The 56,871-nt window shown below is 72.6% G+C and carries 52 protein-coding genes and 6 pseudogenes (2 of these 58 cut by a window edge); 47 read left to right on the forward strand and 11 right to left on the reverse strand.

Going from position 1 to position 56,871, the window contains the following annotated elements:
- On the forward strand, positions 1 to 113 hold the 3' portion of the coding sequence (locus HDC93_RS20160; protein WP_031109636.1) for a hypothetical protein. It extends 181 nt beyond the left edge of the window; only the last 113 of its 294 coding nucleotides appear in the window; its start codon lies beyond the left edge, outside the window; its stop codon occupies positions 111 to 113.
- A 29-nt stretch (positions 114 to 142) separates the two neighbouring features.
- On the opposite strand, the gene HDC93_RS20165 is transcribed toward HDC93_RS20160, so the two are convergent.
- The 3 genes from HDC93_RS20165 to HDC93_RS20175 all read right to left on the reverse strand — a co-directional run bounded on the left by HDC93_RS20165 (position 143) and on the right by HDC93_RS20175 (position 3,094).
- A complete protein-coding gene (locus tag HDC93_RS20165; RefSeq protein WP_185012280.1) occupies positions 143 to 793 on the reverse strand; it encodes a hypothetical protein in 651 nt (216 codons plus the stop codon).
- Between the two features lie 121 nt (positions 794 to 914).
- Positions 915 to 1,616, reverse strand: a complete 702-nt coding sequence (locus tag HDC93_RS20170) for a GntR family transcriptional regulator (protein WP_185012281.1) — start codon at positions 1,614 to 1,616, stop codon at positions 915 to 917.
- 122 nt (positions 1,617 to 1,738) lie between these two features.
- On the reverse strand, positions 1,739 to 3,094 hold the full coding sequence (locus HDC93_RS20175) for an aspartate aminotransferase family protein (RefSeq protein ID WP_185012282.1): 1,356 nt from the start codon (positions 3,092 to 3,094) through the stop codon (positions 1,739 to 1,741).
- Between the two features lie 181 nt (positions 3,095 to 3,275).
- Here HDC93_RS20175 and HDC93_RS20180 point away from each other — a divergent pair, with 181 nt between their 5' ends.
- From HDC93_RS20180 to HDC93_RS20190, 3 genes are all read left to right on the forward strand, one after another.
- On the forward strand, positions 3,276 to 3,890 hold the full coding sequence (locus HDC93_RS20180; protein WP_185012283.1) for a DJ-1/PfpI family protein: 615 nt from the start codon (positions 3,276 to 3,278) through the stop codon (positions 3,888 to 3,890).
- Complete coding sequence (locus HDC93_RS20185) at positions 3,887 to 4,363, forward strand: MarR family transcriptional regulator (RefSeq protein WP_185012284.1); 477 nt, start codon at positions 3,887 to 3,889, stop codon at positions 4,361 to 4,363. Before HDC93_RS20180 ends, HDC93_RS20185 begins: the two co-directional genes overlap by 4 nt.
- Positions 4,364 to 4,442: 79 nt before the next feature.
- Complete coding sequence (locus tag HDC93_RS20190) at positions 4,443 to 6,473, forward strand: serine/threonine-protein kinase (protein ID WP_185012285.1); 2,031 nt, start codon at positions 4,443 to 4,445, stop codon at positions 6,471 to 6,473.
- A gap of 571 nt (positions 6,474 to 7,044) precedes the next feature.
- Here HDC93_RS20190 and HDC93_RS20195 read toward each other — a convergent pair.
- Positions 7,045 to 7,806, reverse strand: a complete 762-nt coding sequence (locus HDC93_RS20195; protein WP_185012286.1) for an SLATT domain-containing protein — start codon at positions 7,804 to 7,806, stop codon at positions 7,045 to 7,047.
- A 276-nt stretch (positions 7,807 to 8,082) separates the two neighbouring features.
- Between HDC93_RS20195 and HDC93_RS20200 the strand changes: the two genes are divergently transcribed.
- The 3 genes from HDC93_RS20200 to HDC93_RS20210 all read left to right on the forward strand — a co-directional run bounded on the left by HDC93_RS20200 (position 8,083) and on the right by HDC93_RS20210 (position 9,770).
- Complete coding sequence (locus tag HDC93_RS20200) at positions 8,083 to 8,424, forward strand: YbaB/EbfC family nucleoid-associated protein (protein ID WP_078885280.1); 342 nt, start codon at positions 8,083 to 8,085, stop codon at positions 8,422 to 8,424.
- A 94-nt stretch (positions 8,425 to 8,518) separates the two neighbouring features.
- Positions 8,519 to 9,118, forward strand: coding sequence for a recombination mediator RecR (gene recR / locus HDC93_RS20205; protein ID WP_003991835.1), 600 nt, complete (start codon positions 8,519 to 8,521; stop codon positions 9,116 to 9,118).
- Entirely contained in the window at positions 9,111 to 9,770 is a 660-nt protein-coding gene (locus tag HDC93_RS20210) for a DUF5063 domain-containing protein (protein WP_185012287.1), read from the forward strand. Before recR ends, HDC93_RS20210 begins: the two co-directional genes overlap by 8 nt.
- A gap of 4 nt (positions 9,771 to 9,774) precedes the next feature.
- Here HDC93_RS20210 and HDC93_RS38570 read toward each other — a convergent pair.
- Positions 9,775 to 9,921: pseudogene (locus HDC93_RS38570) on the reverse strand (phenazine biosynthesis protein PhzF); the annotation flags it as partial.
- Entirely contained in the window at positions 9,882 to 10,490 is a 609-nt protein-coding gene (locus tag HDC93_RS38575; protein ID WP_260419671.1) for a response regulator, read from the reverse strand. The pseudogene HDC93_RS38570 and the gene HDC93_RS38575, both read right to left, overlap by 40 nt.
- 234 nt (positions 10,491 to 10,724) lie before the next feature.
- Here HDC93_RS38575 and HDC93_RS20225 point away from each other — a divergent pair, with 234 nt between their 5' ends.
- The 4 genes from HDC93_RS20225 to HDC93_RS20240 all read left to right on the forward strand — a co-directional run bounded on the left by HDC93_RS20225 (position 10,725) and on the right by HDC93_RS20240 (position 15,458).
- Complete coding sequence (locus HDC93_RS20225; protein WP_185012288.1) at positions 10,725 to 12,014, forward strand: aspartate kinase; 1,290 nt, start codon at positions 10,725 to 10,727, stop codon at positions 12,012 to 12,014.
- Entirely contained in the window at positions 12,014 to 13,099 is a 1,086-nt protein-coding gene (locus HDC93_RS20230; RefSeq protein WP_185012289.1) for an aspartate-semialdehyde dehydrogenase, read from the forward strand. The genes HDC93_RS20225 and HDC93_RS20230 overlap by 1 nt, the downstream gene beginning before the upstream one ends.
- A gap of 617 nt (positions 13,100 to 13,716) precedes the next feature.
- Positions 13,717 to 14,292 carry a SigE family RNA polymerase sigma factor gene (locus HDC93_RS20235; protein ID WP_142161321.1) on the forward strand — a complete coding sequence of 192 codons (576 nt, stop codon included), beginning with the start codon at positions 13,717 to 13,719 and terminating at the stop codon, positions 14,290 to 14,292.
- 128 nt (positions 14,293 to 14,420) lie between these two features.
- Positions 14,421 to 15,458 (forward strand): hypothetical protein, encoded by a 1,038-nt coding sequence (locus HDC93_RS20240; RefSeq protein WP_185012453.1) that lies wholly within the window; start codon positions 14,421 to 14,423, stop codon positions 15,456 to 15,458.
- 266 nt (positions 15,459 to 15,724) lie between these two features.
- On the opposite strand, the gene HDC93_RS20245 is transcribed toward HDC93_RS20240, so the two are convergent.
- Together HDC93_RS20245 and HDC93_RS20250 are read right to left on the reverse strand one after the other, a co-directional pair.
- On the reverse strand, positions 15,725 to 16,519 hold the full coding sequence (locus tag HDC93_RS20245) for an SURF1 family protein (protein ID WP_185012290.1): 795 nt from the start codon (positions 16,517 to 16,519) through the stop codon (positions 15,725 to 15,727).
- 89 nt (positions 16,520 to 16,608) lie between these two features.
- A pseudogene (locus HDC93_RS20250) lies at positions 16,609 to 17,434 on the reverse strand (class I SAM-dependent methyltransferase).
- A 102-nt stretch (positions 17,435 to 17,536) separates the two neighbouring features.
- Here HDC93_RS20250 and HDC93_RS20255 point away from each other — a divergent pair.
- Positions 17,537 to 19,396 (forward strand): prolyl oligopeptidase family serine peptidase, encoded by a 1,860-nt coding sequence (locus HDC93_RS20255; protein WP_185012291.1) that lies wholly within the window; start codon positions 17,537 to 17,539, stop codon positions 19,394 to 19,396.
- Between the two features lie 273 nt (positions 19,397 to 19,669).
- Here HDC93_RS20255 and HDC93_RS20260 read toward each other — a convergent pair whose 3' ends face one another.
- A complete protein-coding gene (locus HDC93_RS20260) occupies positions 19,670 to 21,562 on the reverse strand; it encodes a TrkA family potassium uptake protein (protein ID WP_185012454.1) in 1,893 nt (630 codons plus the stop codon).
- 183 nt (positions 21,563 to 21,745) lie between these two features.
- On the opposite strand from HDC93_RS20260, the gene HDC93_RS20265 reads away from it, so the two are divergent.
- The 13 genes and pseudogenes from HDC93_RS20265 (at position 21,746) to HDC93_RS20315 (ending at position 32,632) form a co-directional block, all read left to right on the forward strand.
- Positions 21,746 to 22,789 carry a permease gene (locus tag HDC93_RS20265; protein ID WP_398985739.1) on the forward strand — a complete coding sequence of 348 codons (1,044 nt, stop codon included), beginning with the start codon at positions 21,746 to 21,748 and terminating at the stop codon, positions 22,787 to 22,789.
- Positions 22,786 to 23,682, forward strand: coding sequence for a TIGR03943 family putative permease subunit (locus tag HDC93_RS20270; RefSeq protein WP_185012293.1), 897 nt, complete (start codon positions 22,786 to 22,788; stop codon positions 23,680 to 23,682). The genes HDC93_RS20265 and HDC93_RS20270 overlap by 4 nt, the downstream gene beginning before the upstream one ends.
- 64 nt (positions 23,683 to 23,746) lie before the next feature.
- Positions 23,747 to 24,157 (forward strand): hypothetical protein, encoded by a 411-nt coding sequence (locus HDC93_RS20275; RefSeq protein ID WP_185012294.1) that lies wholly within the window; start codon positions 23,747 to 23,749, stop codon positions 24,155 to 24,157.
- Between the two features lie 131 nt (positions 24,158 to 24,288).
- Complete coding sequence (locus HDC93_RS20280; protein ID WP_185012295.1) at positions 24,289 to 24,840, forward strand: O-methyltransferase; 552 nt, start codon at positions 24,289 to 24,291, stop codon at positions 24,838 to 24,840.
- 811 nt (positions 24,841 to 25,651) lie between these two features.
- Positions 25,652 to 26,020, forward strand: coding sequence for a hypothetical protein (locus HDC93_RS20285; RefSeq protein ID WP_185012296.1), 369 nt, complete (start codon positions 25,652 to 25,654; stop codon positions 26,018 to 26,020).
- Positions 26,020 to 27,468 (forward strand): FAD-binding oxidoreductase, encoded by a 1,449-nt coding sequence (locus HDC93_RS20290; RefSeq protein WP_185012297.1) that lies wholly within the window; start codon positions 26,020 to 26,022, stop codon positions 27,466 to 27,468. Before HDC93_RS20285 ends, HDC93_RS20290 begins: the two co-directional genes overlap by 1 nt.
- Positions 27,465 to 28,238 (forward strand): SDR family NAD(P)-dependent oxidoreductase, encoded by a 774-nt coding sequence (locus HDC93_RS20295; RefSeq protein ID WP_185012298.1) that lies wholly within the window; start codon positions 27,465 to 27,467, stop codon positions 28,236 to 28,238. The genes HDC93_RS20290 and HDC93_RS20295 overlap by 4 nt, the downstream gene beginning before the upstream one ends.
- 115 nt (positions 28,239 to 28,353) lie before the next feature.
- Positions 28,354 to 28,584 carry a hypothetical protein gene (locus tag HDC93_RS20300; protein WP_185012299.1) on the forward strand — a complete coding sequence of 77 codons (231 nt, stop codon included), beginning with the start codon at positions 28,354 to 28,356 and terminating at the stop codon, positions 28,582 to 28,584.
- A pseudogene (locus tag HDC93_RS38580) lies at positions 28,548 to 28,709 on the forward strand (cytochrome P450); the annotation flags it as partial. The gene HDC93_RS20300 and the pseudogene HDC93_RS38580, both read left to right, overlap by 37 nt.
- A 96-nt stretch (positions 28,710 to 28,805) precedes the next feature.
- A pseudogene (locus HDC93_RS38585) lies at positions 28,806 to 29,008 on the forward strand (ferredoxin).
- Between the two features lie 95 nt (positions 29,009 to 29,103).
- Entirely contained in the window at positions 29,104 to 30,066 is a 963-nt protein-coding gene (locus tag HDC93_RS20305) for a GNAT family N-acetyltransferase (protein WP_185012300.1), read from the forward strand.
- 48 nt (positions 30,067 to 30,114) lie between these two features.
- Positions 30,115 to 30,954, forward strand: a complete 840-nt coding sequence (locus tag HDC93_RS20310) for an ester cyclase family protein (RefSeq protein WP_185012301.1) — start codon at positions 30,115 to 30,117, stop codon at positions 30,952 to 30,954.
- 40 nt (positions 30,955 to 30,994) lie between these two features.
- On the forward strand, positions 30,995 to 32,632 hold the full coding sequence (locus HDC93_RS20315) for an FAD-dependent oxidoreductase (protein WP_185012302.1): 1,638 nt from the start codon (positions 30,995 to 30,997) through the stop codon (positions 32,630 to 32,632).
- A gap of 107 nt (positions 32,633 to 32,739) precedes the next feature.
- Here HDC93_RS20315 and HDC93_RS20320 read toward each other — a convergent pair whose 3' ends face one another.
- Positions 32,740 to 33,225 (reverse strand): MarR family winged helix-turn-helix transcriptional regulator, encoded by a 486-nt coding sequence (locus HDC93_RS20320; protein WP_185012303.1) that lies wholly within the window; start codon positions 33,223 to 33,225, stop codon positions 32,740 to 32,742.
- A gap of 164 nt (positions 33,226 to 33,389) precedes the next feature.
- Between HDC93_RS20320 and HDC93_RS20325 the strand changes: the two genes are divergently transcribed.
- The 7 genes from HDC93_RS20325 (at position 33,390) to HDC93_RS20355 (ending at position 42,878) form a co-directional block, all read left to right on the forward strand.
- Positions 33,390 to 34,946: an FAD-dependent monooxygenase gene (locus tag HDC93_RS20325; protein ID WP_185012304.1), complete on the forward strand. Its 1,557-nt coding sequence runs from the start codon at positions 33,390 to 33,392 to the stop codon at positions 34,944 to 34,946.
- A gap of 88 nt (positions 34,947 to 35,034) precedes the next feature.
- Entirely contained in the window at positions 35,035 to 36,036 is a 1,002-nt protein-coding gene (locus HDC93_RS20330; RefSeq protein ID WP_185012305.1) for a methyltransferase, read from the forward strand.
- Between the two features lie 99 nt (positions 36,037 to 36,135).
- On the forward strand, positions 36,136 to 37,113 hold the full coding sequence (locus HDC93_RS20335) for a zinc-binding dehydrogenase (protein WP_185012306.1): 978 nt from the start codon (positions 36,136 to 36,138) through the stop codon (positions 37,111 to 37,113).
- 153 nt (positions 37,114 to 37,266) lie between these two features.
- On the forward strand, positions 37,267 to 38,244 hold the full coding sequence (locus HDC93_RS20340; protein WP_185012307.1) for a zinc-binding dehydrogenase: 978 nt from the start codon (positions 37,267 to 37,269) through the stop codon (positions 38,242 to 38,244).
- A gap of 220 nt (positions 38,245 to 38,464) precedes the next feature.
- On the forward strand, positions 38,465 to 40,030 hold the full coding sequence (locus tag HDC93_RS20345) for an MDR family MFS transporter (protein ID WP_185012308.1): 1,566 nt from the start codon (positions 38,465 to 38,467) through the stop codon (positions 40,028 to 40,030).
- A 203-nt stretch (positions 40,031 to 40,233) separates the two neighbouring features.
- On the forward strand, positions 40,234 to 41,274 hold the full coding sequence (locus HDC93_RS20350) for a methyltransferase (protein ID WP_185012309.1): 1,041 nt from the start codon (positions 40,234 to 40,236) through the stop codon (positions 41,272 to 41,274).
- On the forward strand, positions 41,271 to 42,878 hold the full coding sequence (locus HDC93_RS20355; RefSeq protein WP_185012310.1) for an FAD-dependent monooxygenase: 1,608 nt from the start codon (positions 41,271 to 41,273) through the stop codon (positions 42,876 to 42,878). The genes HDC93_RS20350 and HDC93_RS20355 overlap by 4 nt, the downstream gene beginning before the upstream one ends.
- Before the next feature lie 244 nt (positions 42,879 to 43,122).
- Here HDC93_RS20355 and HDC93_RS20360 read toward each other — a convergent pair whose 3' ends face one another.
- Positions 43,123 to 44,700, reverse strand: a complete 1,578-nt coding sequence (locus HDC93_RS20360; protein WP_185012311.1) for an FAD-dependent monooxygenase — start codon at positions 44,698 to 44,700, stop codon at positions 43,123 to 43,125.
- Between the two features lie 205 nt (positions 44,701 to 44,905).
- Here HDC93_RS20360 and HDC93_RS20365 point away from each other — a divergent pair, with 205 nt between their 5' ends.
- The 15 genes and pseudogenes from HDC93_RS20365 to HDC93_RS20430 all read left to right on the forward strand — a co-directional run.
- Positions 44,906 to 45,355, forward strand: coding sequence for a DUF1772 domain-containing protein (locus tag HDC93_RS20365; protein ID WP_185012312.1), 450 nt, complete (start codon positions 44,906 to 44,908; stop codon positions 45,353 to 45,355).
- Complete coding sequence (locus HDC93_RS20370; protein ID WP_185012313.1) at positions 45,352 to 45,885, forward strand: hypothetical protein; 534 nt, start codon at positions 45,352 to 45,354, stop codon at positions 45,883 to 45,885. Before HDC93_RS20365 ends, HDC93_RS20370 begins: the two co-directional genes overlap by 4 nt.
- A complete protein-coding gene (gene asnB / locus HDC93_RS20375; RefSeq protein WP_185012314.1) occupies positions 45,882 to 47,753 on the forward strand; it encodes an asparagine synthase (glutamine-hydrolyzing) in 1,872 nt (623 codons plus the stop codon). The genes HDC93_RS20370 and asnB overlap by 4 nt, the downstream gene beginning before the upstream one ends.
- Before the next feature lie 308 nt (positions 47,754 to 48,061).
- Positions 48,062 to 50,005 carry an AfsR/SARP family transcriptional regulator gene (locus HDC93_RS20380; protein ID WP_185012315.1) on the forward strand — a complete coding sequence of 648 codons (1,944 nt, stop codon included), beginning with the start codon at positions 48,062 to 48,064 and terminating at the stop codon, positions 50,003 to 50,005.
- A gap of 162 nt (positions 50,006 to 50,167) precedes the next feature.
- Complete coding sequence (locus HDC93_RS20385; protein WP_184848260.1) at positions 50,168 to 50,539, forward strand: TcmI family type II polyketide cyclase; 372 nt, start codon at positions 50,168 to 50,170, stop codon at positions 50,537 to 50,539.
- The gene (locus HDC93_RS20390; protein WP_185012316.1) at positions 50,536 to 50,967 is read left to right on the forward strand and encodes a cupin domain-containing protein; all 432 of its coding nucleotides are present in this window, start codon (positions 50,536 to 50,538) and stop codon (positions 50,965 to 50,967) included. The genes HDC93_RS20385 and HDC93_RS20390 overlap by 4 nt, the downstream gene beginning before the upstream one ends.
- Entirely contained in the window at positions 50,964 to 52,250 is a 1,287-nt protein-coding gene (locus tag HDC93_RS20395) for a beta-ketoacyl synthase (RefSeq protein WP_185012317.1), read from the forward strand. The genes HDC93_RS20390 and HDC93_RS20395 overlap by 4 nt, the downstream gene beginning before the upstream one ends.
- The gene (locus tag HDC93_RS20400) at positions 52,247 to 53,515 is read left to right on the forward strand and encodes a ketosynthase chain-length factor (protein ID WP_185012318.1); all 1,269 of its coding nucleotides are present in this window, start codon (positions 52,247 to 52,249) and stop codon (positions 53,513 to 53,515) included. Before HDC93_RS20395 ends, HDC93_RS20400 begins: the two co-directional genes overlap by 4 nt.
- 68 nt (positions 53,516 to 53,583) lie before the next feature.
- Complete coding sequence (locus HDC93_RS20405; RefSeq protein ID WP_184848264.1) at positions 53,584 to 53,847, forward strand: acyl carrier protein; 264 nt, start codon at positions 53,584 to 53,586, stop codon at positions 53,845 to 53,847.
- Positions 53,847 to 54,299: pseudogene (locus HDC93_RS38590) on the forward strand (SRPBCC family protein); the annotation flags it as partial. The gene HDC93_RS20405 and the pseudogene HDC93_RS38590, both read left to right, overlap by 1 nt.
- A gap of 27 nt (positions 54,300 to 54,326) precedes the next feature.
- Positions 54,327 to 55,043 (forward strand): annotated as a pseudogene (locus HDC93_RS20410) (SDR family NAD(P)-dependent oxidoreductase); the annotation flags it as partial.
- Between the two features lie 29 nt (positions 55,044 to 55,072).
- The gene (locus tag HDC93_RS20415) at positions 55,073 to 55,822 is read left to right on the forward strand and encodes an SDR family oxidoreductase (RefSeq protein WP_185012319.1); all 750 of its coding nucleotides are present in this window, start codon (positions 55,073 to 55,075) and stop codon (positions 55,820 to 55,822) included.
- A gap of 1 nt (position 55,823) precedes the next feature.
- Entirely contained in the window at positions 55,824 to 56,150 is a 327-nt protein-coding gene (locus tag HDC93_RS20420; RefSeq protein ID WP_184848266.1) for an antibiotic biosynthesis monooxygenase, read from the forward strand.
- Positions 56,147 to 56,500, forward strand: a complete 354-nt coding sequence (locus HDC93_RS20425) for an antibiotic biosynthesis monooxygenase (protein WP_185012320.1) — start codon at positions 56,147 to 56,149, stop codon at positions 56,498 to 56,500. Before HDC93_RS20420 ends, HDC93_RS20425 begins: the two co-directional genes overlap by 4 nt.
- Positions 56,501 to 56,502: 2 nt before the next feature.
- Positions 56,503 to 56,871: the start of a cytochrome P450 gene (locus tag HDC93_RS20430; protein ID WP_185012321.1), read on the forward strand. The gene runs 891 nt beyond the window's last position; the window shows 369 of its 1,260 coding nt (coding positions 1-369); it begins with the start codon at positions 56,503 to 56,505; the stop codon falls past the right edge of the window.

Here is a 56,871-nt window from a genome sequence, read left to right on the forward strand (position 1 = left end):
AGATGCCGGTCATCAGTGAACCCTTCTTCCTCCAGCTGGACGCGGAGATCTCCTACACGCCCGTGATGAACATGGAGGACGTGCAGAAGGGCCTCTCCCAGCTGGGCCGCTGAGCCGCGGGCCCGGCCGGCGGCGACCGGGCTCAGCTGAAGACGATCATCGACCCCTGGGCGAGACTGCGGGTCACGGCCGCGTGCAGGCCGAGCCAGACGTGCCGTTCACGGGCGAACGGGCTCGGGTCGTACGGGGCGGGCACGGCGGGCTCCTCCAACTCCGTCGGGGCGAGCGGCGCCTGGGGGGCCGCCGGCGGGTTGGCCGGGTCGATGCCGAGGGCCGGGGCGACCACCTCCAGCTCCCGCAGCAGCGCGTGCGAGGAGCCGAGCGGGCCGCCGCCGGCGAGGAGTGCGTCGTCGGCGAGCGGGCTGGGGAAGTCGACCGGGACGTAGGCGCCCGCGTGGTCGTAGTGCCAGACCAGGTGCGACTGCTGGGCCGTCGACTCGAACATCTCCAGCAACTGCTCGTAATCGCCGCCGAGTTCGTCCACGGGCGTCATCGGCAGGCCGCACACCTGGAGCAGATAGGCCCGGCGCAGGAAGTGCAGCGCGTCGTAGTCGAAGCCCGCGACCGGGGCGACCTCGCCGGACAGACCCGGCATGTACTGGTACACCGGCACCGGCGGCAGACCGGCCTCGGCGAGCACCTTGTTGTATTGCGCGAGTTCCTCGGCGAAGGGGTTGTCCGGCGTGTGGCACAACACGTCGACGAGCGGTACCAGCCACAGGTCACAGGCCAAAGAAGGCTCCTCGCTCAGCGCGGTGGTCGGGTAGCACGGTGGTCAAGAAGGGTAGCGGTGCGCCGCGGTCACGGCTCCCGCCGTGCATGTCCCATACCCATAGGGACAGCGGCGACTCGGGTCACCGGGAGGCGAGCCGCTCGATCAGGCTGAGCGAGTGCGTGTTGTACGCGGCGATGATCGCCCGGGCGGCGTCGTTGTCGCGGTCGATGAGCGCGTCGACCAGCTGGGTGTGGCCGGCCCACAGCTCGCCGCGCAGATCGGTGAGCCGCCGCAGGTGCTGCACCGCGCACACCCAGGTCTGGACACGCAGCCGGTGCAGGAAGTCGGCGAGGTAGGGGTTGCCGAAGCAGGCGCCGAGCTCGCGCCAGAAGCGCAGGTCGTAGCCGATGAGGACGGTGAGATCACCGGCGGTGGCGGCCCGCTGCGCCTCCTCGCCGCGCCTGCGGACCCCGGCGACCACGGCGGCTGAGCGGGGATCGTCCGGGCGTACAGCATGGGACCGCCCCTCGGTCAGCGCGAGGAACATGCCCTCGACGACCAGCCCGCGGGCCTCGATCATGCCGCGGAAGTCGTCGACCGAGTACTCGTGGACCCGGAAGCCGCGGTGCTGGTCGGCCTCCAGGAGACCCTGCGCGGAGAGGTCGACGAGCGCCTCGCGCACCGGCGTCGCGGACACCCCGTACTGCTCGGCGATCTCCTTGACCGTGAACTCCTGCCCCGGCTGGAGCCGCCCGGCCAGCACCTCGTCACGAAGGGCGTCGGCTATCTGCTGGCGCAGGGTGCTGCGCGTCACGGCGCCGTTGCCGGAGCTGGCGGGCATGGTCAGGGCGTCTCCCTCGTCGCGTTCGGGTGGCGTGCGCGCACATGTATGTCTACGAGCACGCCACCTTACGCGTTCGAACGGGACGCGAGGATGCCGGTTACTGACGGGTTTACAGGTGTTTACCCGGTGTACTCGTCCGCCACCGACAGCGCGGCGTCCAGCACGGCGAGGCCCTCCTTGAGCTCCGCCTCGGTGATGTTGCAGGGCGGCACGACATGCGTCCGGTTCATGTTCACGAAGGGCCACAGGCCGCCCTTCTTCGCGGCGGCGGCGAACGCGGCCATCGGGGCGTTCGCCTCGCCGGCCGCGTTGTACGGCACCAGTGGCTCCCGCGTCTCGCGGTCGCGCACCAGCTCCAGCGCCCAGAACATGCCCACGCCGCGCACCTCGCCGACGCTTCTGTGCCGCTCGGCGAGCGCCCGCAGCTCCGGCCCGACGACGGACTCGCCGAGCCGCGCGGCGTTCTCCACGACGCCCTCCTCCGCCATGACGCCGATCGTCGCGACGGCGGCGGCGCACGCCAGCGGGTGCCCGGAGTACGTCAGGCCGCCGGGGTACGGGCGCTTCCCGAAGGTCTCGGCGATCGCACCGGAGATCGCGACCCCGCCCAGCGGCACGTATCCGCTGTTCACGCCCTTGGCGAAGGTCAGCAGGTCGGGCGTGACGTCGAACAGGTCCGCCGCGAACCACTCACCGGTCCGCCCGAACCCGGCCATGACCTCGTCCAGGACGAAGACGATCCCGTACTTGTCGCAGAGCTCCCGCACCCCGGCGAGGTAGCCGGGCGGCGGGACCATGATCCCGGCCGTGCCCGGGATGGTCTCCAGGATGATCGCCGCGACGGTCGAGGGCCCCTCGAAGGCGATCGTCGTCTCCAGGTGCTCCAGCGCCCGGGCGCACTCCTGCTCCTCGGTCTCGGCGTAGAAGCGGGAGCGGTAGAGGTAGGGCGCCCAGAAGTGCACGACCCCGGCCGTGCCGCTGTCGGAGGCCCAGCGGCGCGGGTCGCCGGTGAGGTTCACGGCCTGCTGGGTGCCGCCGTGGTACGAGCGGTACGCCGAGAGCACCTTCGGGCGGCCCGTGTGCAGACGGGCCATCCGGATCGCGTGCTCGACGGCGTCGGCGCCGCCGTTGGTGAAGAAGATCTTGTCCAGGTCGCCCGGGGTCCGCTCGGCGATCAGCCGGGCCGCCTCCGACCGCGCCTCGACGGCGAAGGCGGGCGCGAAGGTCGTCATCCTCGCGGCCTGCTCCTGGATCGCGGCGACGATCTTCGGGTGCTGGTAGCCGACGTTGGTGTAGACGAGCCCGCTGGAGAAGTCGAGGTAGCGCCGGCCGTCGTAGTCCCAGAAGTACGACCCCTCGGCACCGGCGACGGCGAGCGGGTCGATGAGCTCCTGAGCGGACCAGGAGTGGAACACATGGTCACGGTCGGCGGCCTTGACGGAGGCACCGGCTTCGGGGTTCGGCTGAGGGGTCATGCGGGCGAGCGTAGGTGCGGGGGAGAGGGCGGTGAAATCGGCGGCCTGTCTGGAGTCGGCGGCGGCCCCCCGACAGGTTGTCCAGGTGGGCGGCCGGTTGGCCGGGGGAGACGACACTATTGACAGCATGCTGCCTTCTCGACAGAATGCTGTCATAAGCGCACGGGGTCGAGGAGGATTCATGAACACCGCCACCGGCAAGCCCGTCCATCTCGCCGTCTACGACACCCTCGCGGACTGGGAGACCGGCCACGCCACGGCCCAGCTCGCCCGCACCGGCCACGAGATCCGGACCGTCGGCCCGTCCACCGCCCCCGTGCGCAGTGTCGGAGGCCTGTGCATCCAGCCCGGCCTGGCCCTGCACGACCTGCGCCCCGAGGACAGCGCGCTGCTGATCCTGCCGGGCGCCGACCTCTGGGACACCACCGACGACCTCGCGCCCTTCGCCCGCACGGCCAGGGCCTTCCTCGACGCGGGCGTCCCGGTCGCCGCCATCTGCGGCGCCACCGCCGGACTCGCCCGCGAGGGCCTGCTCGACGACCGCGACCACACCAGCGCGATCTCCTTCTACCTGGCCGCGACCGGCTACGCGGGCGGCGCACGCTACGTCGAGGCCGACGCCGTCACCGACGGCCCCCTGATCACCGCGGGCCCCACCGAGCCCGTCGCCTTCGCCCGGGAGATCCTCCGGCTGCTCGGGGTCTACGAGGGTGAGGTGCTGGACGCCTGGTACCGGCTGTTCCACGACTCCGACGTGGCGGCCTACGCGATGCTGGAGAAGGCCGGCGCACTGTGACCCGCGAGCGTCAGGACCTGCTCAGCCGCAGCGCCCTCGGGGTGTTCAGGCTCAACGGCCAGTTCCTCGCCGTCGCGGAGGAACTGGCCCGGCCCGCCGGGCTCACCGCCGCCTGGTGGCAGGTGCTCGGCGCGGTCCTCGGGCAGCCGCTGCCGGTCTCCGGCATCGCCCGCGCCATGGGCATCACCCGGCAGAGCGTCCAGCGCATCGCCGACCTGCTGGTGGAGCGGGGGCTCGCGGAGTACCGGCCGAACCCGGCACACCGCCGGGCCAAGCTCCTCGCGCCGACCGGCGAGGGACGTGCGGCGATCGCCCGGATCGACCCCGGCCACGCGGCGTTCGCCGACCGGCTGGCCGAGGCGTTCGGCGAGGCGGAGCTGGCGGAGGCGGTACGGCTGCTCGAACGGCTGTCGACGGTGCTGGACCAGGTGGGGCTGCCCGGCCTGCCCCCGCCGCCTGTTACGGAACCGTAGAGTTCGCCCAGGCCACCCCGCCCCGCCCCGGCACTATTCTCGATCTGTTGCTCACGTGTGGGGGGAAGGCGGCTGAGCGATGGAGAAGCTGGGGCCCGGGGATCCGCTGGGGGTGCCCCCAGGCGTTGAGCACGGGGGGAGCATCGGCGCCTATCGGTTGCTGGCGCGGCTCGGTGCGGGGGGCATGGGGCAGGTCTATCTGGCCCGCTCGGAGCGGGGCCGCATGGTCGCCGTGAAACTCGTGCGGGAGGAGCTGGCCGCGCAGGAGGAGTTCCGGGAGCGGTTCCGGCAGGAGGTGCAGGCCGCGCGGCGGGTCGGCGGGTACTGGACGGCGCCGGTGCTGGACGCGGACACCGAGGCGGCGGTGCCGTGGGTCGCCACGGGCTATGTCGCCGGGCCGAGCCTCCAGCAGGTCGTCGGGCACGACCACGGTGCCCTGCCCGAGCGGACGGTCCGCATCCTCGCGGCCGGGCTCGCGCACGCCCTCAAGGACATCCACACCGCCGGCATCGTCCACCGCGATCTCAAGCCGTCCAACGTGCTGGTCACCATCGACGGCCCGCGCGTCATCGACTTCGGCATCGCCCGCGCGTTGGAGACCGTGACGGACGGCGGGCTCACCCGTACCGGCGCGCTCGTCGGATCGCCCGGCTTCATGGCGCCCGAGCAGGTGCGGGGCGACCGCATCACCCCGGCGTGCGACGTCTTCTGCCTCGGCTCGGTCCTCGCCTACGCGGCGACCGGCGCCCTGCCCTTCGGCACCGCCAACAGCGGCGTGCACGCCCTGATGTTCCGCATCGCCCAGGAGGAGCCGGACCTGGAAGGCGTCCCCGAGGGCATCGCCGACCTCGTCCGGGACTGCCTGCGCAAGGACCCCGCCGCCCGGCCCTCCCTCGACCGCGTCCTGGCACGCACGGGCGCGGACGACACCGTCGCCGACGGCCGCGCCCTCGACCCGTGGCTGCCGAGCGCACTCGTGGCCCAACTGGGGCGGCACGCGGTGCGGTTGCTGGACGCGGAGGACCCCGAGGGGGCCGGCTCCGCCGAGGAGGCCGGTGCTCCCGAGCCGCCCGCGGGCCGGCAGGGTTCCGGCCCCGACGAGAACCCCGGCCCCACCCCCGAACACGCCCCCGCCGCCGACGAGTCGGCGCCGCGCCCGGCGCTGCCCCCGGCTCCCGCGGCGGCGCCCGCCGCGACCCCCGCCCCGCCCCCGCCGGGCCGGCCGGGCGAGGGCCCGCCGGTCAACCATCTGCCCACCATGGTCGCGGGGCAGGGCGCACCCCCGGCGCCCCGGCAACTCCCGGCCGCGGTCGCCCCGCCGCACCCGCAGCCGCAGACACCCCAGCCCCACCCGCAGCCGCAGACACCCCAGCCCCACCCGCAGCCGCAGACACCCCAGCCCCCGTACCCGGCGTACGGCTACCCCCAGCAGCACCCCCAGCCCCATCCCGCCTACGGCGGCCTCGGCTCCACCCCGCCCTACGGTCCGCCGCCCTACGGCACGACCCCGCCGTACGGCCCCCCGCAGCCGCAGCAGCCGCGGGGGAACGGCCGTTCCACCGCGCTGCTCGTCGTGATCGCCCTGGTCGTCGCGCTCGCCGCGGGCGGTTCGGTGTACGCGCTGATGCAGGGCGGCGGCCCCGACCGGGCCGGCGACGGCGCCGGCCCGACGCAGGGCACGAGCGCCCCGCCGACCACCCCGGGCCCGTCCCCGACGACCTCGCAGCCGGACGCTTCCGCCTCCCCGGCGGACGGCACGATCCCGGCCGGGTACCTCGGCACCTGGACCACGACCATCGACAACGCCGACGGCGAGCACAGCCGTTCGCTCACCATCCAGCAGGGCGAACCGGGCGACACGATCCTCTCCCTCGTGGCCGACGGCCCGACCAAGGGCGGCGGCACCTACCACTGCGTGTTCGAGGGGCGGTTGACCGCGGCCCCCGGTACCGGCGGCGCGCTGGCGATCGGCCCGTCCACCGTGAAGGTCGGGCAGCCGCGCACCGCCTGCACCCCGGGCGCGGCCACCGAGGTGACCCTCCTGTCCGACGGCACGCTCGAGCGCGTGAACACGAGCAGCGGGGAACGGCTGACGTACACGAAGCAGTGACCAAGTCACCTCGGCCGGGGGGCGTTGAACGTCCGTCGCAGTCCGGCCGACGAGATCCGGATGGGCGCTCGCACGGCCGTACGGTGACCGGACGATCGAATCGTCCGGGCGGCGGGGGCACGCGCGATGGGGTGGTCGAGCGCCGAGAACCTCGTGGCGGTGGCCACGGCCCTCGTCGGCATCTCGCCTCGGGCGTGATGGTCTGATGCGAACGCCGAGTGTCGTGCCGCCGGCGGCACCGCCCACGCCTTGAGGGGTCCTTTCACTATGAGCGTCCGATCAGGGCGCGTGGTCTGGTGCCGTGCGTCGCAAGGCGCCGGGAAGCCCTCGTAGCGGAGCTACTAGGGCTTTTCGGCAACGCGGCGAGGTGCGGTGCCAGGCCGCGCGACCCGGACGGGCATAGTGAAAGGACCCCTAAGGCAGTGGGGGAGGGGCGGTCGTCCCGCCCCCACTGCGGGCAGCGTGCCGCTGGGGGCGGCGCCCGTCCCAGGAAGAGCCGCGCCCCGCTACGCCGGGCTGCGGACCCACCCGCCCCCGGCACAAACGCCGAGCACCGGGAAGCCGGACCGGCTCACCGCGGCTCCGGCGGCCGCTGGCGAGGCATGTTCGGCCGGGCCGCCCCATGCGGCGGTGGCACGGTGAACCGCCCGTTCACTCCCACCTCGTTCCCGCGCTCCGGCCCCGGGAACACCACGGCCTGCAACCCCGCCGGCGCGGAACCCCCGCTCCGGAACTCCCCCATCCAGTCCGCCGTCTCCACCCGGACCAGCTCCGCCAGGTCCTCGGAGAACCTCCGCAGCACCCCGAGGCACCGCTCCGCGGCCTCCCCGGCCGTCCCCTCCGCAGGACCCAGCACCTCCCGCACGCTCTCGGCCGCCCAGTCGAACTGGAGGGCCTGCAGCCGCCGCTGCACGGCCTGCGCGGTGGCCACGTCCCGCATCCACCCGGACGTCACTCCGAAGTACCGGTCGACGGCCACGCACGCGGCCCCCACCAGCAGCGCCAGGCACCCCCAGGGCGCGATCCCGCCCGCGACCCCGGTCAGATCCAGCAGGGGCAGCGCGACCCCGGTGACCGCCCCCACCGCGGCCCCGCAGCGCAGCACCCGCGCGCACCGCCGCTTCCACACCCGGTCCGCGAGGTACCAGGCCGCCGTCCGCAGCGCCCCGTGCTCCACCCACCGGTACAGCTCGTCCAGCCGGAGCGCCGGCTCACCCCAGTCCCCGAGCGGGAAGACCCGCCCGGTCAGATCGCCCGGCCGCAGCCCGGCCGCCGCCTGCTCGCCCCGCCCGTCCTGAGGCGGCCCCTCGGGCTGCATCTCCGGCTGACCCACCCGGCACTCCTCACTGACCACGAATGACCACGTACGGTTCACTCACCGATCACGCTGCGCGATGGACGAAAGCCCGCACCCTGCCCGCGCCCGACCCTTCCTACCTCCCAATGGGTGGCGAAGACGTAGCTTTCGCCTCTTTTCCGCCCGGAAGTATTCCTTGATCAGGTATAGGGCGCGAGGGGGACTCACTCGAAAGAGTGCTGGGGCGACGGCAGCCCCGACCACGTAGGCTCGTGCCCAACGGGAAAACCCGTACCGAGCAAGGAGCTGATCGTGATCCCCGGTGGTGGCCAGCCCAATATGCAGCAGCTGCTCCAGCAGGCCCAGAAGATGCAACAGGACCTGGCACAGGCGCAGGAGGAACTGGCGCAGACGGAGGTCGACGGGCAGGCGGGCGGCGGTCTGGTGACGGCCACCGTCACCGGCGCCGGAGAGCTGCGCGCCCTGAAGATCGACCCGAAGGCGGTGGATCCCGAGGACACCGAGACCCTCGCCGACCTGGTCGTGGCGGCCGTGCAGGCGGCCAACGAGAACGCGCAGGCGCTCCAGCAGCAGAAGCTGGGCCCGCTCGCACAGGGCCTGGGCGGCGGAGGCATTCCCGGCCTGCCGTTCTGACCCGGCGCACCGCCTTCCTCGGAGAGGCGGCAGACAACTACGGTACGTACGGGACGGTGCGTACCGACCCCGAAGACCCAGGAAGGGCAGTCCGTTGTACGAAGGCGTGGTCCAGGACCTGATCGACGAGCTGGGGCGGCTGCCCGGCGTCGGTCCGAAGAGCGCCCAGCGGATCGCCTTCCACATCCTGCAGGCCGAGCCGACGGACGTACGGCGTCTCGCGCAGGCCCTGATGGAGGTCAAGGCGAAGGTCCGCTTCTGCGCGACCTGCGGCAACGTCGCACAGGAGGAGCTGTGCAACATCTGCCGCGACACCCGCCGCGACCCGGCCGTCATCTGCGTGGTCGAGGAGCCGAAGGACGTCGTGGCGATCGAGCGCACGCGTGAGTTCCGGGGCCGCTACCACGTCCTGGGCGGCGCGATCAGCCCGATCGACGGGGTGGGCCCCGACGACCTGCGCATCAGGGAGCTCCTGGCCCGCCTGGCGGACGGGACGGTCACCGAGCTGATCCTGGCCACGGACCCGAACCTGGAGGGCGAGGCGACGGCGACGTACCTCGCCCGCATGATCAAGCCCATGGGCCTGAAGGTCACCCGCCTGGCCAGCGGCCTCCCGGTGGGTGGGGACCTGGAATACGCGGACGAGGTCACCCTCGGACGCGCCTTCGAGGGGAGACGACTCCTAGATGTCTGACGCCACGCTGCACGCGACCAACCAGAGCCCGGACGATTTCGCGGTCCAGATCGCGGACCAGATCGAGAGCTTCCTGGTCGCCGTCACGGAGGTCGCCAAGGGCGACGAGCCGGAATCGGCCGTGCCCTTCCTCCTCCTGGAGGTCTCCCAACTCCTCCTGGCCGGCGGCCGGCTCGGCGCCCACGAGGACATCGTGCCCGACGAGCGCTACGAACCCGACTCGGGCCCCGAGCCGGACGTCGACGCGCTCCGCGAGAACCTGGCCCGCCTGCTGGACCCGATCGACGTCTACTCCGAGGTCTTCGACCCCTACGAGCCCCGCAAGGCGCCCGTGCCGGCCCGGATCTCCGACGACCTGGCCGACGTCATGGCCGACCTGCGTCACGGCATGTCCCACTACCGCGCGGGCCGCACCAGCGAGGCCCTGTGGTGGTGGCAGTTCTCCTACTTCTCCAACTGGGGCTCCACGGCCTCCGCCACCCTCCGGGCCCTGCAGTCGGTCCTCGCCCACGTCCGCCTGAACCAGCCCCTGGCCGAACTCGACGGCCTGGACACGGACCAGGGGATGGGCGACGACACACTGGAGATCGAGGCGGGCCGGGTCATGGCCGAGGAGATCGCGGGACCCCTGGGGCTGCGCCCGGCGAAGTAGCCGGTCAGATCCGAACGGCCGTGCCGGTGACGCCGATTCCGCTGTGCGGGTCCGCCGGCACCGTCACGGTGATCGTGCTCGGCCGTCCCGTGTCCACGCCTTGATGGATCGTCAGGGTCGCGGGAGTCGGTACGAGTTCGAGTTCCCTCGGGTAGCCGCCGAACGCCGCCGCCGCTCCCGTCGCCGGGTCCTCGGCACGCCGCCGGGCGGGAACGGGTTGCGGGCGTGGAAGACGGTGGGTGATTCGCGGAGGACCAGGTCGATCGTGGTCCAGTCCCGGCGGGCCATGAGGTCGCCGAGCGCGGCCATGTCGTAGTCCAGGTCCGCCAGCCGGTCCCGGCTCGCGGTGGCGATGACCGGGTGCCAGGCACCGCCGAAGGCCACCCGGGGCGGCAGTTGCGGCTCCAGGTCCCCGGTGGACCAGCCGAGGATCGCCGGCAGTCGGTGGGAGGTGTCCGCGACGAGGACGCGCTGGGCCGCGATCAGGGTGTCCAGGTGTTCCGCGCCCTGGTTGAGGGTGCGCGCCAGGGTCTGGGTGCAGACGTCCAGCCCGTCGGTGTCGGGCAGGCCGAGGTCCAGCAGGACGACGTCGTACGGACCCGCGTGCTCGTAAGCCGCCCCGCCCGTGGTGACCCACTCGACCTCGAAGCCGTAGCGCCCGAGGCCACGGCGCAGGGACTCGGCGACCGGTTCATCGTCTTCCACCAGGGGTATGCGCATGGCCGGACCCCAGTGCTTGAAAGTTGTGCGAGCGGGGCGGTGGCTCGTGCGGTTGTGACGCCGGGCACTTTCCCGAGTGGCCGGTGCCCAGATGGGCATGAGCGACTCTGGACGGGCGGCCCGAGATCTCACCATGCGGTATCGCGGCAGGGTTTTTCGGACGCTCGTTAGACTGAGCCGACCGCGGTACGAATGCGTATGGGCGGATAGAGACGGATTGAGCGAGGAGCGCACGTGGGCCTTGTCGTGCAGAAGTACGGAGGCTCCTCCGTAGCCGATGCCGAGGGCATCAAGCGCGTCGCCAAGCGGATCGTGGAAGCGAAGCAGAACGGCAACCAGGTGGTTGCCGTGGTTTCCGCGATGGGCGACACGACGGACGAGCTGATCGATCTCGCCGAGCAGGTTTCCCCGATGCCTGCCGGGCGCGAGCTCGACATGCTGCTGACCGCCGGAGAGCGGATCTCCATGGCCCTGCTGGCCATGGCGATCAAAAAGCTGGGCCACGAGGCCCAGTCGTTCACCGGCAGCCAGGCGGGTGTCATCACCGACTCGGTCCACAACAAGGCCCGGATCATCGACGTCACGCCGGGCCGGATCAAGACCTCGGTGGACGAGGGCAACATCGCGATCGTGGCCGGTTTCCAGGGTGTCTCCCAGGACACCAAGGACATCACCACGCTCGGCCGTGGCGGCTCCGACACCACGGCGGTGGCTCTCGCCGCCGCCCTCGACGCCGACGTCTGCGAGATCTACACCGACGTCGACGGCGTGTTCACCGCCGACCCGCGCGTGGTGAAGAAGGCCCGGAAGATCGACTGGATCTCCTTCGAGGACATGCTCGAACTGGCGGCGTCCGGGTCGAAGGTGCTGCTCCACCGCTGTGTGGAGTACGCCCGCCGGTACAACATCCCGATCCACGTCCGGTCCAGCTTCAGCGGGCTCCAGGGCACATGGGTCAGCAGCGAGCCAGTCGTTCGCACGACACAGCAAGGGGAAAAGCAGGTGGAGCAGGCTCTCATCTCCGGTGTCGCGCACGACACCTCCGAGGCCAAGGTCACGGTCGTCGGCGTGCCGGACAAGCCGGGCGAGGCGGCCTCGATCTTCCGCACGATCGCCGACGCCGAGATCAACATCGACATGGTCGTGCAGAACGTGTCCGCGGCCTCCACGGGTCTGACGGACATCTCCTTCACGCTGCCGAAGACCGAGGGCCGCAAGGCCATCGACGCGCTCGAGAAGAACAAGTCCGGCATCGGCTTCGACTCGCTGCGCTACGACGACCAGATCGGCAAGATCTCCCTCGTCGGCGCCGGCATGAAGACCAACCCGGGCGTCACCGCCGACTTCTTCACGGCCCTGTCCGACGCCGGCGTGAACATCGAGCTGATCTCGACCTCCGAGATCCGCATCTCGGTCGTCACCCGCGCCGACGACGTCCCCGAGGCCGTCCGCGCCGTGCACTCCGCGTTCGGACTCGACTCCGACAGCGACGAGGCCGTCGTCTACGGAGGCACCGGCCGCTGATGGCCGATCTCCGACAGGACGCCCGGACCGTACGGTCCGGGCGTCCGACGCTTGCCGTGGTGGGGGCGACCGGTGCCGTCGGCACGGTCATGCTCCGGATCCTGTCCCAGCGGGCTGACATCTGGGGCGAGATCCGGCTCATCGCCTCCCCGCGCTCCGCCGGCCGCAAACTGACCGTGCGCGGCGAGGAGACCGAGGTCGTGACCCTCGGCGAGGAGGCCTTCGACGGGGTCGACGTCGCCATGTTCGACGTCCCCGACGACGTCGCCGAGCGATGGGCGCCGCTCGCCGCCGCCAAGGGCGCGGTGGTGGTCGACAACTCCGGCACGTTCCGGATGGACCCCGACGTGCCGCTCGTCGTGCCCGAGGTCAACCCGCACGCCGTGCGGATGCGGCCCCGCGGGATCATCGCCAACCCCAGCTGCACGACCCTCTCCATGATCGTCGCCCTGGGCGCGCTGCACGCCGAGTTCGGGCTGCGCGAGCTGGTCGCCTCCTCGTACCAGGCCGTCAGCGGCGCCGGGCGCGCCGGTGTGGAGACGCTGCGCCGGCAGCTGTCCCTGGTCGCCGGCACGGAACTGGGCATTCACCCCGGCGACGTACGCCGGGCCGTCGGGGACCACACCGGGCCGTTCCCGGAGCCGGTCGCGCTGAACGTCGTGCCGTGGGCCGGCACGGCGCAGGAGGACGGCTGGTCCTCGGAGGAGCTGAAGGTGCGGGACGAGTCCCGCAAGATCCTCGGCCTGCCGAACCTCCCCGTGGCCGTCACCTGTGTCCGGGTGCCGGTGATCACCACCCACTCCCTGACCGTGCACGCCCGCTTCGAGGGCGAGGTCACCGTCGACAAGGCGCGCGAGATCCTCGCCACGGCGCCCGGGGTCGTGCTGTTCGACAACCCGGCCGCGGGGGAGTTCCCGACCCCCGCCGACGTGGTCGGCACCGACCCGACCTGGGTCGGGCGGGTCCGGCGGGCACTGGACGACCCCACGGCGCTCGAACTGTTCGTGTGCGGGGACAACCTGCGCAAGGGTTCCGCGCTCAACACCGCGCAGATCGCCGAGGTGGTGGCGGCCGAGCTGTCCTGACGAGGCCGGGCTGTCCTGACGAGGCCGAGTGGTCCTGACGCGTCGGACCCGTCCTGGCGAGGCCGCGTGCCGTCTGACGAGGCCGAGCGTCCTGACCGGGCGGCCGCCTGGGTTTCGTGGAGTTTCGCGGCGCGGAAATCCGCAGGCCGATGTCAGAGGCGGTTTGTAGGATCTGTGCATGACATGTGAGCCGGTCCATGATCCGGATCACTTGTTTCGTGGCGCTTCGGCATCAGAGGATTTACCTCCCCGTCCTCCGCAACCGTGCGGAGGGCGGGGAGCGTCTTTGCGGTCGCCCTTCGGCCGTGGGAGCGCTTCATCAGGCGTGGGGACGCCTGGAGCCGGGCGTGGGGACGTCCGTTCACATTTGGACATAGGGGAAGAGCGGGACGCATGAGGGCATTTGATGCACCATCGGTTGTGCTGCCTGACGCGGGTAGACCGTCGACGGCGACGGTCGGCGTGAAAGTGATGCCCGGCACGTACAACCCTCACGGGGGTAAGCGTGTCCAACAGGCGTGGCAGAGGTACTCGACTTCAGCGCGGCACGCGGCACGGTCCTTCGACCGCCCCGCCCGGCGGCTCTACGACCCCGCATGGCCGGTACGCCCGGTGGCATGCCGGTGATCGCGCCCGTGCCCGCAGCGCGGCCGGCCCGCATCCCCAGTCAGCGCGACGGGGCGGAGGACGGCCTCGCGGCCGGCACCACCGTCGACCACCTCACCGAGACCTACCGGGCGCACTACCGCTCGCTGCTGGGTCTCGCCGCGCTCCTCCTCGACGACACCGCCTCCTGCGAGGACGTCGTCCAGGAGGCGTTCATCCGTGTCCACTCCGCCCGCAAGCGGGTGCGCGACCCCGAGAAGACCCTGGCGTACCTGCGCCAGACCGTCGTCAACCTCTCCCGGTCCGCACTGCGCCGCCGCATACTCGGCCTGAAGCTGCTGTCGAAGCCCATGCCCGACATGGCCAGCGCCGAGGAAGGTGCCTACGACCAGCTGGAGCGCGACTCCCTCATCAAGGCGATGAAGGGGCTGCAGCGCCGCCAGCGCGAGGTGCTGGTGCTGCGTTACTTCGCGGACATGACCGAGGCGCAGGTCGCCGAGACGCTCGGCATATCGCTGGGCTCGGTCAAGGCCTACGGCTCGCGCGGTATCGCGGCGCTCCGGATCGCCATGGAGGCGCCGGCATGAGTGACGGCAACGGCACGGGCGGCAACGGGCGCGACCGCCCCGAGCCCGCCGAGCGCCTCGACGAGCGACAGGCGCCGACCAGGCTCCACGGGCAAGATCCGAAGCAATCGCACGCTGGGAACGGAACTGTGAACCACGGCCCCGACGACCAGAGCCCCGACGGGTTCGGCTCGGACGAGCTGGACCTGCGCACGATGCTGCACCAGGTGGTGCAGGAGGTGGAACCGCGCGACGGCACCCTGGACTACCTCCGCAAGGCGGTACCGCAGCGGCGGGCCCGCAAGCGGCAGGCCGTCGTCGGCATGGCAGCCGCCGCGCTCTTCATCGGCACCGCCATCCCCGCCCTGGTGCACGTCTCCAACGCCACCGGCTCCGACGCCAGCCCGTCCGTCGCCGGACACGCCTCCGAGACCCAGGGCGGCGCGGGCCAGGGCAAGGGCCCGGACGGCGGCGAGAGCACCTCGGGCGGCTCCTCCGGCCAGGCCGAGGGCAAGGACAAGGGCGACAAGGAGGAGAAGGGCAAGGGCAAGGGATCCGGCGCCTCCACGGGCGCGTCCCAGGGCGCCGACCCCTCCTCCACCACCGCCGCCGGCATCCCGGCGTGCACCCCGGCCCAGCTCGGCCCCGCCTCCGGAAGCAGCAACGCCCCCGACTCCACGGGCGCGGTCTCCGGCTCCTTCCGCGTCACCAACGTCTCCGGCGCGGCCTGCACGGTCACCGGCCCCGGCTCGGTAACCGCGCTGCCGCAGGGCGCCGCCGACATGAGCAAGGTCGGCTCGGCCCGGCACACCGCGGGCGACGCGGCGGCCGGTCTGCTGCCCGACCCCTCCCTGGAGGCCGCCCAGCTGGTCCTCCAGCCGGGCATCGGCTACGACGTGAAGTTCGCCTGGGTCCCCTCCGAGACCTGCCCCACCCCCGGCGGCAGCGTCGGCGGCCCCGACCCCACCCCCGACCCCACCCCGTCGAACGACCCGGCGGCCACGGGCGGCACCTCCACCGGCGGCGACACCGGCACGGCCCCCCAGCTCGTCAGGGAGGACGGCACGGCCGACGGCAGCGTGGCAGTGACGTACACCCCGGTCACGGGCTCGGGCGCGACGTCGGTGACGGTGTCCAACGCGTGCGCGGGGGCGGTGTACTGGACGGGCGTGCTGGCGGGCGCGTAACGCCCTGAGCTGCGGGCATGCGTGCCGCTCCCCTCGGTTGCGGGCATGCGTGCCGCCGAGGGCGGCACGGGTGGGCGCAGCGGCACCCCGCTACGCCGGGCCGCGCACCCGCCCGGCCCTGGCTGAGACGCCGCTCACTTCACGTCGGTCCCGTGGGCCGCGGCTGCCCGGGGGCCGCTCACTTCACGTCGGTCCCGTGGGCCGCGGCTGCCCGGGGGCCGCTCACTTCACGTCGGTCCCGTGGGCCACGGCCGCCCCGACGCCGCTCACTTGGCCGCGGCGTCCACGGCGACGGGCTCCTCGTCCGCCACCAGCCCCAGCTCCGCGTCGCGTACGGTCTCCACCTCGCGGCGCAGCAGCCGGAACCACATGAAGATCACGAACCCCACGAAGGCGAACCACTCGGCCGTGTAACCCAGGTTCTGGAAGGCCTTCAGGTCCAGTCCCGAGTCCGGCGGCGCGGCGGCCGGCACGGCCTTCATGCCCGAGTCGCCCTTCGCCAGCGTGACCCACGCGTCGTACACGTCGTACGGCACCAGGTTCACCAACGACGCCGCGCTGATCGCCGCGGTCTGCCCGGCCGGCAGCCCGCCCTGCGCGCTGACGCCGTTGTCCCCGGGCGTCTCCGACGCCTGCAGCGCACCGGTGACCGCGACCTCACCTGCCGGGGGAGCGGGAACCTTCGCCGCGTCGGCGGAACCGGGCAGCCATCCCCGCACCACCGGCAGCGCCTCGCCCGAGCCGGTCCGCAGCAGCGTCAGCACGTAGAAGCCCTGCCTGCCGTCGAGCTCCCGCCCGGGCACCAGCAGTTGCTTGCCGTACGTCCCGCTCGCGGTGACCGGCTTCCCGGAGGTCGCCTTGTCCACCGGCAGCATGTCCTTCAGCGGCCGGGGCGCCTCGTGCCGGGCCTCGGACACCTGCTCGGTCGCGGTCCGGTGATCCTGCACGCGGTCCTCGAACCGGCCCAGCTGCCAGGACCCCATGAAGATGCAGAAGGGGATGGACAACAGCACGAAGACGTTGATCCCCCACCATCGGGGCGTCAGCAGAAACCGGTACACACCCCCACGGTACGGGGGTGCCGGGCAGGGTCCGGCTGCGGGGTCGGCAACGGGGCGGGGGTGTCGGGCGGTTCCGGACGCCGTGCCGCTCAGTCCTTGCGGGCCCGGATCGAGTACATCAGCGGAATCCGCGGCCGGCCCTGCGGAAAGCGGAAGTAGCCGTCCCGCCGCTCGAAGCTCCCGAACCGCCGGAACAGCGACACGTCGTGCTCGTGCAGGAACTCGATCCGCAGCCCGGCCGCCGCGAGCGCCGAGACGACCTCGCCGACCGGATGCTGCCACTCGACCCGCCGGCTGTGCGTGAACTCGGCGCCCTCGGCCGCGTACGACCCCGCGCTCTCTTCGACCCAGGCGTCCCGGGCGAAGTAGTCGTGCGTGATCCGCGAGCCGGTCTCGTCGTCGAGGACGTCGGTGAGCGGGTGGAACTCGGAGAGGTAGAGGAACCCTCCGGGGGCCACGAGCGCCGCGACGGTCTCCGCCCAGCGCCCGATGTCGGGCAGCCAGCACAGCGCGCCGACGCCCGTGTACACGATGTCGTACGACGGGTCCGGGACCGCGGCCGTCGCGTCGTAGACGTCCGCCGCGACGAACGCCGCCCGGTCCGGGCCGAGGCCGAGGTCGCGCGCGAGCCCCCGGGCCAGGTCGACGGCGGGTTCGGAGAAGTCGAGACCGACGACGCGGGCGGCGCCGTGCCGGGCCCAGGAGAGCGTGTCGAGGCCGATGTGGCACTGCAGATGCAGCAGAGAGCGGTTGCCGACATCGCCCCACCTCGGCGAGCTCGAAGTCCCGCAGGGGGTCCTGACCGGCCCGGAAGGCGTCCAGATCGTAGACATCACCGGCCACGTGCAGCGGCACCCGCTCGTCCCAGTGGGCGCGGTTGGCCTCGTTCCAGTCGGCCGGGGTGGGGGAGTACAAGGGTGCGACTCCTGACCTGCTCGGAGGGGGGACCGGTGGAGGTTATCCACAGGCTGGGGACCTCGCCGGCGAATTGTCGGCCGGGGCGGGCAGTATGGGGCCATGACTGAGAGCAACGGGTCCGACGCGCGGGATCAGCGGGACCAGCACGAGCAAGCGGTACAGGCGGGACGGCAGGAGCGGATGCCGGACTGGGAGAAGCGCTTTCGGGCGCCCCGGGTGTCCCTGCCCGACTGGGCGGAGGACGCGCCGGACCACTCCCTGTTCGTCTCGAACGCGACCGGGACGTACGAGCTGTACGCCTGGGACCGGTCGACGGGTGAGCAGCGCCAGGTGACGGACCGGCCGAACGGCACGACGGACGGCGTGCTGTCCCCGGACGGCGCGTGGATCTGGTGGTTCGACGACAAGGACGGCGACGAGTTCGGCGTGTGGCGCCGCCAGCCCTTCACGGGCGGCGCGGACGAACCGGCCGCCGCGGGCCTGGACGCCTCCTACCCGGCCGGCCTCGCCCTCGGCCGTGACGGGCGTACGGCGGTCGTGGGCCGTTCCACGGACGAGGACGGCACGACCATCCACCTCGTGCGCACCGGCGAGGACCCGGTGGAGATCTACCGGCACCGCGAGTCGGCCGGCGTCGGCGACCTCTCCCACGACGGCTCGCTCATCGCCATCGAGCACACCGAGCACGGCGACGCGATGCACTCGGCGCTGCGCGTCCTGCGCCCCGACGGCACGGCGGTCGCCGACCTCGACGACACCGAGGGCGGCACCCGCGAGCTGGGCCTTGAGGTCCTCGGCTTCGCCCCCGTCGACGGCGACACGCGCCTGCTCATCGGCCACCAGCGCCGCGGCCGCTGGGAGCCCCTGGTGTGGGACGTGGCCACCGGCGAGGAGACGGACCTGGCGCTGGAGCTGCCGGGCGACGTCAGTGCCGAGTGGTACCCGGACGGCAGCGGCCTGCTCATCGCGCACAGCTTCGAGGCCCGCAGCGAGCTGTTCCGCTACGACCTGGCCGGCCGCACCCTGTCGGAGATCCCGACCCCGAAGGGCACGGTGTCCGGTGCGACGGCCCGGCCCGACGGCAGCGTGGAGTTCCTCTGGTCCTCGTCGGCCGAGCCGTCGGCGGTGCGCTCCACGACGGGCGGTGTCGTGCTCGACCCGCCCGGCATGAAGTCACCCGGCTCGGTGCCGGTGGAGGACGTGTGGGTGGAGGGCCCGGGAGGCCGCATCCACGCCCTCGTGCAGAAGCCGCAGGGCGTGACCGGTCCGCTCCCCACGGTCTTCGACATCCACGGCGGCCCCACCTGGCACGACAGTGACTCCTTCGCGGCGGGCCCGGCGGCCTGGGTCGACCACGGCTACGCGGTGATCCGTGTCAACTACCGCGGCTCCACGGGCTACGGCCGTGCCTGGACGGACGCCCTGAAGCACCGTGTCGGTCTCATCGAGCTGGAGGACATCGCCGCGGTCCGCGAGTGGGCCGTCACCTCCGGCCTCGCCGACCCCGACCGCCTGATCCTCACCGGCGGCTCCTGGGGCGGCTACCTCACCCTGCTCGGCCTCGGCGTCCAGCCGGACGCGTGGACGCTCGGCATCGCGGCGGTGCCCGTCGCCGACTACGTCACGGCGTACCACGACGAGATGGAAGCGCTGAAGGCGATGGACCGCACGCTCCTCGGCGGCACCCCCGAGGAGGTCCCCGACCGCTTCGAGGCGTCCTCCCCCCTCACCTACGTCGACCAGGTCAAGGCCCCGGTCTACATCTCGGCCGGTGTCAACGACCCCCGCTGCCCGATCCGCCAGATCGAGAACTACGTCAAGCGCCTGGAGACGAGAGGCGCGGTGCACGAGGTGTACCGGTACGACGCCGGGCACGGCTCCCTGGTGGTGGACGAACGCATCAAGCAGGTCCGGTTGGAGCTGGAGTTCGCGGAGAGGCATGTGAGCCGACGTCCGTGAACCGCGGGCATGCGTGCCGCCCGGGGCGGCACGGGTGGGCGCGGGCGGCACCCCGCTGGGCCGGGTTGCGCGACGCCCCGGCCTGAAGGCCCCGCCGGGCATGTCGTGACGCCGGGCAGCGAAAGACCTGCTCGGCGTCACCGAGGGCACCGCCGGGCATGTCGTGACGCCGGGCAGCGAAAGACCTGCTCGGCGTCACCGAGGGCACCGCCGGGCATGTCGTGACGCCGGGCAGCGCGGGACCCGCCCGGCGTCTACGCCCCCGTCCGGCGTCTACGCCCCTGCCCGATCCCGCCTTCTCCGCCCGAGCAACTCCGCCAACCCCCGCCGCGTCGCCGCCAGCACCACCCGGTCACCGGCCCCCAGTACATACGTGGGAGGCAGATCCCACACCAGCCCCGAGGCCGGCGTGCTGTCCTCCTCCCCGCCCTCCCCCTCACTCCGCCGCCGCCCAGGAGGTGACGTATTGAGCGCCAGCACCCGCCACGCCCCGGCCCGGAACGCCTCCCCGACCGTCCGCCCCTCCAACTGCGGATGCCCGGCCACATCCACCTCCGCGAACAGCAGCACCCGCCGCTCCACCGGGATCGCCCCCAGGATCTGCCGCCCCATCATCGCCCCGGCGAACGCGGGCGCGGCCAGATGCGACACACTCCGGCTGCGCGTGAGGGCGAACGGGTGCGCGGCCCGCAGTGTGCGGTACACGGCCGTGGCGAAGTCGTCGTCGTACAGCCGCAACACGACCCGCAGATCGGGCCGTACGGACCGGGCGTACAGCGAGGCCTCCAGATTCGTCGTGTCCGCGCTGGTCAGCGCCAGCAGCGCATGGGCGCGGTGGATCTTCGCGGCCTCCAGGACCCCTTCCTGCGTGACGTCCCCGAGCACCACCGGCACCCGCAGCCGCCGCGCCGTGGCCATCCCGCGCGCGTCCGGATCGGACTCCACGCACACCACGGGGATGTGCAGCTCCCGCAGCCGCGTCAGCACCCGCGTCCCGATCTTGCCGAGCCCGAGCAGCACCACATGACCGCCGAGCCCGCGCGGCGGCTTGCGCAGCGCGGACGCGCTGCGGAACGTGCCGAGTGCCTCCAGCACCGCGGCCAGCAGCACCGGCAGCAGCAGCAACCCCACCAGCCCGGACAGCAGTTGCAGCACCTGGCGCGCGGTCGACTCGTGGAAGGCGGGATCGTTGATGCCGAAGAGATCGAGCAGCGTCACGTATGTGGCGTACAGCGGATGCTCATCGGTCACGATCGTCAACGCCACGGCGAGCGCCAGCACACAGGCGACCAGCCCGGCCAGCGACCACCGCAGCCGCCGCGAGAACAGCGAGGCGAACGGCGGCACACCACCCCGCCCGGCGGGCAGGGACGGCCCGGAGTACGACACCTGCTCCAGGACGACGGTCCCGCGCCCGGTCGCCGCCGCCACCGCCGCCTCGTCCGGCAGCAGGTGCGGCCCGTGCTCCCCGCTGCCCTCGGAACCGTCCGCACCGGCCGGGTCGTTGCTCGTCGCGGACAGCAGCGCCAGGGTGCACAGCCCCGGGTCGGCCACCTCGCCCGGCCGCGGCGGCTGCCGTTCCACCGCGCGCAGCACGAGCCCTTCCGTCTGGACGACCTTGCTGGTGCCCACGAGGGCGGTGGCGGCCAGCGCGGGCGCGGCCGTGTCGGCGTCGGACAGCACCGTCGTCGACGCGTCGAGGCCCGCTCCCTGCCCGTCCCCGGCGGCCACGGCCGCGGTCTGGTCCAGCAGTTCCTCGATGTGCTGCCCCAACCGCCGGTTGTAGAGCCGGAGTACGAGGCGGACCCGGGGGTTGAGCCGGCGGGCGGTGAGGGCGGCCCGGATGTTGGTCTCGTCGTCGTCGTAGACGAGCGCCAGGGCCGCCGCCCGGTCGGCGCCCACCTCCGTCAGGACGGCCTCGGTGATCTCCGGAGCCTCCACGACCTGCTCGTTCGAGGCCGGTTCACCGCTCGCGCCGGTCCGGTTGACGGCCGCGTTCACGACCCGGTCGAGCAGTGCCGCCGAGGCGGCCCGGGCCCGTCCGGCCACGGGCTGTCGCACCCGTCTCCCGGAGGGCGGCACGACGAGCGTGACCTGCTCGGCGTAGACACCTCGGAGTTCGGCGGCCAGCCGGTGCGCGAGCCCGTCGTCACCGCACACGATCATGTGCGTGGCCGGATCACTCGGCTGGCCTTGGTTCGGAACGCTCCCCACGAGGAGAAGACTGCCTCACCGGGACGGCCGGTTCCAGAAGGGGGCGGTGGGGCGTGAACGCCCGGCCGTCGCCGTCCGTACGCAAGGGGAGGGAATGGGGCAATGCCCTCGCGCATCACCGGAGGTACCGGGCCCGTGGCCATCACGAAGACCGCCCCGCAGGGCAGCGCCGAGCGCGGGGACGCCGAGCCCGGGGACACCGCGCCGGTCGGCGGCAAGGAAGAGGACGTCCGGCACCTCAACTCGCCCCTCCTCCTGACCCTTTTGCTGCTGACGGCGGTGATGTTCCAGGACCCGATCCGCGGGGCGCTGGCCGCACCGGTGATGCAGAGCTGGATGACGGTGTTCGTCGCGGTCATGGTCCAGGCACTGCCGTTCCTGGTGCTCGGCGTGCTGCTGTCGGCGGCGATCGCGGTGTTCGTGCCGCCGTCGTTCTTCGCCCGGGCCCTGCCGAAGCACCCGGCGCTGGCGGTCCCGGTCGCGGGCGCGGCGGGCGTGGTACTGCCCGGCTGCGAGTGCGCGTCGGTGCCGGTGGCCGGCGCCCTGGTCCGCCGGGGAGTCACACCGGCGGCGGCCCTGGCCTTCCTCCTCTCGGCGCCCGCCATCAACCCCATCGTGCTGACGGCGACGGGCGTGGCGTTCCCCGGCAACCCCGAGATGGTCCTGGCCCGTTTCGTCGCCAGCCTGCTCGTGGCCTGCTCGATGGGCTGGCTCTGGCACCGCCTCGGCCGCACGGACTGGCTGCGTCCCCCGGCCCGCGCGTCGTACGAGGGACACAGCAAGGGCGCGGCCTTCTGGGGCTCGGTCCGCCACGACGTGACGCACGCGGGCGGCTTCCTGGTGATCGGCGCGATGGCCGCGGCGACCCTGAAGGCGGTGGTCCCGGCGGACTGGCTGGGCGTCGCGGCCGGTCATCCCGTGCTGTCGGTCCTGTTCCTCGCGGCCCTGGCCGTGCTGCTCTCCATCTGCTCGGAGGCGGACGCGTTCGTGGCGGCGTCCCTGACCCAGTTCTCCCTGACGGCCCGTCTGACGTTCCTGGTCGTCGGCCCGATGATCGACCTGAAGCTCTTCGCGATGCAGGCGGGCACCTTCGGCCGCGCCTTCGCCCTGCGCTTCGCCCCCGCGACTCTCGCCCTGGCCGTCGTCGTATCGGCCCTGACCGGAACGGTCCTGCTGTGAACCGCCTGGCCCAGACGGCCCTCCTCTTCCTGCTCGGCGCGACCCTCCTGCACGCCGGCACGACCGACCTCTACCTGCGCTACGTCAAGGAGGGTTTGCGCCCCCTGGTCCTCCTGGCGGGCGCGGTCCTGATCCTCACGGCGGCGGCAACCCTCTGGTACGACCGCCGAGGCGCCTCCGGCCACGACCGAGGCACCCCCACCCAGGACCGGGGCACCCCCACCCAGGACCGAGACACCCCCACCCAGGACCGGGGCACCCCCACCCAGGACCGGGGCACCCCCACCCAGGACCGGGGCACCCCCACCCAGGACCGGGGCACCCCCACCCAGGACCGAGACACCCCCACCCAGGACCGAGACACCCCCACCCACGACCACCACCGAGAACCCCGGGTCTCCTGGCTCCTCACGCTCCCGGTCCTCGCCCTGATCCTGGTCGCTCCGCCCGCCCTGGGCTCCTACAGCGCGACCCACACCGGCACGGCCCTGACCAAGCCCTTCGGCTTCCCGGCCCTCCCCGCCGGCGACGCCCCCCTCCACCTCGCCGTGGCCGACTACGCCGGCCGCGCGATCTACGACGACGGCCGCGCCCTCCGCGACCGCGAGCTGAAGATCACCGGTTTCGTCACCCTGGACCGCAAGGGCGCCCCCTACCTGGTCCGCATGGGCCTCAACTGCTGTGCGGCGGACGCCCAGCCGGTCAAGATCGCCCTGACGGGCAACGTCCCTCCCGTCCTGCGCCCGGACACATGGCTGGAGATCACCGGCACCTACACCCCCCGCCGCACGAAGGACCCGGTCAACGACGGCCCGATCCCCTACCTGGAGGTGACGACCGCGAAACCGGTCCCCACCCCGCACGACCCGTACGACGAGACGTGGAACGCCTGAACTGCGTTATGACACGAGCCCGTTGGGGTACTCGCCAGGAACCGCTGATCAGCGAGGGGCACCCATGACCACACTCCGAGGCGGCCACACCGCGAAACTCGACCGGCCGCTCCTGCCCGAGGCGGTCCGCGAGGAACTGGCGAAGGCCGACCACCGGGCCAACCTGACCCTGGCCACCCTGGGCGCGGCCCTGGCCGCCCTCCTCACCGCGATCACCGCGGGCGTCATCACCCCCACCCAGTACGCCACGATCCCCCAGCTCCTCCTCTGGACGGGCTGCGCGGCCTGCGCCCCGTCCCTGGTCCTCCTCAGCCTGGCGACCCGGTCCCAGCCGTCCACAACGGCCGACATCCCGCCTCAGCTGCTGACCCGCACCACCTGCGCGAAGCGCCGCCGCACGCGCCAGGCGATGGCCTGGGGAGCGGCGTTCCTCGCCCTGACCCTCGCGGGGACGCTTGCGGGAGTGCTCTCCTAGTCCGCCCGGTTTGGAGCCCGGCTGGAGTCTCGCTCGCGAAGGTATCCAGGGCCGTCGCCCGGGGGAGCGGCGTCTGTCACTCTCGGCGAAGAGACCGCGAACGTCTCGAAACTCGTGACGGGGAGTTCCGCATGCCCAATGCCGTTTCCTGCACCGGCTCTTCGGCCGAATGCTCCGCCGTTCCCCCCTTCGAAGCCGCCACCGGAACCCTCCTCCAGCAGTTGGTGCTGGCGGCCGGACCGCTCACCGTGCTCCAGATCGGCTGCCCGTACGAGTCGTTCACCGCCAGGCTCGCAGCCGCGGTGAGCGAGAACGGGCAGGGCCGGGTCATCTGCTGCGAGCCGGAGACCGTACGGGCCGAGGCCGCCGCGGCTGCGGTCGAGAAGGCCGGACTCGGACGGTACGCGGACGTACGGGTGGGCCGTCCCGAGCGGTCGCTGGCGACCGTCCCCGGACCGGTCGATCTGCTGTTGTTCGGCGGCTCGCCGGAGTCCTTCCTGCCGCTGCTGAAGCTGCTGGAACCCAGGATGCTGCCGGGCGCGGTGGTGGTGGCCCACGGCGAACGGGACGTGCCGGCGCTGTGCACGGAGTTCCTCGACCACGTCCGGTTCTCCGGCAGCGGCTATGTGTCGCTGCCCCTTCCCTTCGACGGCGGCGTGGAAATGGCGGTCCGCGCCGCTTGACGGATGCGCCCCGCCTGACGGATGCCCCGCCTGATGGATGGGCGCCGCTTGACGGTGCGCACCACCCGACGGATGTGCGCCACCCGACGGATGCGCCCCGCCTGACGGACGTGCGCCGCCTGACGGACGTGCGCCGCCTGACACATGCGCCCCGCCTGACGGATGCCCCGCCTGATGGATGGGCGCCGCCTGACGGATGCCCCGCCTGATGGATGGGCGCCGCTTGACGGTGCGCACCACCCGACGGATGTGCGCCACCCGACGGATGCGCCCCGCCTGACGGACGTGCGCCGCCTGACACATGCGCCCCGCCTGACGGATGCCCCGCCTGATGGATGGGCGCCGCTTGACGGTGCGCACCACCCGACGGATGTGCGCCACCCGACGGATGCGCCCCGCCTGACGGTTGGCGCCGCCCGACGGACGCGCATCGACCGACGAATCCGCGCAGCCCGACGAATCCGCGCAGCCAGCCCCCTAGGAGTGCCGTGTCCCTTCGTCCGTTCGACCCGGAGTTCCTGCCCGAGGGACACCCCGACAAGAACCCCGTCCCGCCCCGCGGCACCGCCTCGCGCGCTCTGTGGCGCGGCCTGGTGCGCTACCTCCTGCTGCCGTCCTACCGCGCGCTGGTGGCCCTCGGATCGGTGCACGTGGCCGCGCTCTGGCATCCGGAGTTCGGGCCCGCGGCCGGTCCGCCGCCGCAGAACCCGCCGAGCTACAGGACGTTTCGAGCGGGTCTTGAGAGGGGGCCGGAAGCCTGGCCGGGACATCCCCACCCCCCAACCCCCACAGAGAATCGAGGAGATCTGTCATGAGCGACGCGCGGCTGGTCGGCACCTGGACCACGCAGCTGGACGACGAAGGCAAGGCGGTCCCCGGGCTCGTCTGCTTCTCGGCCGACGGCACGGTCGTCTCCACCCAGCTCAACACGAAGAACATCGGCCTGGGCACCTGGCGTTCCACGGGCCCGGACAGTTTCGAGTACGGCTTCCACATCCTCGCCGCCGACCCCGAGGGAAACCACGTGGGGGAGGCCCACGTCCGGGTGTCGGGCGAGTTCGTCTCGGACACGGAGTGGCAGGGCACCGGCGGGGCCGAGTTCTTCGACCCGCAGGGCGCCAAGCTGCGCGGGCACGCGGGGTCCAAGGTGACCGCCGGCAAGTTCGGCATCGACGACTGATGCGGGCGGCGGCGCTGCGGGACCGGCTCGACGGGGACCTGGTTCTGCCGGACGAGACGGGCTTCGCTCTGGCCCGGCAGCTGCAGAACACCGAGTACGACACGATCGAGCCCTCGGCCGTCGCGTACTGCGCCTCCGAGCGGGATGTCGCGCTGTGCGTGCGGCACGCCCGGGAGCAGGGGGTGCGGCTGCACGTCCGGGGCGGCGGACACAGCTTCAACGGCTGGTCGACGGGTGAGGGGCTGGTCGTCGACCTGTCCCGGATGAGCCACGCCGTCGCCGAGGGGCCCGCGGTGCGGCTCGGGGCGGGCGTCCAGTCGCTCGACGCGCTGGACGCCCTGCGGTCCCAGGGGCGGCAGATCGTCACCGGGACGTTCCCCACGGTCGCCGCGGGCGGATTCCTCACCGGTGGTGGGATCGGCTGGCAGACGCGGCGGTTCGGGCTGGGCAGCGACCGGATCACCGCGGCGCGCGTCGTGCTCGCGGACGGCAGGACCGTCCGCTGCTCGCCCACCGAGGAGCCCGATCTGTACTGGGCCACGCGCGGCGGGGGCGGCGGCACCTTCGGGGTCGTCACGGAGTTCGAGGTGCGGCCCATCGACGCGCCCGCCATGACCGGCTTCGAGACGCTGTGGGCGTACGACGACGCCGTGGAGGTGCTGACGGCCTGGCAGGAGTGGGCCGAGGACGGCCCCGACGAGCTCGGCACCTCCCTGGTCGTGCTGCCGGGCATGTTCGGGCCGGGCGGGCGCCCGGTGGTCCGGGTCTGGGGGGCGCACCTGGGCCCGGACGAGGCCCTGCACCAAGGACTGGACGAACTGGCCGAGCGGGCCGGGTGCAAGCCGCTGAGCAGGACCGTCGCCGCGCGGGGCGGATACGCCGAGGTGATGCACGAGGCGCTGTGCGGCTCGAAGACGGTGTCCCAGTGCCGTCGTACGGGAACCGGGCCCGAGGCCGAGGGGCACCGCCACCCGTACACCCGGCAGAGCTACCGGCTCACCGGCCGGTCCGCGACCCGGGCGGAATCGGCGGCGCTGCTCGATGCCTGGGGTCCCGCACTCGACGCGGTGGGCCAGGAGCGGTATCTGCTGTGCATCGCGCTGGGTGGAGCGGCGAACCGGGTACCGGGCGGCGCCACCGCCTACGCGCACCGGGACGCACAGTTCCTGATCGGCTATCAGTTTGCCTGCCGCGAGGCGGAGGCGGACCCGGCGGCGCCGGCGCGGCTGACCGCGCTGGCGGACCGTGCCGCAGCGGCGCTCACGCCGCTCACCTGCGGCTCGTACATCAACTTCCCCAGCTCGCGGGTGGGCGGGGACTGGGAGACGGAGTACTTCGGCGCGAACCGGTTCCGGCTGCGTGCCGTGAAGCGGGCCTACGACCCGGAGGACTTCTTCCGGCACGCGCAGAGCATCGGCCGTGCCCCGACCACCGAGGTGGAGTCATGAGGACGGATCTGCGGAACAAGGTCGTGCTGGTCACCGGCGCCTCCTCGGGCATCGGCCGGGCGACGGCCGTGGCGTACGGGGAGGAGGGGGCCAGGGTCGCGATCACGTACCACAGCGATGAGGACGGGGCCCGGGAGACGGCCCGCCTGGTGACCGAGGCGGGCGGCACTCCGCTGGTGGTGCGCTACGACCTCGCGGACGAGCAGTGCATACGGGACGCCGTGGCGCGGGTCGCCGAGGAGTGGGGCGGCATCGACGTGCTGGTGGCCAACGCGGTGGTCTGGAGCGAGGCGATCCCACGGCCCGGGCAGCCGGTGCCGCGCTTCGAGGACGTGCCGGCCAAGCAGTGGCAGGAGGTGCTGCGTACGTCCGTCGACGCCGTGTTCCACACCCTGCAAGCCGTACTGCCGTGGATGCGCGGACGGCCGTGGGGCCGGATCGTGCTGGTCGGCGCGGGTCTCGCGGACACCGGCAAGGCCGGGGCGGGGGCCTACGGCGCGGGCAAGTCCGCGCTCTTCGGGCTGATGCGCAGCCTGGCCTGGGAGCTGGGGCCCGACGGGATCCTGGTCAACATGGTCGTGCCGGGCCAGACCAGCACCGAGACCGTGCGGGCGCACGTGCCCCCGGGCTTCCTGGAGGAGAAGGGCAAGACCGTGCCGTCGGGCCGGATGTCCGCGCCCGAGGACGTGGCCCGGGCCGTCACCTTCCTCGGCTCGGCCGCCAACGGCAACACCAACGGCGAGACCCTCCGGGTCACCGGGGGGTCCTGAACACGCTGGCCGCCCCGACCGTACCGGGCCCCGCCGCTCTCCAGGGATCCTCCACTTGCCCTCGAGAGCGGCGGGGCTCAATGACCTGTGCCGGAAACCGGCCCAGGAGGCACATGTGCAGACCAGCAGACCACCCGAGGAAACCGCGGCTCCGGCCTACCCGAAGACCCGGGCCTGCCCTTACCAGATGCCCGTCGGCTACGAGGAACTGCGCGAGCGCGGCCCGCTGACGAAGGTCACGCTGTACGACGGCCGTCGGATATGGCTGGTGACCGGAAACGAGGCCGGCCGGGCCCTCTTCGCTCGCGGCTGCTCGTCTCCGGCCACGAGACCACCTCCAACATGATCGCGCTGGGGGCCGTGACGCTCCTCGAACACCCCGACCAGCTCGCGCTGCTGCGGGCGGACGAGTCCCTGCTGCCCGGCGCTCCTAGATCGCGTTCCGCACCCTCTTCCGGCGCATCCCGGGTCTGCGGGTGCCGGCCGGTCGGACGAACTGCCGCTGAACGCCCCGTACGTACTTCAGGGCGTCGCCGGACTCCCCGTCGAGTGGTGAGCGAGCCCCGGATGGGCGTCAGCGTGGCGACGGACCGGTGCATCGGTTCCGCCCTGTGGGCGATGACGGCGCCCGAGGTGTTCACCCAGGACGACGACGGGGTGGGGCAGCTGCTGCCGGGGCCGGTGCGGAACGTGCCGGGGACCCCTTGGTGGAGGAGGCGGCCAGGGCCTGCCCGGTCCAGGCCATCACCTCGCACGGCCAGGAGGTCTGACGCTGCCGCACTCCCCAGGGAGGGCCCGTCCCTCGTGTGCCGATGTCGAGTTGTCCTCGACGGCGCTTCGAGAACCGGGGATCACAGTGTGGGGCATGGAGATTCGTAGCCTCGACGGTGATGAGCCGGCGACCATAGCCGCGTTGCTTCCCGGGTTCCGGGACACCATGAGCCTGGAGCTGCCCGGCGATCCGCCGGTGACTCAGGCCCTGCTCGCGCGGCTGTTCCAGCGGCGGCACGGCACGGAACGGATCGTGCTGGCCGCCTACGACGGGGACACGCCGGCCGGTGTACTGAAGCTCGGCCTCGATCTGGGCGACCCGAGCGGGCCGGGACACGGTTCGCTGTGGGTGTTCCCGGGGTTCAGGCGGCGCGGTGCCGGGCGGGCACTGGCGGCCGCGGGGCTGGCGGCGCTGCGGGAGCGCGGGCGGGACCTGCTGCTGGCCGACGCACCGAAGGCGCAGGCCGGTGAGCGGTTCGCGGCGGAGCTCGGAGCCGACCTCATCGGCGAGAGCGTGCGCCATCGGCTGCGCCTGGCCGGGCCCGCCCGCGCGGTGCTGGAGGCCGCGGCGGCCCGGCCGGTGCCCGGATACCGGCTGGCGAGGTGGCAGGGGCCCTGCCCCGACGACCTGGTGGACTCCTACGCGCGGGCCTGGAGCGTCCTGGAGGAGCGGGTCAACGGCCAGGCCAGGATCCGGCGTCCCTCCGCCGACGACGTACGGGCGCGGGAGGCCGAGGCGGAGCGGGCCGGGCACCTGCCCCACGTGGTGGCGGCACTGCCCGAGCACGGCACGGAGATCGTCGCCTTCGCCACCTTGTTCGTGCGCGACAGCCCGATGGCGGACGTCGGCGAGACGCTGGTGCTGCCGCGGCACCGGCGGCGTGGCCTCGCCACCTGGCTCAAGGGCGAGCTGCTGCTCGGGGCCGCCCGGGAGAACAGCCGGCTCGCGCTGGTCCAGGTCTTCAACGACACCGCCGACACCGCCGTGGTCGCGCTCAACCGCAGGCTCGGCTTCGAGGCCGACTCCTCCTGGTCGACGTACGCGCTCAAGGCCTGAGCGGCCCCCTGATCCCCCCTTGTCCGAGATCCGAGCCGAGAGGAACCCATGACCACCGTGACCCCTGCCGGGCAGCGCACCCGCAACGCCGAGCTGATCCGCGAGCTGTACGGGACGCTGTACCGCGAGCGCCGCTTCGAGGAAACGGGCCGTTTCTTCCACGCCGACCACGTCGAGCACGCCCCGGCCGGCTGGCGGACCTCGGACCGGGTGTTCCCGGAGCTGCGCGCGGACATCGACCACCTGGTGGCCGGGAACGACCGGGTGATGCTGTTCGCGACCTGGACCGGACGATCCCTCTCGGGAACCGAACTACGGCTCCACACAGCGGAGTTGTACCGCCTGCGGGACGGCAGGGTGGCCGAGCACTGGAACGTGGTGGACCGTGACGTGCTCGTCGCGCACGGCGTGGACGGCGGACCCGACCGGAGCGGTCAGCCGGCCGCGCCAGGGCTGCACGGCCCGCACAGCGACACCGAGCGGGCCAACGCGGAGCTGGTGCTCGGCGCGTACCGCGACGTCTTCAGCGAGCACCGGCTGGACCTGGCCGAGCGCTACTACCACCAGGACTACCGGCACCACAACATGCGTACCGACGCGGTGCCGCACGGGCTCGACGCGTTCAAGGCGTTCTTCGCCGACAACATCGCCGCCTTCCCCGACCTGGTCACCACCGTGGACCACATCGTCGCCGCCGACGACCGGGTGATGGTCTTCGTGACCTGGACCGGCACGCTCACCGGCGCGTGGAGCGGCGGCGGCCCCTCCGGGCTGCCGCTGGAGATGCGTACCTGCGACCAGTTCCGGATCGAGGGCGGGAAGGTCGCGGAACACTGGGAGGTCGTGGACTACCTGGCCCTGGGCCTGGCCGCACTGCCGACCCCGTGAACACCCGTCCGAGGCCGATCACCCAGAGAGGGACCGTGCGATGACCTCCGCTTCCGACCCTTCCGGCAGCGCGCCCGTACTGATCGTCGGCGGCAGCCTCGTCGGGCTGTCCACCGCCCTGTTCCTCGCCCGGCACGGGGTGCGGTGCACCCTGGTGGAGCGCCATCCGGGCACGTCGATCCACCCCAGGGCCGTCGGGTACTACCCCCGGACCGGTGAACTGCTGCGTCAGGCAGGCGTCGAGGACGCCGCCGTACGGGAGGCGTCCGGTTTCGCCACGCACCGCACCCGGGCCGGGGTGACCTCGCTCGCCGGTGACGTGCTGTTCAGCAAGGAGGAGCTGGAGGGCGACGACGATCTGGGCGGCCTCACGCCGTCCCGGCTGATGCTGCTGCCGCAGGACCGGCTGGAGCCGCTGCTGCGGGCACGGGCCGCCGAGCTCGGCGCCGACCTCAGGTTCGGCACCGAGCTGCTGTCTTTCGCGGAGGACCCCGAGGGGGTCACCGCCGTCCTCGGCGACGACACCGGCACCCGCACCTTCCGCAGCTCCTATCTGGCGGCCTGCGACGGGCCGCGCAGTACCGTCCGGGAGGCGCTGAAGGTGCCCCGGCAGGGGCGCGGGGTGCTGTCCCACCACGTGAGCATCGCGTTCGGCGCGGATCTGGGCCCGGTGCTGGGGGACCGCCGCTACAGCGTGGTCCATGTGAAGAACCCTCAGGTCACGGGCATTCTCGTGCATGACGACACCTTGACCGGGGGCACCCTCATCGTCGGGTACCGGCCCGAGGACGGCGAGAGCCTGGAGGACTTCACCGACGACCGCTGCGCCGAGCTGGTGGCGGCCGCGGTGGGAGCGGCGGGGGTCGAGGTGACGATCCGCTCGCGCTTCCCCTGGGACATGGCGGAGCAGGTGGCCGAGAGCTTCGTGCACGGCAGGGTGCTGCTCGCCGGGGACGCGGCACACGTGGTCCCGCCTACGGGGGGCTACGGCGCCAACACCGGTATCGCCGACGCCCACAACCTCGCCTGGAAGCTCGCCCTGGTGGTCGCGGGCGTCGCGGGGCCCGGCCTCGTGGAGACGTACAACGCCGAGCGGCGGCCCGTGGCGGTCTACACGGCCGAGCAGGGATCCCTCCAGCTCGCCCTGCGGTCCGGCACCGCCACCCCGGAGCAGCAGGCCGCCGTCGCGGACGCGGTGACGGTGACGTCGGGTCAGGCGTACCGCTCCACCGCGGTGGTGGGGGAGCCGGACGGCGCGGACCTGCCGGTCGCCTCCGACCCGCGCGCCCTGCGCGGGGAACCCGGGACCCGGGCGCCGTACGTGCCGCTGTCGCGGGACGGCGTACCCGTCTCCACGCTGGACCTCTTCGGGCGGGACTTCGTCCTGCTCACGGGGGAGAACGGCCGCGAGTGGCTCTCGGCCGCCGCCTCCGCCTCCGCCGGGCTGGGCCTGAAACTCACCGCGCGCCGGGTGGTGCGGGGCACGGGCGGCGGGGCGGGCACGCTGGCCGACCCGGACGGCACCTGGTCCGAGCGCTACGGCGGGCTGCGCCCCGAAGGCGCGGTCCTGGTACGGCCGGACGGTGTCGTCGCGTGGCGGTCTCCGGGCGCGGATCCCGGGGGCGCGGAGGCGGCGGTGCTGGAGGCGGTGCTGCGCGGGGTGCTCGACCGGGGCTGAGACGCTCGCAGGCGCGTCCGCGCTGCGGCGGGGACGCGCCAGGCGCACGGAGGTGTGCCGCGGCCGGGCCGGGGCGGCGGGTGTCCGTCCGGGCCCGGCGGTGCCGTCTACGCGGAGTCGTCGTGCTGCAACTCTCCGACGGAGTCCACGTACTTGATGAGCAGCCGGGCGAACTCGAGCCGCTCCTCCTCGGGCCAGTCCTGGGTGATGCGCTCGAAGGCCGCGCGCTGGTGGCGGCGGAAGCGGACCAGCGTCTCGTGTCCCTCGGGGGTGAGCTGCAGGATCGTGCGGCGGCCGTCGCGCTGCGAGGCCGCGCGGATCAGATAGCCGGCGGAGATGCAGTCGGAGACCATCCGGCTGGCCACGGAGGGGTCGACGGCGAGGCGCTCGCCCACGACACCGACGGTGATCTCCTGCCCCTCCTGGTCGGGCCCGTCCTGGACGATGTTGAGGACCAGCGTCCTGGTGAAGTCCTTGCGGGACACCTGCTTCTCCACATTCAGCGCCTGCGCGCGCCGCAGTCGGGAGAAGGCGGGACCGACAGCGTCGAGCAGATCCGCTGCCCGCGGCGGGGGCTGAGTCGAAGTGTCCATGTCCGCATTCTAATCGAGTTGATTACGACGGACGAGCATCTGTATGCTCTCAATTGACTGCATGACATTAAGCATATACCTGTGGACGAACATCTATCCTGTTCGTCTCGTGTCGCACATCTCCGTCGCGCATCCGGCGCGCACATCCACCGAGGGGGAACCTCATGTCCCAGTCCGTGCCACCCGAGCAGTCCGATCGCGACGTCGAGATCACCTACGACACCGACGTCGACTTCGACGTCCTGATCGTCGGCGGCGGTCCCGTGGGCATGCTGCTCGCCGCGGAGCTCCGGATCTCCCGCGTGCGGGCGGTCGTGCTCGAGCGGCTGCCCGAGCGCACCCCGCACTCCAAGGCCTTCGGGCTGCACGCCCGCTCCCTGGAGTCCCTCGACCGGCGCGGCCTGCTCAAGCGGTTCCGCGAGGGAGCCCGCTCCTGGAACAACGGCCACTTCGCCGGCCTCGACGAGTGGGTCGACTTCTCCACCCTCGACAGCGCGCACGGCTACGCCCTGCTCTCCGAGCAGACCAGGACCGAACGACTGCTGGAGGAGCGTGCCGCCGAACTCGGCGCCGAGATCCGGCGCGGTCACGAGGTCACCGCGATACGCCAGGACGCCGACGGCGTCGAGGCCGAGGTCGCCGGCCCCGACGGCAGCTACACCCTGCGCGCCCGGTATGCCGTGGGCTGCGACGGCGGTCGCAGCCTGGTCCGCCGGGAGGCCGGCATCGAGTTCCCCGGCACCGGCGGCCGGGTCACCGCCCGGCTCGGCGACGTGATCCTCGCCGACCGTGAGAACGCCCCCATGGGCATGGAGCGCACCGAACGCGGTCTGCTGTTCTGTGTGCCGCTCGACGACACCTACCACCGGGTCTCCACGTTCGACTTCGAGGCCGACCGCGAGCCCGGGGCGGAGCTCACCCTGGAGGAGCTGACCGCCAGCCTGCGCGAGATCTGGGGCGACGACCTCGGTGCGCACTCGCCGCGCTGGCTCTCCGTCTTCACCGACTCCGCCTGCCAGGCGGACCGCTACCGCGAGGGCCGGCTGCTGATCGCGGGCGACGCCGCCCACACCCACTTCCCGGTCGGCGGCCAGGGAGTCAACCTCGGTCTCCAGGATGCCTTCAACCTCGGCTGGAAGCTCGCCGCCGCGGTGCACGGCTGGGCTCCCGAGGACCTGCTCGACAGCTATGACCGCGAACGCCAGGCGCCGGCCCGCAAGGTGCTGGCCAACACCCGCGCGCAGATCGCGCTGATGAACCCGGACCCCTACGTCACCCCGCTGCGCGAGCTCTTCACCGACCTCATGCGCAAGGAGCAGGTGAACCGGCACCTCGCCGAGATGCTCAGCGGCGTCACCGTCCGCTACGCGATCGAGGGTCCCGAGCACCGGCTGCTCGGCGACTTCGCCCGCGACCTGGAACTGACGACCGAGGAGGGCGTCAAGCCCCTCCCCAAGTACCTGAAGCGCGGCACCGGTCTGCTGCTCGACCTGACCGGCGACGGGCAGATCGGCCAGGTCCACGAGAAGTGGGCCGCGGGCGCCTCCTGGGCCGGCCGGCTCCAGCACATCCGGGCCGAGTGCGCCGAGGAGCCGCAGCTGGCCGGTCTGCTGGTCCGCCCCGACGGCTATGTCGCCTGGGCCGCGGACCGGGACATGCCGGAGGCGGAGCTGCGGGAATCGCTGACCGCGGCCGTCACCACCTGGTTCGGCACCGTCTGACGAAGTGGCCGCGAGAGCCGGAGGGGCACGCCCCTCCGGTCGGCACGGCAGCTTCCCCACCCCCACACACACCGCTTGTGAGGACGCAGTGAGCAATCCCCCGTGGTCGCAGGAGTTACTGGAGAAGAGCGACCTGATCACCCCCATGGCCATCAGAGTGGCCGCCACCCTCGGACTCTCGGACCACATGGCCGCCGGAGCGGTCACAATCGAGGCCCTGGCCCGCGAGGCGGACGTGGACGCGATCGCCCTGGGCCGTCTCCTCGGCCACCTGGTGAACGCCGGGATCTACCGCCGGATCCCCGACGGGGCCTACGAACCGACGGACCTCGGTGCCCTGTTGCGCGACGACGTCCCCCAGTCGGGCCGTGACTGGCTCCGCCTGGACGGCCCCACCGGCCGGGGCGAGGCCGCGGTGTTCCGCCTGCTCGATGCCGTGCGCTCCGGCGGACCCGTCTACTCCGCCCTGTACGGGCAGGAGTTCTGGACGGACGTCGAGGCGGACGGCGCGCTCGCCGAGGCCTTCGCCCGGCGGATGGCGGCGAGTATGCGCTGGGTCGTCCCCGAGCTGCTGGCCCAGGGCGACTGGCAGTCCGTACGGCACGTCGTCGACGTGGGCGGCGGCAGCGGTGACCTGCTCGCGGCCGTGGTCGACGCCACCCCGGGCGCCCAGGGCACCCTGATCGACCTGGAGGCACCCGCCGCCGCGGCCGAGCGGGACTTCGCGGACGCCGGACTCCAGGAGCGCTGCCGTGCGGTGGTCGGCAGCTTCTTCGATCCCCTGCCCGCCGACGGCGACGTGTACCTGCTGTCCAACGTCCTGCTCAACTGGCCCGACGACCGGGCGGCCGAAGTTCTCCGGCGCTGCGCCGAGGCCGTTCGGCCGGGCGGCCGGGTCATGATCCTCGAAGGCCTGCTCGACGTGCAGACCGACCAGACGGATCTGGACCTGCGGATGCTGATCTACCTGGGCGGGCGGATGCGCACCACCGAGCAGCTGCGCGAACTGGCCGCCGGTGCCGGGCTCGCACTGCGCCGCGTCGTCGGCCTGGGGCCGGTGCGCTCGCTCGTCGAACTCACGCGGGCCTGACCCGGTCCGCCCCCTTCCCCCCACCCCAACCCCCGCCGTGCACGCGGGAGCAACTCCGTCGTGCAGGCAAGCGAATGAATGAGAAAGAGGAGTACGTCCATGCGTATCGTCCGACACCACGAGTTTGGTGCCCCTTCGGTGCTGCGGCTCGAAGAGGCCGACACCCCTGTCCCCGGCCCCGGCCAGGTGCTGATCCGCGCCGAGGCCGTCGGGGTCAACTTCGCCGAGTGCCAGCGCCGTCAGGGCATCCCCGTCGGCGGTCCCGCCACGCTTCCCGGCTCGCCGGGCGGTGACGTCGCGGGCGTCGTGGAACAGCTCGGCGAGGGCGTCGACCAGGTGAAGGTCGGTGACCGGGTGGTCACCGGTGTCGCCGCCGACGGCTACGCCGAGTACGTCGTCACCCAGGCCGACTGGCTGTTCGCCGTCCCCGAGGGGATCGACCCGGGTCAGGCCACCTCGCTGCCCATCCCCGGCCAGACCGCCTACCACGTGATCACCACGGCGGCGAAGCTCCAGCCCGGTGAGACCGTGCTGATCACCGCCGCCGCGGGCGGCATCGGCCATCTGCTGGTCCAGATGGCCAAGGCGCTCGGCGCGGGCCGGATCATCGCCGCGGCCCGCGGAGCGGAGAAGCTGAAGTTCGCCGCCTCGCTCGGCGCGGACGTCACCGTCGACTACGGCGAGGACGACTGGGACGAGAAGGTGCGCGCCGCGACCGACGGCCGGGGCGTGGACGTCGTCCTGGAGACCGTGGGCGGGGACATCCTCACCAAGTCCGTGAACCTCACCGCCCAGTTCGGGCGGACGGTGGTGTACGGCGCCGCGGGCGGCGAGCTGCCGGCCATCGAGGTCGGTGACATCTTCGACAACCGCATCGTCATGGGCTTCAGCATGTGGGGCGTGATGGGCGGCAAGCCCGACGTCATGGCTCAGGGCGCCCGGGAGCTGCTGGAAATGGTGACCTCCGGAAAGGTCCGTCCCGTCGTCCACGCCGAGCTGCCGCTGAAGGACGCCGCGGCCGCGCACGAGCTGATGGAGTCGCGCTCCCAGCTCGGCCGTGTGGTGCTCGTTCCCTGACCTCTCATCAGATCGTGCATCGGATCATCGATGTGTGGTTGACAAGTGCATGCGTGACAGCATGTAATTGTGCATCATGTAACCCGGATCCCTGGGCGGGGCCGCGTGACGACCATCCGCGGCTCCACAACACCTCCTAGTTGGGAGAACACCATGCGAATCGTCCGCCACTACGAGCACGGCGCCCCCTCGGTGCTTCGTGTCGAAGAGGCGGAGAAGCCGCAGCCCGGACCGGGCGAAGTGCTGATCCGCTCCGAGGCCGTCGGCGTCACGTTCGCCGAGGTCCAGCGCCGCCAGGGCATCCCGATCGGTGGCCACGCCACACTGCCCGGCGCCCCCGGCGGCGATGTCGCCGGCGTCGTCGAGGCAGTCGGCGAGGGCGTCACCAACCTGAGCGCCGGGGACCGCGTAGTCGTCGACGTCGATCACAGCGCCTACGCCGACTACGTGACCGCCGACGCCGCCTGGGCCATCACCATCCCGGACTCGATGGACGCCGCCGAGGCCACCCTGCTGCCCAGCCCGGCCCAGACGGCGTACCACGCCATCAGGGAGGCCGGTCAGCTCAGACCGGGGGAGTCGATCCTGATCGACGCCGCTTCCGGGGGCGTCGGCCACCTCGCCGTGCAGATCGCCAAGGCGATGGGCGCGGGCAAGGTCATCGCCACCGCCAGTACGCAGGCCAAGCTGGACTTCGTCCGTGACCTCGGCGCCGACGTCACCGTCAACTACACCGACGACGACTGGGACGAGAAGGTCCGGGCCGCGACCGACGGCCGCGGCGTGGACGTCGTCCTGGAGACCGTCGGCGGCGACATCCTCACCAAGTCCATCGCTCTGACCGCCCAGTTCGGCCGGCTGGTCTTCTACGGCTCGGCCAGCGGCGACATCCAGCCCATTCACCCGCTGATGCTCAGCCGGATGAAGACCGTGGCCGGCTTCGCCCTGTACGCCATGCTCTACAACAAGCCCGAGGCGATCGCCGCGGGACAGCGCGACCTGCTCGACATGATCGCCACCGGCAAGGTGCGCCCGGTCGTCCACGAGCGGCTCGGTCTCGACGAGGCCGTCAAGGCGCACGAACTCATGGAGGCCCGGGCCCAGCTCGGCAAGGTCGTCCTCGTCCCCTGACGCCGGACCGGCGACGACCCACCGCCTCCCGACCGACGTGGCCGGTCACGATCATCCCCCGCTCGAGAGCGGCCACTCGCCGTACGGCACGAGAGGCACTCGTGCCGTACGGCGCAGCCCACAGCAATCCCCTGACGGACCCCACACCGCAACCGACGCCGGCCGACCACGGCCGGCGGGACGGGGATGGCACCCACTCCAGCCCGAAAGGCCCATTCCCGTGCCCTCCCGGACCACAGGGGCAGACGGCCCGCTCACCGCCGTCGGCTCCCCACCCCAGACTCGGATCCGACCCGTCATCACCGCCTGCCTGCTGGCCGTCTTCCTGGCCATGCTGGACTCGCAGATCGTGGCCACCGCGCTGCCCCGCATCGTCGGTGACCTTGGCGGTCTCGACGTCTTCGCCTGGGTGACGACCGCGTACATCATCGCCGCCAGCGTCACCACGCCCGTCTACGGCAAGCTCGGCGACCTCTTCGGCCGCAAGAAGATCTTCCTGATCACCGTCGCGGTGTTCCTGGCCGGGTCCGCGCTGAGCGGTGCCGCCCAGTCCATGGACCAGCTCATCCTGTTCCGCACTGTGCAGGGCATCGGCGCCGGCGGCCTCTTCGTCTCCGTCCTCGCCATCATCGGGGAGCTGTTCAACCCGCGCGAGGCCGCCAAGTACTTCAACCTCTTCGGCATCGTCTTCGCCCTCGCGGCGCTGGCCGGGCCCGCCGTCGGCGGCGCTCTCACCGACCTGCTGAGCTGGCACTGGGTCTTCCTGATCAACCTGCCCGTCGGCATCGTGATCCTGGTGCTGGTCTCCACCTGCCTGCACCTGCCCCGCGTCGAGCGCCCCGCCCACATCGACTACACCGGCTTCGTCCTGCTCAGCGCCGCGATCGTCGCGCTCACCCTGGCCGCGAGCTGGGGCGGAGTGAAGTACGAGTGGCTGGACTGGCGGGTCCTCGGACTCGGCGTGGCGGCGGTACTGCTCGCCGTCGCGTTCGTCGCCGCCGAACGCCGGACCGCCGAACCCGTCATCCCGCTGCACCTCTTCCGCGACTCCACCTTCAGCGTCAGCGTGCTGGTGAGCGTCGCGGCGGGCATCGTCTTCCTCGGCTCGGTCAACTTCCTGGCGATCTACATCCAGGTGGTCACCGGAGCCAGCCCGACCATGTCCGGGGTGGTGCTGCTGCCCATGATGTTCGGCCTGGTCGCCTCCTCCGTGGTCAGCGGCGCGGCGATCACCAAGACCGGGCGCTACAAGTGGTACCCCGTGCTCAGCATGGCCGTCGGCGTCGCCGGGGCGCTGCTGCTGGCCACCATGGACACCGGGACACCCCGTGTCGTGGTCATCGCCTACATGCTGGTCTTCGGCATCGCCGCCGGGCTGAACATGCAGGTGCTCACCATGGCCGCGCAGAACACCGCCCCCCGCGATGACATCGGCGCCGTCCACGCCACGGTGTCCTTCGCCCGGCAGCTGGGCACCACCGTGGGCATCTCCCTGTTCGCCTCGATCTTCTACAACCGGCTGACCGACGAGATCGCCGAGCGGACGCCCCCGGGCGCGCTGCGCGGCATCGACCACGACGCGCTGTCCTCGACGGAGACGCTGGACCGGCTCACCGAGCCCGTGCGCCACGCCGTGGAGCAGTCGTACGCCGCCGCGCTCACCCCCGTGTTCCTCACCGCCGTACCGGTCCTCCTCCTGGGGCTGGCGGCCGCCCTGACGATGAAGAACCTCCCCCTGCGCGGCGAGGAGCACCAGGGCCACGAGGTGGCCGCCGAGGAGAGCTGACCCCTCGGCACCCACCGCCTGCGAGCCGCCGTCCCGCCCGGAACGGCGGCTCCTGCGCGTCCGCCCGGCCGCCCGCCCACACCCCGGTCCGCCCTTCAGCGCCCTTCGAGCCCGAATCGACGGCCCGCGACCATCGTCGGCACTGCACAGCCGTACCACGCAGGACGCAGGCCGAAGAGGCAGAGGCAGACCAGGAGGCTCGTGTGACAACGACCGAAGACCCGCAGACGGCTCCGGCGGTCGACCCCGGACCACTGATCCGGCTGACCATTGCCGACTGCGCCGCCAAGGTGCTGCACAGCGCCGTCACCCTCGGCGTGTTCGGCGCGCTGGCCGAGAGCCCCGCCGACGCCGCGGAGCTGGCGCGGCGCACCGGCACCCACCACCGGATGGTCCCGGACTTCCTGGATGCGCTGGTCGGGCTCGGGATGCTGGAGCGGACGGAGGGCCGCTACCGCAACTCCCCGCTGGCGCAGGCCTATCTGGTGCCGGACTCCTCCTCGTACCTCGGCGGCTTCGTCGAGCTCACCAACGAGACCCTCTACGGCACCTGGGGCCGGCTCACCGAGGCGATGCGCTCCGGCGAGCCCCAGCACCTCGACCCGGACAAGGGCGGCTTCGTCGGCGACCGGCACGAGGACCACGCCAAGATGAAGCGGTTCCTCGCCGGACTCGACGCGTACAGCGACCGGATGGGCGCCGAACTCGCCCGGCGCACCGACTGGGACCGCCACTCCTCGTTCGTCGACCTCGGTGGCGCCCGCGGCAACCTCGCGGCCGTGCTGGTGCGGGAGCACCCGCATCTGCGGGCGACCTGCTTCGATCTGGAGCGGACGCGGCCGCTGTTCACCGAGCACATCGAGGGGCTGGGCCTGAGCGACAAGGTCGCCTTCGCCGGCGGCGACTTCTTCACCGACCCGATCCCGCAGGCCGACGTTGTCGTCCTCGGCCACATCCTGCACGGCTTCGACACCGCCCGCCGGCGCGAGCTGCTCGGCCGGGTCTTCGACGCGGTGCGGCCCGGCGGCACGGTCCTCGTCTACGACCGGATGATCGACGACGACCGCAGCGACCCGGAGCGGCTGCTCAGCAGCCTGCACATGCGGCTGGTCAGCCCCGACGGCTCCGAGTACCGGGTGGCGGACTGCCGGGCCTGGCTGCGCGGGGCCGGCTTCACCGACGGCGACGCACAACCCCTGCTCGGCACCCACACCCTGGTCACCGCCCACAAGGAGGCAGCATGAAGCAGCACCGGACCCCTGTGCTCATCGTCGGGGGCGGGCTGACCGGACTGTCCGCGGCCGTCTTCCTCGCCCACCACGGCATCGCCGCCACCCTGGTGGAACGCCACCCCGACACCTCCACCCACCCCAAGGCCCGTGCCATCAACCCCCGGACGATGGAGCTGTACCGCGCGGTCGGCATGGAGGAGCGGGTGCGAGCGGGGCGTTCCCCCATCTCCGGCAACACCGACCTGGTGCACGTCGAGAGCCTCGCCGGCAAGGAACGCGTACGGATGCCCAGCGCCTCACCGGAGGACATCGGCCGGATCAGCCCCACCCAGTGGACGCTGATCGACCAGAACCAGCTGGAGCCGATCCTGCGGGAGCGCGCCGTCGAGGCCGGGGCGGACGTCCGCTTCTCCACCAGGGTGGACGCGCTCCAGGAGGACGCGGACGGGGTGCTCGCCCACACCACCGACCTGTCCACCGGGGAAAGCGCGCAGATCCACGCCCGGTACGTGATCGCGGCGGACGGCAGCCGCAGCCCGCTGCGCGAGATGCTGGGCATCGGGGCGCACGGCCGGGGCACCATCACCAACCTCGTCAGCTTCTTCTTCGAGGCCGACCTGACCGAGGCGCTGCGCGGCCGCCGGATCATCGCGGCGTACGTCAACAACCCCGAGGTGCGCGGCACGATCATCCCCATCGACAACGACCGCCGCTGGGTCATCAACGTCTCCTTCTTCCCCGAACAGGGCCAGCTCGCCGAGGACTTCACCGAGGAGCGCTGCACCGCCCTGGTGCGCGCCGCGGTCGGGGTGCCCGACCTGCCGCTGAAGATCGAGTCGGTGGACATGCCCGCGTGGGACATCTCCGCGCGGGTGGCGGACACCTTCGCGACCAGCCGGGTGTTCGTCGCCGGGGACGCCGCCCATGTGATGCCGCCGACCGGGGCGTTCGGCGCCAGCACCGGTATCCAGGACGCGTACAACCTGGCCTGGAAGCTGGCCCTGGTGCTGTCCGGCACGGCCGGCCCGGGGCTCCTGGAGAGTTACGACGCCGAGCGGCGGCCGGTGGCCGAGGAGACCGTCCGGCAGGCGATGCTGCGGTTCGCGGTGCGGGAGGGCAAGCAGTACCAGGAAGTCGCCGCGGAGCTGCTGGACGAGACGACCGTGACGTTCGGGTACTGCTACCGCTCCGGGGCCTTCGCCGCGGAGGAGGGGGCGCCGGACGCGATCGTCGAGGACCCCGCGCACCCCTCGGCGCGGCCCGGGGCTCGGGCACCGCATCTTCAACTCGACGGGCCGCAAGGGCCGGTGTCGGTCATCGACCTCTACGGCGACGGGTTCACGCTGCTCGTCGACGAGGCGGCGGGACGGTGGACCGGGGCGGTGGAGCGGGAGGCCGAGCGGCTGGGTGTCGCGCTGAACGTCGTGCGGATCGGTCGCGGGACACGGCTGTGGGACCAGGACGGGTCCTTCCGGCGGCGGTACGGGCTGCTGGCCGGGGGCGCGGTTCTGGTGCGGCCCGACGGCTTCGTGGGGTGGCGTATGACCGCGGGGAGGGGTGGACCCCTCGACCAGGCGGCGATCGCCGCGCTGCGCGGAATTCTGGACCGGGGCTAGGCGCCAGGGGGTTGCCCGAGGGGGTGTCGGGCGGCTGCGGACCGGTCGTGGCCGCTCGCGCAGTTCCCCGCGTCCTTTGAGGCACGCTTCGCGCAGAGAAAGGCCGCGGTGCTCCGCATAGGAGCACCGCGGCCCTCGCACTTGGGGGCGCGCAGCGCTCCCCACAGGGGCGCGGGGAACTGCGCGACCGGCCACGACGGTGCCGCAGCCACCCGACGGCACCCCCGGCACCCACCCCGACGGCTCACCCGATCCGCAGCACCGCGTCGAGTACCGCTGCCAGCGAAGCCGCGGGCTCGCCCTCGGCGCCGGTCGCCCGCCACGCGATGAACCCGTCCGGCCGCAGCAGCACCGCACCGGCCTCCTCGACGTCGTAGCGGCCGAGGAAACGCTCGACGACCTCGGGGGACTCCTCCGCGCCCACCCGGTGGAAGCACAGTCCGAGCGCGGCCGCCGGCTCCTGCCAGGCGGTGCCGCCGGGCCCGGCGAGAAGCCAGAAGTCGCCGTCGAGGAGATCGTGGAGGGCGACGTCCTTGCCCTGGCGGACCAGGGGGAGATGGGGAGCGCGGGTTCCGGGACGCCCGGTGGGGGCCGTCGGGTCCTCGACCACGGCTCCGTCGTCGTGCCCGGCTTCGCGCAGGACCGCGTCCGACCGGTACACGTGCCCGAACAGCACCGTGGTCTCGGGCCGGTGCCGGGCCGCTGCCGCCTCGTCGAGGCCGCTGCGCTGGAGGTAGCGGATGACGCCCTGGTCGACGGTGAACTCGGCAACCGGGGCCCGCTCCTGCTCGTAGGTGTCCAGCAGGCCGGGGCCCGCCTGCCCGCGCAGCACCCGCGCGAGCTTCCAGGCCAGGTTGTGCGCGTCCTGGATGCCCATGTTGCCGCCGAACCCCCCGGTGGGCGGCATGACGTGCGCGCTGTCGCCGGCCAGCAGCACCCGGCCGGAGCGGAAGCGGTCCGCGACCCAGGCGGCGATCTCCCAGCTCGTCGCGGACTCCACCGTGACCGGCAGCTCGGGCACGCCCACCGCGGCCCGGACCAGCTCCACGCAGTCCTCGGTGCCGTAGCCGCGGTGGTCGGCCCCGGGCGGCAGGCTCGGCGCGAGCACCCAGCGGTCGGAGTCCGCGCCGCCGAGCTTGCCGAGCACACCCTTGACGGCCGGGTTGCTGACGAAGCAGAGGAAGAAGGTGCGCCCCGCCACGTACGGGTCGAGGTCGGCGTGAAAGACGATGTTCATCTGCCGGCCGAACACGCCCTGCCCGTGGTGGCCGATGCCGAGCGAGGTGCGGATCGGCGCCCGTGAGCCGTCGGCCGCGACCAGGTACCGCGCCCGCACGGTGCGCTCCGAGCCGTCGCCCAGGTCGCGCAGGACGGCCGTGACGCCGTCCGCGTCCTGCGTGAACTCCGTCATCTCGGTGGCGAACCGGATGTCCGCGCCGAGTTCCTCGGCCCGCTCCCGCAGCACCGGTTCGAGACGGTCCTGCCCGATCAGGGTCCAGCCGGTGGTGCCGACCTCGTGCTTGTCGAAGCGGAACGGCCCGTCGAACCGCCCGAGCTCCGCACCGGTGAGGGACTCGGCCTGGAGGATGTCGCCGTACTGGGCGTGCGGGTTCTCCCGTGTCCGTACCGCGTCCTCCAGGCCGAGCGCGCGCAGCAGCTCCATGGTCCGCGGGCTCGCGGCCTGCGCCCGGGGGTGCGCCGAGATCTCCGCGTGCCGTTCCACCAGCACCGGCCGAATGCCCTGCCGGGCGAGGAACAGGGCCTGGGCGAGCCCCACCATGCTGCCGCCCACGATGAGTACTTCGGTCGTCTCGTCCGCCATACCGGCTCCTCGGAGGGTGTGGATTGCGTTCGGTTTCGGCGGGCTGATGCAACACCCGGTGCCTCGAACCGGGCTCGCGGCGCGGGCGAGCGGAACCGGTGCTGAGCGACGCGCTCCCAGTCGGATTCGAGTGCCGTGCGAGGACCGGCTGACAGGTTCGGACCAGTCCCGAAGTACGGCGCACGGTCGAAGGAGGACGGAAGCGGTGGTGGAGGCTTTGAGTGTGCTGGTGCTCACGGGCACCGGCCTGGTGGCGGGGGTGCTCTTCGCGGTCGCGGTGAGCGTGATGCCCGCGCTGATCGCGATGACCCCTGAGCGCTATGTGTCCACGCACATCCTGCTCGGCAAGCGCTACGACCGGATCATGCCGTTCATCGTCACCGGCTCCACGGCCGTGGACGTGGGGCTCGCGATTGGGGCGTCGGACGGCCCACGGGTGCTGTTCGCGGCCGCCGCGGTCTGCATGGCGGGGGTGGCCGTGGTGTCGCAGACCCGGAACGTGCCGATCAACCGGAGGGTCAAGCGGACCCGGCCCGAGGACCTGGGCCCCGGCTGGCGGGACCCGCGCCCGGCCTGGCGGGACTGGCATCTGGTGCGCACCGGCCTCGCGATCGCGGGCTGCGCGCTGACCGCCGCCGCGGTGGTGCTGTCATGACCCCCGTCGTCGTACGCGAACTGCCCGAGGGCCCGGAGCGGGCGGCGGCCGATGCCCGGATGCGGGAGCTGCTGTCCGGTCCCGCGCCCGGTCCGGTGGCCGAGCGGCTCGCGCTGCTGCACTTCAGCGGCCGGCGCAGCGGGCGGACGTACACCGTGCCCGCCGGGGTGCACACCCTCGGTGACGCGCTGGTGGTGGCGACCGGCAGCGGCTGGCGGCACAACTTCGCGGGCGGCTCGCCGGGCGAGCTGACCTGGCGCGGACAGCGGCGGCCGGTGCGGTTCACGCTGGTCGACGACGCGGAGCGCAGCGCGCGCGGTTATCTGCAGCTGTACCGCCGCTACGGGGAGCAGGCCCCGCGCCGGCTCGGACTGGCGGTGCGCGGTGAGGGTGCGCCCGCACTCGCGGAGTTCCGGGAGGCGGTCGAGCGGCACGGGCTGTCCCTGGTGGAGGTCACCCTCCTCACCCACGCCCCGGCGGAGAACAGCGCACTCCCATCAGACGCAGAGAGCGAAAGGACGCCACGATGAGCGGAATCGCCGGCTGGGTGGACTTCGAACGGGACCTGACGCCGGAGGCGCCCACCGTACGGGCGATGGCGGCGGCGCTCGCGCACCGCGGCCCGGACGGCTTCGGGGAGTGGATCGAGGGCCATGCCGCGCTGGCCCACCGGCGGCTCGCCCTGCTCGGCTCCGAGCACGCGGGGCAGCCGGCCGTGCTGGAGTCGGAGGCCGGGAGCCCGGTGGCCGTCCTGACCCTGGACGGGACCGTCACCAACGGGGTGGAGCTGCGCCGCGAACTGGCGGCGAAGGGGCACCGGTTCACCGGGGACGGTGACGCGGAGGTGGCGCTGCACGCCTACCTGGAGTGGGGTGCGGCGTTCCCCGAGCGGCTGGAGGGGCTGTTCGCGCTGGCCGTATGGGACGTGCGGCGGCAGGAACTGCTGCTGGTCCGCGACCGGTTGGGGGTGAAGCCGCTGTGCTACTTCCTGACCCCGTCCGGTGTGGTCTTCGGCTCCGAGCCCAAGGCGCTGCTGGCCCATCCGGCGGTCCGGCCGGTGGTCGACGCCGACGGGCTGCGGGAGCTGTTCGCGCACAGCCGCAAGCCGGGCACCGGCGTGTTCCGGGGCACGCGCGAGGTGCTGCCCGGCCACACGATGACCGTGCGGGCGCCCGGCACCGGCCACCGCCGTCACTGGTCGCTGCCCGCCCACCCGCACACCGACAGCCTGGAAACCACCGTCGCGACCGTGCGCCGGCTGCTGTCGGAGGCGGTCGTCACGCATCTGCGGGCGGACGTGCCGGTCGGCGCGATGCTCTCCGGCGGGATCGACTCCAGCGCGCTGACCGCGCTCGCGGCCCAGCGGCGGCGGGCCGAGGGGGCCGGGCTGCGGTCGTTCTCGGTGAACTTCTCCGGTTACGCGGAGAGCTTCGAGCCACACCCGACCATGCGCGCCACTCCCGACGCCCCCTACGCGGCTCTCGCCGCCGAGCACATCGGGACCGAGCACACCGAGATCCTGCTGGACACGGCGGCGCTCGCCGATCCGCGGACGCACGCCGCCGCCCTGCGCAGCCAGGACGCGCCCTCGCCGCTCGGCGACATGGACGTCTCGCTGCTGCTGTTCTTCGAGGCGCTGCGCGGCGCGGGGATCACCGCGGTGCTCTCCGGGGAGACCGCGGACGAGGTGTTCAACGGCTACTTCTGGGCGTACGACCCGGCCCACAGCAACTCCACGACCTTCCCGTGGGTCTCCTTCGAGCGCGGGCACGACGCCGCCGCGGGCGGTCTCGGCTGCTCGCTGGTGGACCGTACGCTCCGCAAGGAGCTGGACTTCATGGAGTACGCCGACCAGCACTACCGCGACGCGCTCACCGAGGTCCCGCAGGTGGCCGGCGAGAGTCCCGCCGAGCGCAGGGCGCGCGAGGTCACGTATCTGGCGCTGACCCGGTGGGCCCCCACCCATCTGGACCGGGCCGACCGGATGAGCATGGCGCACGGGGTGCAGCTGCGCCCGCCGTTCTGCGACCGGGCGCTGGTGGAGTACGTCTACAACGTCCCGGCCGAGTGGAAGCGGGTGAACGGCCAGGAGAAGAGCCTGCTGCGGGCGGCGGTCGCCGATCTGCTGCCGGAGCGGGTCCTCAACCGGCCCAAGAGCGCCTATCCGACCGTGCAGGAGGCGGCGTACGGCGAGTTCGTGCGCCACCGTTTCGAGGACGTGGCCGCGGACGGTACGGCGCCGGTCGCCCCGCTGCTGGACGCCGAGGCGACCCGGGCGGCGCCGGGCGCGTCGGCGGCTCCCAGCGGTGCCTTCGCGTGGGTGGAACGGGCGAGCATGGAGATGGTGCTGCAGCTGAACACCTGGCTCTCGGAGTACGGGGTCGAGCTGCGGGTGTGAGGGTGCCGGACGCACGCCACAGCCCGCGCAGAAATGTGCTCCTTGTCATCCATGTGCGCGAAGCATAGGATGCCGTGAAGTAAAGCGTGGGAATGCGCCATTCGGTTTCGACTAGGGTCGCCGAGTGCGCGCAGGGTATTTGCTGGTTTCAACTTCTTTTTCGGCGAAACGTAATTCCCCGAGTAAAGGGGAGGCAATTTTTCCACCCCCTTCGAGCGAATGATGTTTCGCCCAAAAATGAGTGACGCAGGAAGGTGAATAACCGATGGCCGCCACCCCACACCGGCGGCTCACTCAGGGGGAATGCAGTGATAGAGATCGGTCTGCTGGGCTCCATGCGAATACGCAGGAACGGGGAGGACGTCACACCGTCGGCCCCCAAACTGCGTCAGGTGCTGGCCCTGCTGGTGCTCAATGCCAACTCGCTGGTCAGCGTGGACCAGCTGTGCGAGGAACTGTGGGAAGACCACCCGCCGCTCAGCGCGCTGACCACCTTGCAAACCTACATTTATCAACTGCGCCGCAGACTGCTGCTGGCCACCGGCCAGCACGGTGCGGCTTTCGGCTCCCGTCCACCGCACGGCTGCCCCGCAATCCTGACCAGGGTCGGCGGTTACGAACTGCGGCTCGACGACAAGCAGTCGGTGGACGCCTACCGCTTCGACCAGCTCACCGAACAGGGCATGGCCCAACTCCGCACCGGCGCGGGGGAGGAAGAGGCGGCCCGAACCCTGAAGGCGGCCCTTTCCCTGTGGCAGGGCGGAGCCCTGGTCGACGTCAGCACCGGACGCCGGCTGTCGGCCTGGTCGACCCAGTTGGAGGAACGCCGTAAGAGCGTCCTGGAGCAACGCTTCTCCCTGGAGCTCGAACTCGGCCGTCACCACACCGTCCTGGACGAGCTGTCGGAGGCCTTCCGGGCCCACCCCACCCACGAGGCGTTCGCCGGCCAGCTGATGCGGGCCCTGCACCGCTGCGGCCGCCGCCCGGACGCCCTCAACACCTTCCGCACCCTGCGCAGCCATCTCGTCGAGGAACTCGGCCTGGAACCTTCCGTGCAGCTCCAACGGCTCCACCAGGAGGTGCTCGCGGACCGCGGCCACCTGCTGGGACCCGCCCCGGCCAAGTCCGAGACCGTGCCGGGCGCACGCCGGCTCGTGCCGGGCCCGGCCCAGCTCCCCGCCGACGTCGGTGACTTCGTCGGGCGGGAACGCGAACTCGACCAGCTGGAGACCTTCCTCGGCGCGGACCGGGCCAGCACCGGCATGCGCGTGGTGGAGGTGCACGGCCCGCCCGGTGTCGGCAAGAGCGCCTTCGCCGTGCGTGCCGCACACCGGCTGCGCCCGCGCTTCCCGGACGGACAGCTCTTCATCGACCTGTCCGCCGTCGGCGAGGGCTCCCAGCAACTCGCGGACGTGCTGTCGGCCTGCCTCACCGCCTGCGGCATCCAGCGCGAGAAGCAGCCCAGCGGGCTCGGCGAGCTCAGCAGGCTCTTCCGCACCTGGACCGCCGACCGCCGGGTGCTGGTCGTGGTCGACGACGCGCTCACCGCCTCCCAGATCCGCGCCGTCCTGCCGGGCGGCTCCGGCTGCGCGGTGATCGCCACCAACCGCTACCGCGCGCACAGCCTGTCCACCGGCCGCAAGATCGTGCTCCCCGCCCTGTCCCGGGAGGAGTCCCTCCAGCTCTACGACCGGGTCGCCGGGGAGCGCTCACGGCAGGACGACCCGGGGGCGGTGCAGGAGCTGATGGGGCTGTGCGAGGGGCTGCCTCTGGCGATCAGGGCCGTGGCCGGCCGGCTCACCGCGCGGCCCGGCTGGACGGCCGGCCGGCTGGCGTCGCGGCTGCGCGGCAACCACCGGATGCTGCTCGAACTGCCCGCCGGTACCCAGTCGCTGATGACCACCGTGGCCGCGAGCCACCGGCATCTGCCCGCCCGGTCACGGGAGTTGCTGCGCCTGCTGCTCCAGCGCGAGCGCCCGCGATGGAGCCTCGACGAGGTGGTGACACGGCTGCGTCCCGGCAGCGGAGACGCCGAGACGCTCCTCGAATACCTCGTCGACGTCCACCTCGTCCAGGAGCACCTGACACCGGACGCTGAGCTCCTGTACTCCGTTCCCCGGCTCACCCGGCAGGCCCTGATCCTCCTGTCGCGGGGCACGCCCGCGGGCGACGTACCGAACGGCCGGATGATCGGCGCCGGTGTCATCGCCGGCACCGGCGTCACCCTGATGAAGGCCGACCTCCGCCGTTAGCCCGGCCCTCCCACGGCCCGCCGCACCCCCGGGTGCGGCGGGCCGTCGTGCTGTCCCCGTGCGCGGCACCCGCGCCCGCCAGCGGTTCTCCAGGCGCCTTCGAGAGCGTCTCGACCCCCGCCGACCAGGGTGAACACAGCACCGACAAGCCGGGAGGACATCGTGCACCGAACGCTGATCGTGGCGAGGATGGACCTCGCCGACGCCGAGGGCGTCGCGCAGGTCTTCGCCGATTCGGACAGCACCGAACTGCCCCATCTGGTGGGGGTGTCGAGGCGGACGCTGTTCGCGTTCCACAACCTGTACTTCCACTTGGTGGAGGCCGACCAGGACATCGCGCCGAACCTGTACAAGGCGCGCAGCCACCCGCTCTACGAGGAGATCAACACCCGGCTCGGCCAGTTCATCTCGCCCTACGACCCCGACTGGCGCGAGCCCAAGGACGCCATGGCCGTCCCCTTCTATTCCTGGACACCCCAGGACGGACCGCAGACCAGCGCCCCGCGTTCGGCGAACCTGGGCGGTGCCCGATGAGCGCCCCCGCCACCACCAAGGTCACCGTGAACGAGGTCGCCGCCAACACCAAGCGCGGCGGCGACATCCGCGTCACCCTCAGCCCCAAGACCGTGGGCTGCACCTCGGGCTTCGGCGGAGTGCTGCGGCTGGCCCCCGGCCACCACGTCACCGAGCACCTCCACCCGTACTCCGAGGAGTTCCTGCACGTCGTCCAGGGCCGGCTGGAGATGACGCTGGACGGCGGCACCCCGGTGGCGCTCGGCCCCGGCGACTCGCTGCTGGTGCCCATCGGGGTGCGCCACCGCCTGGTGAACACCGGGTCCGTGCCGGCCGAGGCGGTCTTCCACCTCTCCCCGCTCGCGCCCCGCCCCGAACTGGGCCACGTCGACACCGAGCAGCCGCTCGACGCGTCCGCGGGCAACCCGGATGTGGGTGCGGCCCGATGACAGCCGGACACCGGCGCGCGGTGATCACCGGGGTGGGGGCCGTCGCGCCCGGCGGGATCGGGCGGGACGCCTACTGGGACCTGCTCACCGCCGGACGCACCGCCACCCGCCGCATCAGCCTGTTCGACCCGGCCGGCTTCCGCTCGCAGGTCGCCGCCGAGTGCGACTTCGATCCGCTCGCCGCGGGGCTCACCCCGCAGGAGGCGCGCCGGATGGACCGGGCCGGTCAGTTCGCGGTCGTCGCCGCCCGCGAGGCCGTCGCGGACAGCGGAGTCGAACTGCCCGGCACCGACCCCGAGCGGGTCGGCGTCAGCATCGGCAGTGCCGTCGGCTGCACCATGGGCCTGGAGGAGGAGTACGCCGTCCTCTCCGACGGCGGCCGCGAGTGGCTGGTCGACCACAGCTACGGCGTCCCCCATCTGTACGGCTATATGGTGCCCAGCACCCTCGCCGTCGAGGTGGCCCGCCAGGCGGGCGCCGAGGGGCCGGTCGCGCTGATCTCCACGGGCTGCACCTCGGGACTGGACGCCATCGGACACGGCGTCCAGCTGATCGAGGAGGGCAGCGCCGACATCGTGCTCGCCGGCGCCACGGATGCCCCGCTGTCGCCGATCACCTCCGCCTGCTTCGACGCCATCAAGGCCACCACCGCCAACAACGACGATCCCCGACACGCCTCCCGGCCCTTCGACGGGCAGCGCGACGGTTTCGTCCTGGGCGAGGGCTCCGCCGTGATGGTGATCGAGGAGCTGGAGTCGGCCCGACGCCGCGGCGCCACCGTGTACGCCGAGATCCTCGGCTTCGCGGGCCGGAGCAACGCCTTCCACATGACCGGACTCAAGCCCGACGGCCGGGAGATGGCGGAGGCCGTCCGGGTCGCCCTGGACCGGGCGCGGCTCGACCCCGGCGCGATCGACTACATCAACGCCCACGGCTCCGGCACCAAGCAGAACGACCGGCACGAGACCGCCGCGTTCAAACGCAGCCTCGGACAGCGGGCCCACGAGGTGCCGGTCAGCTCCATCAAGTCGATGATCGGGCACTCGCTCGGCGCCATCGGCTCCCTGGAGATCGCCGCCTGTGCCCTCGCCCTGCGCCACCAGGTCGTCCCCCCGACGGCCAACCTGTCCACGCCCGACCCCGAGTGCGACCTCGACTACGTGCCGGTGACGGCCCGCGAGCACCGCATGGACCGGGTGCTCAGCGTCGGCAGCGGCTTCGGCGGCTTCCAGACGGCGATGGTCCTGGGCCGGCCCCACCTCGCGCACGGGGAGGCGGCATGAGCGCCTCCGGCATCAGTCCCGGCCGGCGCGGCCGGTCCGTGGTCACCGGGCTCGGCGTGGTCGCGCCCACCGGGATCGGCGCCGCCCGGCACTGGGAGTCGGTGCTCTCGGGCAAGAGCGGCCTCGGCCGCATCACCCGCTTCGACCCGACCGGCTACCCGGTCCGGGTGGCGGGCGAGGTCCCCGGATTCCGCGCCGGTGAACAAGTGCCGGGACGGCTCGTCCCGCAGACCGACCGCTTCACCCACTTCGCGCTGGCCGCCGCCGAGGACGCCCTCGCGGACGCCGCCGCCGACCCGGCCACCCTGCCGGAGTACGAGATGGCGGTGGTGACCGCAAGTTCCTCGGGCGGCACCGAGTTCGGACAGCACGAAATGGAGAACCTCTACCAGAAGGGCTCCTCCTGGGTCGGGGCGTACCAGTCCATCGCCTGGTTCTACGCGGCCACCACCGGCCAGGTCTCCATCCGGCACGGCATGCGCGGCCCCTGCGGAGTCATCTGCGGCGAGCAGGCCGGCGGTCTCGATGCCCTCGGGCAGTCCCGGCGGCTGCTGGACACCGGCTCCCGGCTCGTGCTCAGCGGCGGCACCGACGCCTCGCTGTGCCCGTACGGCCTGGTGGCGCAGCTGTCCACCGGCCGGCTGTCCACCGAGGACGATCCCGCCCGCGCCTATCTGCCCTTCGACGCGGCCGCCTCCGGCTTCGTCCCGGGGGAGGGCGGAGCCATCCTCGTCGTCGAGAGCGCCGAGTCGGCCCATGCCCGCGGAGTCCCGGCGTACGGCGAACTCCTCGGCTACGCGGCCGGTTTCGACCCCACCGCGGACGGCACCACCACGCACCACCGCGTGCTGGTGTCCGTCGTGCGGCGGGCCCTCGCCGACGCCGGGCTCGCCCCGGGCGACGTCGACGTGGTGCTCGCCGACGCCTCCGGCACCCCCGCCGAGGACCTCGCCGAGGCCCGCGCGATCACCGAGGTCTTCGGGCCCGGCGGAGTGCCGGTGACCGCGCCGAAGACCCTCACCGGGCGCCTCTACGCGGGCGGCGCCGCCCTGGACGTGGCGACCGCGCTGCTCGCCCTGAGCGCCGGGGTCGTCCCGCACACCGCGGGGCTCGGCCGCCCGGCCCCCGGTTGCGAGATCGACCTCGTCCTGGACCGCCCCCGCCAGACCGACCCGCGTACCGCCCTGGTCCTGGCCCGCGGGCACGGCGGCTTCACCTCCGCGCTGGTGGTGGGCGCCGGGGACCGCGACGCCCTCGGGAGGTGACCGGCTCACCGGCAGCCGACCGGCCCCTCCCGCGCCCCCAGCCACTCACAACCCACGAAAGGCTTCCCATGGCGGAGTTCACCCTCGACGACATCCGGCGGATCCTGCGCGCGAGCGGCGGGGTCGACGAGCAGACCGACCTGGACGGCGAGCACTTCGCCGACACCTCGTTCGCCGACCTCGGCTACGACTCGCTGGCCCTGCTGGAACTCGTCAACCGCATCGAGCGCGAATACGGCATCCAGATCCCCGACGGCGACCTCTCGCACACCCAGACCCCGCGCGAGGCGCTGACCTACGTCCACGCCCGGCTCACGGAGGCCCGCGTCTGATGGCAGGACACACCGACAACGCGATCGTCGTCGAGGCACCGATGGACCTGGTGTGGACGATGACCAACGACGTGGCGGCCTGGCCGCGGCTGTTCAACGAGTACGCCTCCGCCGAGATCCTCGGCCGGGACGGCGACACCGTCACCTTCCGCCTCGCCCTGCACCCGGACGAGAACGGCACGGTTTGGAACTGGGTCTCCGAGCGCACCCCCGACCCGGCCACGCGCACCGTCGTGGCCCGCCGGGTCGAGACCGGCCCCTTCGCGCACATGGACATCCGCTGGGAGTACGAGGAGGTGCCCGGCGGCGTACGGATGCGCTGGATCCAGGACTTCGCGATGAAGCCCGACGCCCCGATCGACGACGCCGGAATGACCGCCCGGCTCAACCGCAACACCGCCGTCCAGATGCGGCTGATCAAGGCCAAGGTGGAGACCGCGGCCCGGGCCGGCCGGCAACTCCAGGGCAAGCGCATCCTGGTGACGGGCGGCAGCCGCGGCATCGGCCGGGGCATCGTCCTCGCCGCCGCCCGGGCCGGAGCCGACGTCGTCACCTGCTACCGCACCCCCGGCGAGGCCGTCGCCACGCTGGAGGAGGAGCTCGCCGGCACCCCCGGCAAGCACCAGGTGCTGCGCGCCGACGCCGCCGAAGCGACGGACGTCGACCGGCTGGCCGCCGCGTGCGAGGCGAGCCCCGGCGGACTGGACGCGGTCGTCAACAACGCCGCGACGTTCCGCCCCCGGCCGTACACCGACCTCGGACCCGCCGAGTGGGCCGACACCCTCCAGGGCAACCTCACCGCCACCCACCTGGTCACCCGGCGCACCCTGCCGCTGCTCTCCACCGGATCCTCGGTGGTCAACATCGGCTCCACGGTCGCCTTCATCGGCATGGCCGGCGGCGTCCACTACACCGCCGTCAAGTCCGCACTGGTCGGCATGACCCGCTCGCTGGCCCGGGAACTCGGGCCGCGCGGCATCCGCGTCAACACCGTCTCACCCGGCCGCATCGCCACCGAGGCGCTCGACGAACTGCCCGCCGAGGAGGCCGAGCGGCAGCGCGCGGCCTTCGCGTCCTACACCGCGCTCGGCCGCCTCGGCACCGTCGACGACATCGCCCGGACCGTGCTGTTCCTCATCAGCGACCACGCCGCCTACGTCACCGGCCAGAACATCCACGTCGACGGCTGCGTCTGAGCCGCGGCCCAGCCCATAAGGAGATCCCAGTGGAACTCGCACTGCACGGCAGGAAACTGCTCGTCACCGGCGGCAGCCGCGGCATCGGCCGGGGCATCGTCCTCGCCGCGGCCCGGGCGGGCGCCGACGTCGTCACCTGCTACCGGCAGGAGAGCGAGGCCGTCGACAGCCTGACCGCGGCGCTGAAGGAGACCGCCGGCGACCACCACGTGATCCGCGCGGACCTCGGCGAGACCGCCGAGGCCGACCGCCTCGTCGGCGAGGCCAAGGACCGCTTCGGACGGCTCGACGGCGTCGTCAACAACGCGGGCGTGATCAGCCACATCCCGTTCGCGGAACTGCCCGCCGACGAGTGGGGGCGGATCCTCGACACCAACCTCACGGCCGCCTACCGGATCATCCAGCAGGCGCTGCCGCTGCTCGGCGCCGGCTCCTCGGTGGTCAACATCGGCTCGCGCGGAGCCGCCGCGGGCATACCGCTGCGCGCCCACTACACCGCCGCCAAGGCCGCCATGATCGGGCTGACCCGGTCCCTCGCGAAGGAACTCGGCCCGAAGGGCATCCGGGTCAACGTGGTCGCCCCCGGCGTCATCGAGACCGAGGCCTTCGCCGACATGCCCGCCGAGCGCGCCGCCGGACTGCGCGCCACCTACTCCCAGAAGACCGCCCTGGCCCGCCTCGGCACCGTCGAGGAACTCGCCGGACCGGTGCTCTTCCTGCTCTCCGACGCCGCCGCGTACATCACCGGCGAGACCCTCAACGTCGACGGGGGGATCTGACGTGCCCGAGCCCACCGAGAAGGTCTTCCGGGTCATGCTGCGCATGCAGATCAAGTCCGGCATGGAGCACGAGTTCGAGAAGGTGTGGCTGGAGGTCGGCGACTCGGTCACCACTCACCCCGCCAACCTCGGCCAGTGGCTGTCCCGCAGCGCCGAGGAGGACGGTATCTACTACATCGTCAGCGACTGGGTGGACGAGCCGCTGTTCCGCGAGTTCGAGACCAGCGACCGCCATCTGGAACACCGCCAGAAGCTGCACCCGTACCGCAGCGGTGGCTCCATGACGACCATGCACGTCGTCGCCGCCCTGGCCGGCGCCGCGTCATGACCGGCGGCGCCATCGAGGTGGTGCTCTACCACCTGAGCGACGACCCGGACCGGGTGCTGCCCGCGTACCACGAGGCCAGCCGACGGATGGCGGGCACCGCCGGCCTGCTCGGCAACAAGCTGCTGCACGCCCTCGGCGACCCGCGCTCCTACGTCGTGGTCAGCCGCTGGTCCGACTGGGAGGCGTTCACCGCCTGGGAGAGCGGCCCCGCCCACAAGGACCAGACGGCACCGCTGCGGCCGCTGCGCGACACCGGCCGGGACCGGCCCTTCGAGATCTACCGCGAGCTCGCCGGCTACCCGGGGGGCCGGGCCGCCGCCCCCGCCGCCGACGTCAAGGAAGGAGTCTGAGCATGGCACGCACGGACGCCCGGCCGGCAGCCCCGCCGGCCGACCTGTTCACCCCGGCCTTCCACCAGAACCCGCACGAGGCGCTGGCCGGCCTGCGGCGCACCGCCCCCGCCGTCCCCGTCATGACACCGAACGGCCTGCGCACCTGGCTGGTCACCGGACACGAGCACGCCCGGGCACTGCTGGCCGACCCCCGGCTGAGCAAGGACATGCGGGTCGGCCGGGACCTCATCCCGCGCAATTTCGCCGACCCCGACAAGCAGCGAAAGTTCCTCGCCGAGTCGGGGGAGCGCAGCCAGTTCCCGCACGTTCTCAGCGTGCACATGCTGGACAGTGATCCGCCGGACCACACCCGGCTGCGCCGGCTCGTC

Origin of the sequence: Streptomyces sp. AK010, assembly GCF_014207295.1 — a bacterium.
Taxonomy (GTDB): Bacteria; Actinomycetota; Actinomycetes; order Streptomycetales; family Streptomycetaceae; genus Streptomyces; species Streptomyces massasporeus.

Bases quoted from the DNA above. Each gene is read 5' to 3' on its own strand.
- HDC93_RS20170 (WP_185012281.1), bottom strand. From the start codon at position 1,616: ATGCCCGCCAGCTCCGGCAACGGCGCCGTGACGCGCAGCACCCTGCGC.
- HDC93_RS20295 (WP_185012298.1), top strand. From the start codon at position 27,465: ATGAGGACGGATCTGCGGAACAAGGTCGTGCTGGTCACCGGCGCCTCC.
- HDC93_RS20395 (WP_185012317.1), top strand. From the start codon at position 50,964: ATGACAGCCGGACACCGGCGCGCGGTGATCACCGGGGTGGGGGCCGTC.
- HDC93_RS20355 (WP_185012310.1), top strand. From the start codon at position 41,271: ATGAAGCAGCACCGGACCCCTGTGCTCATCGTCGGGGGCGGGCTGACC.
- HDC93_RS20405 (WP_184848264.1), top strand. From the start codon at position 53,584: ATGGCGGAGTTCACCCTCGACGACATCCGGCGGATCCTGCGCGCGAGC.
- HDC93_RS20190 (WP_185012285.1), top strand. From the start codon at position 4,443: ATGGAGAAGCTGGGGCCCGGGGATCCGCTGGGGGTGCCCCCAGGCGTT.
- HDC93_RS20310 (WP_185012301.1), top strand. From the start codon at position 30,115: ATGACCACCGTGACCCCTGCCGGGCAGCGCACCCGCAACGCCGAGCTG.
- HDC93_RS20325 (WP_185012304.1), top strand. From the start codon at position 33,390: ATGTCCCAGTCCGTGCCACCCGAGCAGTCCGATCGCGACGTCGAGATC.
- HDC93_RS20210 (WP_185012287.1), top strand. From the start codon at position 9,111: ATGTCTGACGCCACGCTGCACGCGACCAACCAGAGCCCGGACGATTTC.
- HDC93_RS20340 (WP_185012307.1), top strand. From the start codon at position 37,267: ATGCGAATCGTCCGCCACTACGAGCACGGCGCCCCCTCGGTGCTTCGT.
- HDC93_RS20280 (WP_185012295.1), top strand. From the start codon at position 24,289: ATGCCCAATGCCGTTTCCTGCACCGGCTCTTCGGCCGAATGCTCCGCC.
- HDC93_RS20400 (WP_185012318.1), top strand. From the start codon at position 52,247: ATGAGCGCCTCCGGCATCAGTCCCGGCCGGCGCGGCCGGTCCGTGGTC.
- asnB (WP_185012314.1), top strand. From the start codon at position 45,882: ATGAGCGGAATCGCCGGCTGGGTGGACTTCGAACGGGACCTGACGCCG.
- HDC93_RS20175 (WP_185012282.1), bottom strand. From the start codon at position 3,094: ATGACCCCTCAGCCGAACCCCGAAGCCGGTGCCTCCGTCAAGGCCGCC.
- HDC93_RS20320 (WP_185012303.1), bottom strand. From the start codon at position 33,225: ATGGACACTTCGACTCAGCCCCCGCCGCGGGCAGCGGATCTGCTCGAC.
- HDC93_RS20315 (WP_185012302.1), top strand. From the start codon at position 30,995: ATGACCTCCGCTTCCGACCCTTCCGGCAGCGCGCCCGTACTGATCGTC.
- HDC93_RS20180 (WP_185012283.1), top strand. From the start codon at position 3,276: ATGAACACCGCCACCGGCAAGCCCGTCCATCTCGCCGTCTACGACACC.
- HDC93_RS20275 (WP_185012294.1), top strand. From the start codon at position 23,747: ATGACCACACTCCGAGGCGGCCACACCGCGAAACTCGACCGGCCGCTC.
- HDC93_RS38575 (WP_260419671.1), bottom strand. From the start codon at position 10,490: ATGCGCATACCCCTGGTGGAAGACGATGAACCGGTCGCCGAGTCCCTG.
- HDC93_RS20390 (WP_185012316.1), top strand. From the start codon at position 50,536: ATGAGCGCCCCCGCCACCACCAAGGTCACCGTGAACGAGGTCGCCGCC.
- HDC93_RS20425 (WP_185012320.1), top strand. From the start codon at position 56,147: ATGACCGGCGGCGCCATCGAGGTGGTGCTCTACCACCTGAGCGACGAC.
- HDC93_RS20255 (WP_185012291.1), top strand. From the start codon at position 17,537: ATGACTGAGAGCAACGGGTCCGACGCGCGGGATCAGCGGGACCAGCAC.
- HDC93_RS20235 (WP_142161321.1), top strand. From the start codon at position 13,717: ATGCCGGTGATCGCGCCCGTGCCCGCAGCGCGGCCGGCCCGCATCCCC.
- HDC93_RS20230 (WP_185012289.1), top strand. From the start codon at position 12,014: ATGGCCGATCTCCGACAGGACGCCCGGACCGTACGGTCCGGGCGTCCG.
- HDC93_RS20370 (WP_185012313.1), top strand. From the start codon at position 45,352: ATGACCCCCGTCGTCGTACGCGAACTGCCCGAGGGCCCGGAGCGGGCG.
- HDC93_RS20335 (WP_185012306.1), top strand. From the start codon at position 36,136: ATGCGTATCGTCCGACACCACGAGTTTGGTGCCCCTTCGGTGCTGCGG.
- HDC93_RS20260 (WP_185012454.1), bottom strand. From the start codon at position 21,562: ATGATCGTGTGCGGTGACGACGGGCTCGCGCACCGGCTGGCCGCCGAA.
- HDC93_RS20360 (WP_185012311.1), bottom strand. From the start codon at position 44,700: ATGGCGGACGAGACGACCGAAGTACTCATCGTGGGCGGCAGCATGGTG.
- HDC93_RS20285 (WP_185012296.1), top strand. From the start codon at position 25,652: ATGAGCGACGCGCGGCTGGTCGGCACCTGGACCACGCAGCTGGACGAC.
- HDC93_RS20305 (WP_185012300.1), top strand. From the start codon at position 29,104: ATGGAGATTCGTAGCCTCGACGGTGATGAGCCGGCGACCATAGCCGCG.
- HDC93_RS20290 (WP_185012297.1), top strand. From the start codon at position 26,020: ATGCGGGCGGCGGCGCTGCGGGACCGGCTCGACGGGGACCTGGTTCTG.